Genomic DNA, 55,510 nt, shown 5'->3' with positions numbered 1-55,510 from the left:
GTTTTTATAACAACCTCATTACCCAAAGTTTACATAAAGGAAAAAATAGAGGTTTTAGAAATAATACCGTTATTGCTTTTCAACTTTTACAATCACAGATTTACTTATAGGGGTATTACTTTTAGTAGCGAAGTGATTATAAGGAACCAAAACATTGGTCTCGGGAAAATAAGACGCAAGGTTTCCAGGCGGTATATTATAAGATATCACTAAAAAGTTAATTGCTTTTCTTTCTTTGCCGTCATAATAACTTACTAAATTAACAACATCAAGTTCTTCTAAACTTTCCTTCTTCATGTCTTTCTTATTCATCAATACTATTCTCCTTTCATTATAAATACCTCTGTAACGATCATCCAATCCATAAATAGTAGTATTAAATTGATCATGTGATCGAATAGTCATTAACAAATACTCTCCATTATTTATAACATGTTCTGGCAAATCGCAGGTACTAAACTGAGCTTTTTGATTGGGTAGACGGCTAAAATCTAAATCACGCACATTATTTGGAAGGTAAAAACCTGTTCCTTTAGATTTTGCAGATAGTCCTTTAAAACCTATAATCACTTCTTCTATTTTCTCTCGTATAAGGTCATAGTCTTCTGACATTTTTTTCCACGGCACTAAATGTCCCTCTTTAAAATATGCATTTGCTATTCCTCCAATAATTTCAGGCTCACTTACTAGGCTATCTGAAGCCGGGTTTATCAACCCTTTAGATCGATGTACCTTACCCATACTGTTTTCAACGGTAAAAAACCTTGGTTTCCCATTTTTAATGTCTACTTCTGACCGTCCAATAGTAGGAAGAATCAATGAAGTTTTACCCGCTACCAAATGAGTTCTATTCAACTTAGTACTTACACTTACTGTTAAATTACAATTTTGAAGCGCTTGTGCGGTATATTCTGTATCTGATGCTGCCGATAAGAAATTACCCCCCAATGCTACAAAAACCTTGGCGTCACCTTCATGCATTGCTTTTATAGCATGAACAGTATCTAAACCTTCTTTCTCAGGAGGGTTGAATCCAAAAGTATTAATTATAGCCTTATTTAAAGCAGGCGAAACATGATGCATAATACCAACCGTGCGGTCTCCCTGAACATTACTATGCCCACGTACCGGACAAGTTCCAGCTCCCGGTTTACCCAAACTCCCTTTCAATAATAAAAGATTCACACATTCTTTTATATTCTCTACTCCATTTTTGTGTTGTGTAAGCCCCATAGCCCAGCAAATGATAATTTTCTTTTTACTAGCCAGCATATTCACCGCATCTATTATCCTTTTATCATCTACGCCACACAATTGTAATAACTCTTCTTCGGTATATTTTTCTAGATCTACTAATAGATCTTCGTATCCTTGAGTATACTTTTTTATAAAATCATGATCAAAAACACCTCCATCTTGCTTTTCTATCTTAAGCAGTTTTTTCATTATCAACTTAAGCAGAGGAACGTCTTGATTTATTTTTACCTGAAGATGAATATCTGTTAAAGCGGCACCCGAAGAAAATACCCCCTTAAATTCTTGAGGGTTCTTAAATCTAATTAACCCTGCCTCTTCAAGGGGATTAATGCTAATCACTTTACCTCCATTTTCCTTACACTTTTGAAGTGCCGATAACATTCTAGGGTGATTTGTACCAGGATTTTGACCTATCACCATAACTACTTCTGCTTTATCAAAATCCTCAAGTTTCACAGAACCTTTACCTATTCCCAATGTTTCACTAAGAGCCACACCGCTAGATTCGTGACACATATTTGAACAATCGGGCATGTTATTGGTGCCAAATGCTCTTACGAATAAACCATACAAAAATGCGGCTTCATTACTTGATCTACCTGAAGTATAAAAAACTGCTTGATCTGGATTATCTAATTGATGTAATTCTTCAGCTATTAATTGATATGCATCTCCCCAAGAAATAGGTTCATAATGTACACTACCTGGTTTTAAAACCATTGGCGCTACCAGCCTTCCACTTTTACCAATTTTATAGTCTGACCATCGAGATAATTCTTCTACAGAATATTGTTTAAAGAATTCTTTATCTACTCTTTTATGAGTTGCCTCTTCAGAAAGGGCTTTTACTCCATTCTCACAATACTCTCCTAATTTAGATGGTTTTTCTGGATCTGGCCAAGCACAACCAGGGCAATCGAAACCCTCTTTTTGATTCATTTGATTAAGCGCACGAAAAGACTTCACTACCCCCATCTCTTTTAAAGCATGTTGCACTGCAACTTTTACTGCAGGGAGTCCGGCAGCGTAGTTTGCAGGTTTTTTTAGCTTTATCCCCGTAAATTCATTTGGCCCAAGGACAGAGATATTTCTTTTGGAAGTCTCACTCATAATATTATCAATAATAGAATACTTAATAGTACCAAAGATACGAGTTAGAACAAAAACATGAAGATTATAAATGTATTCTTTACACTTATGTATTACAACGTTTCAACAATACTGATTACAAGAAGAAATTCCACACCAGTCCAAATCGAATAACCGCATCTCTATACGCATAACCGGGGGCTGAAAATTCGTTATTTTGGCTAAATGCTTCACCAAAATTCTCTACTTTAAAATACACTCTGGTTTGTCTCACCTTAGCATTGAAAAATAAATCTATTTGTGGGAACCCTCCAATTTCTTCATCATTTTGCACATAAAACTCAGACAATACAGGATCATATGCATCTCCATTATAACTCGAAAAATATTTGAAGGTAACTCCGGCTTGTAAAAAGAGCGCTTTTTTCTTGAACCAGTGATCTTCATAATACAGGCTGTTACGTGTTATAATCTCTGGCACATTATATATTTGATCTCCTCCTTGTACATTTTGATACATTACTGTATTTACCAATCCTATTTTCCAATATTTAAAACTATTGGTTAGTTTCACCTTAAGGACATCAATATTTTCTGAAGCTTGCAGAGGAACAGTAATCGAATCGGCATTTTTTGCAAAATATGTGTAATTACTTATCGTAGCATAACTCGCCTCGATATTTGCAATGTTTTTTGCTTTTAAATTGATTTGTAATTTTTGTGTTTCTACATTATCAAAATCATTTTGCCAATTATAATTCACATAATCACTTTGATACAAAAGAAAATTATAATTTGGAGCCACAGAATTAACCGAAATTTTTCCTTGCAAACTGTATTTATCGTTAAGTTGGTATCCGGCTCCAGCATTGGCATAATACCCATCAAAATCTCCAGATACAATAGTTTTACCATCTGCAAAAAGCTCAAACCCTTTATAGTAGTTTTCGTATTCTCCGCCTACCGAATACACATCTCCTTTCAATCGATTTGTAATGTTTGTTTCTGCACCTTCAGAATCTACCTGTGTTAGTATAGTATTATAACCATAATTATAATTTGAACTTCCTCCCAATATCCGCAGGTGCCCTAACCACTTATTTGAAAAGTCTAAAAACACCTGATTACTAAAATCTTCTAAAGCTACCTTATCTGAAAGTGCTCCAGATTCATAGGCTTCACCTAATAAATTGTCTGTAGCTGGTGTTGTTTGGTCAAATTGAAAAGATTTATCGGTAATATCAAGAATATGACCTACCGCTAACGCTGTAGAAGAACTATCAGTTTTTCGTATGATATTATATTGATGATTAAGATACCATCTCTTACCTAGTAAAATACTTTCTGCATTTTCAAAATTCACCGTAATTGATCCTCTATCTGCAAACTCATCTTCTTCACCCAAAAATTCACCTCTTGCCAAATATTGATCAATTCCTTCTGAAGACAACCCTCCATTCTCCTCATTTAACAGATCCTGAGACACGAAATGTGTTCTAATTTGATAACGATTATTTTTGGTATGATAACTTAATGTAGATCTAAAATTTCCCGTACTTGTTAGAGCATGCTGATATTTACCTAAAGACCTTACTCCTTTATATGCAATAGATAAATTAAGCCTGGGTGAAGTATTTACAGTAAAAAATGCATCTAATTGCTGTCCTTGTTCAAAAGTAGTTTTAAAATATAGCTCGGTAAGAGGTGTTGGAACATGATAATAGTTAATATCATCTGCCTCCATAAAGTTAAAATGCCTTGCTCTAGCACCAAAGAGAGGCAAAATATGATCTCTTTCTTCTCGCTTAGCTAGACTATTATATGTTTGACCTACATTATTAATAGGAAGCAGTTCAAAATCGTCTCTTCTAAGATAGTTAAACTTATAATCCTTTAGCAATGTTAAGGTCGTATCTACATAAGTTGTATCACTCTTAATACTAATGATTTTATAATCTGTAATAGGAGGCTTTTCTTTTTTATCCTTACGCGGTGCAGAAAAGTTACGTGTAAGACCATCGCTCGACACTGGAGTTTCGCCTTCACCTTCCTGAGCCCAAATTAAAGAACAGGATACCAGTGCTATAACAAATATTATTTTTTTTCTCATCAGTAAATTGAACTGTGGCAAAAATATACTTTTTTGGCGAAAGTAATTCATGCGTATTATTTGTTTATATCAACTTTTATAGGGTATCAGAAAAACGGACACCCAAACATTATTTTTAGGATTCAATTTCATATTCTTAAGTCATTGTCAATCATAATAATCCACTATATTAAATCATTTAAACGTTTGACTATACCTAGTTACTTGTTTAAACCCTCTTGTGAAAAATTTTTAAATTTCTTAATGTTCGTTTCATACCATATCTTCGCATCATGCTTACATTAAAATTAAACCCTAATCTTACAGAATGCGGTACAGACGAAGCTGGCCGTGGTTGCCTGGCTGGTCCAGTTACTGCTGCAGCCATAATACTTCCTGATAATTTCAGAAATGCAATACTTACCGATTCTAAACAGCTTAGTGAGTCTAAGAGAAAATCTTTAAAACCTCTATTAGAAGACTGTGCAATATCCTATGGTGTGACACATATTTTTATGGAAGAGATCGATAAGATCAACATATTAAATGCATCAATTTTAGGAATGCATCGCTCTATAGAACAATTAAAACCTCAACCTGAATATATTATAGTTGATGGAAATAAATTTAAACCATATCATAATATACCTCACACCTGCGTTATAAAAGGTGACGGAAAATATTTAAATATCGCAGCCGCATCTATATTGGCAAAAACATATCGAGACGAATTTATGGAGAAAATACATGAAGAATATCCTATGTATAACTGGAAAAAAAATAAAGGTTATCCTACAGCAGAACATAGGGACGCTATCCGAAAATACGGCGTTACCAAATATCATCGGAAGAGCTTCAGGTTACTGCCCGAACAACTTTCACTAGATTTTTGAGATATCTCGCCTAAATTTCACAGATATTAACCTATATTTCAGTATTAAAAACTCACTTTATATTTTGCAAAGCAAGAATTATAAATCTTTACTTTTGAAAAATTCATTCAGCACTATAAAACAAAGGCGTATAATGAAAAAGACAGCTTTACTCTTTTTGATTTTTATAGCATTTTCATGTAATAACGACACTAAGAAATCTAGTACTCTAATCGATCATATTCCCAGAGATTCACAAGTAATCATTAAAATTAACAATCTCGAACAGGCTTCTAGTAAACTTAGAGACAATAGTTTGTTAAAAAATAATTCAAAACTTGCCCTAGTTGACTATTTTAAAAACTTATCTATATTGGATGAAACCAATCATCCAAAAGGTTTACTTTGCTTTTCTCCTAGAGGTAAAAACGATTTTGAGTATACATATATCTCAAAATTTAACCCTTCGATAATTAAATCTGATTCTCTAGACACCAAAAACGTAGAGACTATAAATTATTCTGAAAAAGTTATTTACAAGATCAATTCAAAAGGGAAGACATTTTATGCAACCCGACAAGACAGTATTCTTATTGCCTCTTCTTCTCAGCTACTTATAGAAAATGCAATTAGGGCACATACAAACCCTTTACCTATTGAAGATGATCTTCAGAAGGTATTTGAAGTTTCCAGTACAGATGCTAACTTATCTATTCTGGTAAATGGAAAAAAACTGCAAAATATACATACATCACTATTACCAAATACCGAACTTACCGATATACAAAATTTTAGTGGTTGGATGTCTCTTGACGCTACTATTGAACAAAATACAGTGCGTTTGGATGGTATAGCTATAGAAAAAGACTCTTTATCAAGTACCATCGGAATTTTTGATAACACCCTTGCGCAAACCAACCAAATTTCTAAAGTGACCCCTGTCACAGCAAAAGGCTTTATATCCTATACCTATGACGATTTTGAGACACTAAAAGAAAATCTAGCCAAAGCTCAGGAAAGAGAATTAGAAGATATTCCTAGTGATTTAGATGAAATTTTATCTGGTGTTTCAGAAATAGGGATCGTCTTTATGGAGAAAGAAAAAGCTCTTGTTTTAAATTCCTTAGATTCTAAAACTGCCTCTGAAAGTCTTGGAGGAGAAAAAATAGAAACGTACAGAAATATCTCCATTTACAAAAATGAAAAGCCGGCGTCTTTTTCTCAAATCCTAACACCACTGGTAAAAAATATTGAGGCTAACTATTATTTTGTGCGAGATGAGTTTATCGTTTTTAGTTCCTCCACAAACACCTTAAAAGATATTATTGCAAATATCCTAAATCTGACCATTATAGATCAACAAGAATATTATGCTAATTCTATACAAGGCTTGTCTGATGATTCTTCTATCTTGATTGCAGGAAATATCAAAAGCATAAAAGAATATATTTCTAATAATGTAAAAGAAGAATATCAAAAACAGTGGGGCGATCTTACCTATAAAGGATACCAAATGGGACTGCTACAAATCATAAAAGAAAATGATTTTGCCCACATACATGGAGTTTTACAGAAAAACAGTATTCAGGGAGTAGTATCATCTGTAACTCAAACCGCTTCAACAACTCTAGAAAACAAAATACTAAACAAACCCATACTGGTAAAAAACCATAGAACCAAAGGCATGGATGTTGCGATACAAGATATAGACAATAACTTGTATTTGATATCTGACAAAGGCTCGATATTTTGGAAAAAACAAATTGATGGCGAAATTCTAGGTGACATTCAACAAATTGATATTTATAAAAATGGAAGATATCAGCTTTTGTTTAATACTGCTAGTACACTTTACTTAGTAGACAGAAATGGAAAAGATGTACCTCCGTATCCAAAAAAGTTCAACGAAACCATTACACAACCCTTGGCTTTATTTGACTATGACAAAAGTAAACGTTATCGCATTGTAATAACCCAAGGAAATAAGGTAAAAATGTTCAACGCAGAAGGTGACGTTGTTACAGGCTTTGGTTTTAACGGAACAGAAACCGATCTTATCTTACCCCCTAAGCATATTAGAATAGGAACGAAAGATTATATTGTTTTTGCCGAAAAAAATGGAACACTTTCTATTCTTGATCGATTGGGAAGACCGAGAGTTAAGGTCAAAGAAAAAGTGAATTTCTCTAAAAACGAATGGTATCAATATCAAGATAAATTTACCTCTACTACCAAAGATGGGAAGTTAATTCAAATTCAGACAGATGGAAATGCAGTTAGTCAAAATCTGAAATTAAATGAAGACAATAGAATGGTAAGCACTAATAAAACATTGGTTACCTTTTCAGAAAATAAACTTGCTATAAAAGGTAAGACTTTAGAGTTAGATTACGGCGTATACTCTGAACCTAAATTATTCTATATCAATAATAAGATTTATATAACTATAACCGATATACAAGCTAAGAAAGTTTATTTATATGACAGTAATGCAGAACTGTTTCCAAATTTCCCTGTATATGGAAATTCTGGCTTAAATCTTGGTAACATAGACAATGATCCTAATCTAGAGTTTGTCGTACAAGGGGAAGATAACAGTATTTTAATTTACCAAATAAACTAAATCATCTATAACAAAATAAAGGGCCGAGGTTTACACTTCGGCTTTTTGTTTTGCGTACTTTTCTAGTTAGGAGAAAACATATCTCAGACTAAAAGGTAAACATTCAAGCATTAACTTTTCATTAGTTTTTTGTTAACTATTGTGTTAAATCACTTGTGTAAAGCACTAAACTTCAAGTATCTTAGTTCTAGATCATAACTAACACAAATCAACTCAACTATGAAAACAAGCATTTTGAAAAAAATGCTGGTATCCTCATTATTTATAATGGGTATTAGCATTCACGCGCAAGTTTGGACTCCCACAACCGCAAGCAAGACAAACACTAAGGCCAAAGAACTTAGGAAAACGACCCCAAATAGCTATAAACTATTCACCTTAAATTCGAAACAACTAACATCCATTCTTGAAAACACACCTTCAAGATCTAATCAAAAAACTTCAACAACTATCTTAGAGCTTCCTGCTAAGGATGGCGACATCCAACGTTTCAGCATACTTGAAGCCTCTATTTTTGAACCAGAACTTGCCAAAAAATTCCCTGACATAAAATCTTATGTTGGATATGGTATTGATGACCCAACATCGATTGCACGGTTTAGTTTATCTAAATCAGGAGGTATGCATGTTATGATTTCTTCTGGAAATCATAAAACCATATTTATAGATCCATATACCAAGGATAAGCAGGATTATATCGCTTATTACAAAACAGATTTACCATCTGACCCAAGTGGTTTTCGATGCATGGTAGAAGAAACCGTTAAATCTAATTCTTCAGAGCAAAACATACCAACAAATAAAAACGCGAATGATGGTAGACTAAGAACCTTTAGACTTGCTGTAGCATGTACTGGTGAATATTCACAGTTTCACTTAAATAATCAAGGTATTAGTTCTGGAGCAACAGATCAGGTCAAAAAAGCCGCTGTACTAGCTGCGGTAAACACTACCATGACTAGAGTTAATGGTATTTTTGAAAGAGACCTCTCTCTTACCATGGTTTTGGTAAATAATAACGACGATATTATTTTCTTAAATCCCAATACCGATAATTTAAGCAACAACAGTGCTGGCTCTCTAATTAATGAAAGTCAAACAGTATGCGATAATGTTATTGGTTTTAACAACTATGACATTGGACATGCTTTTAGTACTGGAGGAGGAGGATTAGCTCAATTAAGATCTCCTTGTACAAATTCTAAAGCAAGAGGAATTACTGGTCAGAATCAACCTATCGGAGACCCTTATGACGTAGACTACGTGGCCCACGAAATGGGACATCAATATGGAGGTAATCACACACAAAATAATAGCTGTCAAAGATCAAATGCTTCAGTAGAACCGGGTAGTGCCTCTACTATTATGGGATATGCGGGAATTTGTTCTCCAAATGTTCAAAACAACAGTGATGCTTATTTTCATGCTATAAGCATTCAAGAAATGTGGCAAAATATTTCTCAAGGAAGCAGCACTTGTGGTGCTCAAAGTAATACGGGAAATGCAGCTCCTACCGCAAACGCAGGTTCAGATTACACAATTCCTTCATCTACTCCATTTATTCTCAAAGGAAACGCTACAGATGCTAATACTGGTAACACACTCACCTACTGTTGGGAGCAAATGGATGCACAACCTGCTACTATGCCTCCTTCAGCTTCATCTACCAACGGACCAGCATTTAGATCTTTAAACCCAACATCTTCTCCCGATCGTTATATGCCCGCATTACCAACGGTCATAGCAGGACAGACATCTTCTACTTGGGAAGTAGTTCCTTCCGTCAGCCGAACAATGAATTTTAGATTAACTGTTAGAGATAATGCTCCAGGAGGAGGAAGTACCGCTAGTGACAATATGAGAGTCACTGTTGCTGGTGGAGCAGGACCTTTTGTTGTTAATTCTCCAAACACCAGTGTAAGCTGGCCTTCAGGATCTACACAAACAGTAACCTGGAATGTTGCAGGAACCACTGGTAATGGGATAAATGCCGCAAACGTTGACATTCTTCTCTCTACAAATGGAGGAAACACCTACCCTATTACCATTGCTTCTGCTGTTACCAATGATGGCTCACATGCCATAACAGTTCCCAACGCTATAGGTACTCAAAATAGAATTATGGTAAGAGGGTCGAATCATATTTTTTATGATATCTCTAATACTAATTTTGAAATTACCTCAGGTGGTAGTGGGGACACTCAAGCTCCTTCTGCCCCAGCTAATTTAACTGCTTCCAATGTGACTCAAACCACGGTAAACCTAGATTGGGATGCTTCTACAGATAATACTGGTGTTACAGGTTATGACATTTTTCAAGGTAGCACAGTTATTGCAACGACCTCGAATACTTCTTTTCAGGTAAGTGGATTATCTCCTAATACAGCATATACTTTTAGCATTACTGCGAAAGACGCTGCAGGTAATGAATCTAATGAAAGTAATAGCATAACAGTAACCACTCAATCTTCTGGTGGAGGTACTGCCTGTAATGCTGGTATTTCAACATTTCCGTATAATGAAGGTTTTGAAAATACTTTAGGAGCTTGGACTCAAGGAAGTGGAGATGATTTTAACTGGACTGTAGACGCAAACGGTACACCTTCTAGAAACACAGGTCCTTCAAGCGCTTCTCAAGGAACGTATTACATCTATATGGAATCATCTACCCCTAATTATCCGTCTAAAAGAGCGATTTTAAATTCACCATGTTTTGATTTGAATGCTGCTACATCGGCTAATTTTATCTTTCAATATCATATGTATGGCCGTTCAGATATGGGAAGCTTAGCTTTGGAAGCTAGTACTGACAATGGATCTACATGGACATCATTATGGTCTAAATCTGGAAATCAAGGGAATTCCTGGCAATCTGCCAATGTTGATTTAAGCTCTTATGCGGGAGGTGCTGTACAACTTAGATTTAATGGAGTCACTGGAAACACATGGCAAGGTGATATGGCTATAGATGATATTCGCCTAAATGATGGAGGAACCGCGCCTACTTGTACAGATGTTGTATTAACCTTAAACTTTGATGATTATCCTCAAGAAACAAGCTGGCAAATTACAAATGCTACAAATCAAACTGTAGCATCAGGAGGAACGTATGGTTCTCAGCCCGATGGATCAACCTTAACCATTACCGAGTGTTTAGCACCTGGAACCTATACTTTTACTCTTAATGATAGTTATGGAGATGGTATATGTTGTGCTTACGGAAATGGGTCATATACTCTTGTATCTCAAGGTAACACAATTGCCTCGGGAGGTCAGTTTGGCTCTTCAGAGTCAACCACCTTCACCATTGGAAACACTTCTAGATCTATAGAAATTGAAAGTGTAATCACTACTGACCCATTACAAATAATGGCATTTCCTAATCCAGTGAAAAAGGACCGAATATTAAATATAATTGTTCCTAAACAAAACTCTAAATACGAAATCATTAACTCACTGGGAGTTACAGTAATGAGAGGCGAATTGGTTCAAAAGATTATTAATACCAGTCAGTTACCCTCAGGAATGTATATGCTAAGACTCAACCCTGGTGGAGAAGGTAAAATTAAAACCATATCATTTATTCAAGAATAAATTTTCCTGTACGACATACCCAATAAATAAAGGGCGATACCTATAAAGTATCGCTCTTTTTTATATAGAATATTGTTTTTTGAATTTTATTATTGAATTAGGAACGTTCTTTTTCATCGAGCGTGAAAACGGTGACAAAAACCAATCAATAGACACATAATCCAGTTAATACACAATTGACTCTGACTACATGCTAATCAACCTGGAAATCAAGATTTCAAAAAAACCAACCAACTAGACTTCAGTTTTTTGTTTTATAAATTCTGCTTCAAAAAGAGCTTTGAAATGTTTTAATAATTTTTCTTGTACCTCATTGACATCTACTTCTGTCTGGCCCAATTCTACATTTAAAGAAGTAACTGCTTTCCCTCGAATACCACAAGGAATAATATTGTCGAAATAGCCTAAATCAGCATTTACATTGAAAGCAAACCCGTGCATAGTCACCCATCTACTCGCTCTAACACCCATAGCACATATTTTACGAGCAAAAGGGGTTCCAACATCTAACCACACTCCCGTTTCACCCTCACTTCTACTCCCTTGAATACCATATTCTGCAAGGGTGAGAATCACCATCTCTTCCAAGTATCGAAGGTATTTATGGATATCTGTAAAAAAGTTATCTAAATCTAAAATGGGATACCCTACAATCTGCCCAGGGCCATGATACGTAATATCTCCTCCTCTGTTAATTTTATAGAATGACGCGCCTTTTTCCTTAAGCTCCTCTTCAGAAGATAATAAATTACTCATATCCCCGCTTTTACCAAGAGTATATACATGAGGATGCTCAACCAACAAAAAATAATTAGGTGTTTCTAAACCTGCACTTTCTCTACGGTTCTTAACCTTAGTATCTAAAATCTCTTTGAAAAGCTTCTCCTGATAATCCCAGGTTTCTTTATAATCTTTATGGCCTAGCTCTAGTAACTGTATCTTCTTATTCATTGGTACAAAGATACAAGTTTAAACAAAGTTCACGTTGTGAGTTAACTTTGTTTTTACTTTTCCAGCTCTACCTCAACATCTAGTATTTTTGGATTTTCGAGGTACTCCATAAAGCCCACTTCCAACGTAAAACTTTTACCATCTTGGCTAAACAATGCCTTTTCTGCAGATATATTTTTAATTTTCTTAGGGAAATGATAATTTAATTTATAGGTAGAACTTGCTAAAAACATCTTCATCTGTGCAATGCTATCTAAACTTTGTTTTAGTTTTTGTTCATCTATAATTTCTGTGATTCTTTTGAATTTACCATCTTCAAAAGAATATAGCACTCTAGACCCCTGTGTTTCTGAAGAGCTCATTGCCGCAGGAGCTCCATTTTGACCTGCATTGGCCCCTCGATTTTGGTTCCCTACTGTACTAGCCGTTTTAAAATCATTAAAAACATCTCCAAGCTCAGATACATTTTTAAATTCTGAATACATATCAAAATTCATTTCTTTCGTAACAGAATTCATTACCATATGCAACTTGAAATTCTCTAGTCTTTTTAGTTTTTTTTGTTCTTCTAAAGGTAAAGTAGCGATACTATCTTTCTTTTCTTCCAGAAAATCTTTAAAAACTATAGTTGAATCAATAATCTCTTCTTTTCCTTCAGACATTTGATCTCCTCCCATTTTCATGAGTTCAGACCCATCAAAATTTACAGAAATCTTACCACTACCATCATCATTAATATAAAGATCTTCAGTAAAGTTACATCCTATGACACATAGTAATAAGGCAACATATATAGCGCTCGAGAATAGTTTTTTCATTTATATCTATTTATGATTTTACAAAAGACAAAGAAATAAAAGTATTCTTAAAGAGAATACTATTTATTGGGGTTATTCAAAATTACCAGTGCTGCAATCACACCAGGTACCCAACCGCATATTGTTAACAATAATACTATTAACACAGACCCACACCCTTTATCCAATATTGATAATGGGGGAAAAAAAATAGCCAATAAAACTCTCCAAAAACTCATATTTCGCGATGTAAAAATAAATTAAATATTATACTTATAGGTAGCAAAGGGTTTTATAATGTTACACTATTTACTTAAAATTAATTTCTATATTTTTAGGCGGTGATATAATATTATGAAATTACAACTCTACCGTTTCTTTTACTTTGTTGCGCTTTTTAATACTAGCGTTCTATTTTCTCAATTTGAATTTACAGGTTATATCGACAATGAAAAGTGGTCTGGAGACATCTACTTATCACTAATTGAAGACTACCGCAAATTATCGGGAATATATCCCGAACAGATCATACAGAAGACTCATAGTGATTCTTTGGGCTATTTTAGCTTTTCGGGAAATAATCTCCCTTCAGAAAATCGTATTTATAGAATACACATAGAAAATTGTTCCGGCAATAAAGAACACCTTGTACATTTCGATGGCTTTTGTCCCGATAGTGAAGAGGTTATATTTGTTGCAAATAATACTGACTCTATATCCTTACCGTTTTCATTAGACAAAGAAGTATTCTGTACTATTGTTTCTACAAACGAAAAAAGTAATGCTTTTATAAGTGTAGACTCCATAATCGATGAGATGCGTTATGCTTTTGCTTCGTACCGGAGTGAAACCAATCGTAAGTTAAATACCAATAAATGGTTTTCTACATTACAGAACTTCACCCAAGGTCAAAATGAGCCTCTTTCTGAGCTTTATCTGTATTCTTTTTTATCGAACAAATCGAGTAATTTATATTCTTATTATCTCGATGATTTAAAACGTAACACCTACTACGATGAATTACTAAAAAGACTTGAAAAAACTTATCCTGGTAGTATTTACCTCAATCAATACAAATCTGAATTAGCTTCAGACAAATTCTTAACCGACCCTTTGCAGTCTGAAACAAAAAACTATTGGCTTTGGTTAATTGTAGTTCTATTATTAATCTCGGTTTGTTTTAATATTTTTCAATTTTTAGGTTCTCGCAAAGAAGATAATTCTTCAAACTACCTTAGAAAAGAACTTACTCAACAAGAACAGAAGGTATTAGAATTTATTCTTAATGATAAAACGAATAAGGAAATCGCCTCCTCTATGTTTGTAAGTGTAAGTACCATAAAAACACACATAAACAATTTATATAAAAAACTAAAAGTATCTTCAAGAGACGAAGTTAAAGCCCTGTTCACCAATAAATAACATAATTTCCACCCCCGGTCTAGTCCTCTTTTCAAACCAGGTTTTACCCAAAACCTGAACACTTCTCTTCATTTTTGGTATTGAATCTATTTATGAACCAAAAACAAAAAAGATGAAAAGAGCAACATTAATTTTATCTATTATTTCGCTAGTTGGCCTAGCCTCTTGTACTACCAAAGCAAGTAAAAAAGTAAACCCAGAAAATGTAACCACAGCAGAAATTCGAGATGCCCGAGCAAATCTTCTTCCGGTAATGACTTTTGATGAACCCAATTATGATTTTGGTACCATAAACGAGGGTGAAATTGTAAACCACACCTTTACATTTACCAATACCGGTAATGCACCATTGGTAATTATCAATGCCAAAGGTAGTTGTGGCTGTACGGTTTCAAAATGGAATAAAGAACCTATTGCACCTGGAGCAACAGGAAATTTACAGGTGACTTTTAATTCAAACGGAAAACCCAACCAACAGAGCAAACAGGTAACCATTACTACCAATACAGAAAAAGGGAAAGAAATCCTTAAAATAAAAGCAATGGTAGTTCCAAAGTCTAACGCAATAATGAGTAACTCTATTAGCAAATAACCCAAAGCATTTTTGTAAAGGCATAAAAAATACATCATTTTATTTTTAATGCCTTTACTCTTCGTAATCAATTTAGTTTCCATAAATCAATACTAACCTATCTAATTTCGAAGCATGAAAACAATCATTTCTTTTTTTATCATAAGTATTCTGAGTATAGCTACATGCACTGCACAATCTTTTAATCAAGAAGTAATTCTCGATGGGCAACCACCTATGTTACTGGGTAAAATAAATGAAACAGGACTTAAGCAAGATCCTTATAAAGAGTGGTTTTCAAAAAACTATTCAGAATATATTCCTAATCCAACTACAATTGATTCTTTAACAGGGCAATTAAACGAATACTCCATAACTGTTTTTATGGGAACCTGGTGTGGGGACAGCAAACGTGAAGTGCCCAAATTTTACAAAATTTTAGACAGTAGTAATTTCCCATTAGACCGTCTTACCACAGTAGCAGTAAACCGGACCAAAGACGCCTATAAACAAAGCCCAGGTGGTGAGCACGAAGGACTCAATATTCATCGAGTACCTACATTTATTTTTTACAAAAACGGTAAAGAAATTAATAGAATTGTAGAATCTCCTAAACACAATTTAGAAGCAGACATTCTAAAAATACTTTCAGGAAAGTATCGCTCTAAATATGCTTCTGTAAACGAAATTGATGATATCCTCAACAAAAATGGGAGTACCTATATCAGAAAAAATGGAAAGAAACTAAGTCGACAATTTAAAGACAAAACCCAAAGTATGTACGAGCTGAACACCTATGCCAATGTTCTTTTTTACGCCAATAAAAAAGACGAAGCTCTATCAATATTCGAGCTAAATACACTCTTGTACCCCAAAAACCAGAATGCTTATATAAGCATAGCCAATAAGTATGCTGCGATAAATGATGTTCAAAATGCTATAAAACATTATCAAAAGGCCTTAGAAATCGAAGATAATCCTAAAGTAAAAGATAAAATTCAAGAATTAATATCGACTGCAAATTAAGGGCAAAAGTTTTTATCTAGTCTTTTCTTTAAATTCTCCAAATACGCTACTTTTGTGCCTTTAAAATGGCAGAATTATGCAATTATCAGAACAAGAACTTGTAAGAAGAGAAAAATTAAATTCATTGCGAAACTTTGGTATCAATCCTTATCCGGCTGCTTTATACCCGGTAGATCACACCTCAGAGCAAATTAAAAATGAATTTAGCGAAGGGAAGAAGGTAATTCTTGCCGGACGTTTAATGTCTAGACGTATACAAGGAAAAGCTTCTTTTGCAGAATTACAAGATGCCGATGGGCGAATTCAAGTGTATTTCAATAGAGATGAAATATGCACTGGAGAAGATAAAACCAAATACAACGAAATATATAAGAAACTCCTAGATATAGGAGATTTTATAGGTGTAGAAGGAGAACTATTTACAACTCAAGTGGGAGAAAAAACCGTTATGGTTAAAGATTTTATGTTGTTAAGCAAATCTTTAAAACCCTTACCTCTCCCTAAAACCGATAAAGACGGAAACACCTTTGATGAATTTAATGATCCTGAGTTACGGTACCGTCAACGATATGCAGATTTAGTTGTAAACCCTCAAGTAAAAGAGGTTTTTGTAAAAAGAACTAAGCTTTTTAATGCCATGCGTGATTTCTTCAACGACCGTGGTTATTTTGAAGTGGAAACTCCAATTTTGCAACCTATACCAGGTGGAGCTGCAGCACGTCCTTTTGTTACCCACCACAACTCGTTAGATATTCCTTTATATATGAGAATTGCCAATGAATTATACCTGAAAAGATTAATTGTTGGTGGATTTGATGGCGTATATGAGTTTTCTAAGAATTTTAGAAACGAAGGAATGGATCGAACTCATAATCCTGAGTTTACTGCTATGGAAATTTATGTAGCCTACAAGGATTATAATTGGATGATGGATTTTTGCGAGCAATTGCTAGAACATTGTGCTATTGCAGTAAATGGAACCACAAAAGTTACTTTTGGAGACAATGAGATCGATTTTAAAGCTCCATATGCAAGAGTTACCATGACCGATGCTATTAAACATTTCACTGGTTTTGACATTACCGAAAAGACCGAAGAAGAGATACGTGAGGCGGCCAAAGGCATGGGTGTTGAAGTTGATGACACTATGGGTAAAGGAAAGTTAATCGATGAAATTTTTGGTGAGAAGTGTGAAGGAAACTATATCCAACCTACATTCATCACAGACTACCCAAAAGAAATGAGTCCGTTATGTAAAGAACATAGAGACAATCCTGAACTTACTGAACGTTTTGAGCTTATGGTATGCGGTAAGGAAATTGCTAATGCCTACTCTGAGCTCAATGATCCAATAGACCAGAGAGAACGTTTCGAAGATCAATTAAAACTAGGTGAAAAAGGAGACGATGAGGCTATGTTTATTGATCAAGATTTCTTAAGAGCTCTGGAATACGGTATGCCTCCTACGTCTGGTATGGGGATTGGTATGGACCGTTTGATCATGTACTTAACCAACAATCAGTCTATACAAGAAGTATTATTTTTCCCGCAAATGCGTCCAGAAAAGAAAGCTATTGCTCTTACTGATGAAGAGAAGTCAGTAATAGCTATCTTGAAAGGTGCTTCGCCAATAGACCTGAATGAGCTAAAGTCACAATCTGGATTAAGCAATAAAAAATGGGATAAAACCATAAAAGGATTAACAAAAAACAAACTCGCCAAAGTAGACAAAACTGATTCTGGCTTGTTGGTTGAACTTTTATAAATAGTTTTATTTTTACTAATTTGCCCCTTATGAAAATAAAACTACTCCTAACTTTTACCCTATTTTGCTATGCGCTTTCTGTAGCTCAAAGTGCAAAACTAGATCGTAAACCTTTTGCAGTTTCTTACATAAAACTCCCTAGCAGTCCTATATTAGATGACAGTAAAAGAACATACTCTACGAACTCTAAATTTATTCACCTACAAGGATTTTCTAAGGTAAAGTCTGGAGCCAGTCTCGATATTACACTTGACTATCATGATATAGCCGTTGGTGAATTTGAAATACGAAAAGAGAAAAGACAGCAGAAAGATAGTGATGGAAATGTAACTTCTACCTGGTACGAATACTTTGCTGTTGTAGATTACAATTCGAGTGCTACGATACAAGTTAGTAATGCTCTTACTGGAGAAAATTACAAGGAGGACTTTTACGAGACCAACACGCTAACGAGCAGTAGCTACCGAAATTATGAAGGTGCTGAAAAGTACTTTTATGATAATCGAAATGGAATTAGAAAACGATATAGGTCTGAACAATGGGTAAGAATCATAAGAAGAATTCGAAGTTTTTTAAATGAAACCTATGGTTATATTCCTTATGAAACCACCAATGAGAACGTACTTATTTTAGGCTCTAAAAAACATCCCGAATTTGAAGCACAACAAAAGGCATACGAAGAATTAAAGGGCATTTTTGAACGAATGAAATATACCGAACCTGTAGATGCCATATCACTTAGGTTACAACCCATACTTGAGTCTTTTGAGCAAACCGCTAACAAATATTCAGGCACCAAACGTAAAGAACGTAAAGTACGCCACGCATGCTATTACAATATTTCCAAAATCCATTATTATCTCGACAATCCTGATAAAGCAAAAGAATATGCTAAAAAAATAATAGAAACTGATATAAGCGCCAGCGATGGAAGGTCTCTTTTGGAAAAAGCCGATAGGCTTGCCGCAAAATTCGTTGTTAATGAAACCGATAACAGACATTTTGATATCGTAACCGAAGATCTTACTGAAATTGACATTGATGAAACGATAGAGGAAGACACTCAAAAAAGTATGCCAGAAGAACCCTCTGATGATATTTTAGCGTATTTAATAACGACCTCAAATGATACGATTACTACTCACATTGCTACCAATGATATTGCTAAAATAGGCTATGTAGTTAATGTACAAACAAAAGATCAAAATGGAGCGGTGTATGTAAATACTTACAAAGCCGAAGAATGTAAAACTTTGGCACTTGCCAATGGTGATATTTACAAAACCATTGGTTTTGATGAAGTGTCTACCGAGACCAAATTATCTCACCAAAAACTAGCAAAGGTTCTTCATGAATCTGACCAAATTGAATTGTTTCTATACAATCAAAAAGAATTGGTACTTAGGTCCCCAGAAAATGACAAAGGAACTTCGACCCTTAAGCCCGATTTTATTTTTGGCGTAAACAAAAAACTCGCGCAATATGCCACCAATTGCGAGGAAGTTGCGAGTCGCGCTAACAAAGGTGAATTTAAAAACAATCAAGAAGGTCTATTACAGTTTTGCAATGCCTTATCTAATTGCAATTAAAACCCTTAGAAAGGATATACTTATAACCTCAATCCAGTTGTTAACATTTTTTTAACTACATTTACGCACCTAAAATCTATTAATTAGCTATGCGTAAAATTACATTTCTATTTTCACTTGTATCATTATATTTATTACTATCCTGCAGCTCAGATGAAGGAACTCCTCTTCCTGTAGCCTGTTTTGAAACCAGTGTAGAGACTGAGGCTATGCTGGGAGAAGAAATAACTATAACCAGCTGCTCAGAGAATGCTTCTGCAGTAACTTTCAGTTATTTTTTGAATGGTGAAGAAATAAAAATTTCAGATTCACAGTTCACATTGCGATTTGCTGCTCCCGGAGCATATCGTATTGATTTAGAAGCCACCAATATCGAAGGAGCAACCAGTTCTACTTCTAAAACAATCACGGTATCGAGTGGTGAAAGCAATTTTAAGTTTTTTGATTATCCCTTGGGTACAAATGCTTATACATTGGGATCTGGTTTTGATGAAGACACTCAAACTTTATATTTTATTGAAGAAACCAGTGATTATTTGGCTGCAATGGCCAATCGAAAAGTTATTTATAGAGAAGTTGATAACGATTACACTTTAAAAAGAAGTTTGTTTGTGGGAAGTACATCTCGTTTTTATGGGCATTATTTCAAAACAAAGAATACTAATCTTAACCAGTGTACATTTACCGCTATTCACCCAGAACTTAATACCTCTATTACTTTTACCATAGAAGAAAACGGGAATTTTGTGAGTCAAGATTTTTCGAGTATACAAAACATGTATGGAGCTATCACAGTAGGTGACAAAAGAATTTCTTATGGCGCAAACTCTGAGTACGTATCTGGAAATCCTAGAAAGATTTATCCGGTAATAGAAGTTAAAGATGCCAATGATAATTTATTAAACACTTATACATTTAAAACAGAACTTCCTAATGCTTTTTTAGGAGATCTAATAAAAGTAAACTCTGGCTATTTGGGGTATGGAGGTTCTTTTGAACATGACAATGATAATTATATCAACTATACACCTGTATTGTTTTTCTTTGATGATAATCATGAACTTACATCTTACAAAGTTTTTGAAAACACAGCGTTAAAATCTGAGCCTATTGATTTTGCTTTAGGCACCACTTGGTTTCATATCGAACAATTAACTTCAGGTAACATTGTGATGTACGGGTTTGAAGAGCTTATTGTTACCAATGCCTCTGGAGATGTAATTTCAATAACCGACTTTCGCAAATATAATCTGATTCGTAACCAAGGAATTGTAAACCTTGGAAATTCTTTTATCATTTCAACCAATGATTATCTGAGGAAATTTGATGCAAGCGGGAATGAATTAAAACACATATTTTTTGATGGTGACGAAACCCCAGATTTGTTTTACATAGATAATAAAGTCATTTTTATTTCAAGCTACGCAACAACCGACCCGGTTGAGAATTTAGGTAATTTATCTGTATATAAAATATTTATGGGCGCAGTCGACCAAAACTTAAATTTGATAAATTTAAATAACTAAAAACAGACTTAAAACAAGGCTTAACCTAGGTTAAGCCTTGTTTTTTTCTTTTATCAAGACAGCACTTTCCCAAATTCCTTCGGCAGTTAGATTTCCATTAGGATCATAGGATTTTCCTTTACCATTTTGAAAATTATTTTTCCATTTGCCAGTATATTTCCTTCCATCCTTCCAGTACATTGTTCCTTTTCCATGGCGCTGGTTATTTCTAAACGCGCCTTCATAACGATCTCCATTGGACCAGGTATACGTTCCTTTCCCAGAAATTTTATTTCCTACAAAACTTCCAGAATAATGTGAATTATCAAACCAAGTTACGTTGCCTTTTATCAAATACCCATCTCGTACTTCTACATCAAAAATGGTTCCGGCATAGGAAAACTTATGCCATCCGTTGGGTAATTGCTTAAGCCCTTTTACCACCGGATACTTCACATCCTGGGCTTGTATTCCAAAAGCACTAATGACTAGCGCTATGATTAAAATTACATTTTTTCTCATCTTTCTTTTTAAAATGGGTCGATACAAAGGGTAAGAAGCTTACATTTTGATCTTAAGTTCATAAAAACCAATAAAATACAAAAGGAGGTATTCCAGCGAATTACCTCCTTTCCCCCATTTAAAAACAAAATTCTAACTATACGAAACTGTACTTCCAATAGTTTCGGTATAATTTTCTTGCGCAATTGTATCTATAAATACCCATTGCCCTTGGGCTGTACTTTCGGTAAAAGTTACCTTGAGATATCCTCTTCGGGAGGCATCTGTATATTGTAAATCATCAATTAAAGTTTTGAGTGAAAATTCGAATCCTGCTACCTGATCAGCTTGCAAACCAGCAAAACTTTCAAAACCTGGAGAGGTTACAGAAGATGTAGCAAACTCGACTCCTACCTCATCTCCATTTGCATTTTTTAAGGTGTTATGCCAGGCATTATGCGTATCTCCTGCCAGGCAAACCATTTTCTTTCCATTTAACATTGCAAAAAGCTGTTCTCTTTCTGTGAAATACCCATCCCATGCATCGAGGTTATATGGTAACACTGTTCTAACTCTGGTTATTTCTTCTGTTGTTAGGGTTACATCTCCAGCAATAAGTCGTGTTTTTATTTCGGTAAGCTGAGCTAATGAAGTCTGAAACCTCAACGCTGTTTCCTGAGAAACGCTTCCTGCCGCACCTATTTCGGCAACTACTTGTCCCAATAGTATTAATACTTCTGATGGCATAAACATTTTCCCCATTAACACTTGTTGTCCCAGTACTTGCCACCTTGAGTTATTACCAGATATGGCATTAGAAAGCCATTGTTTTTGTTGCATCCCCAAAAGGGTTCTGTCTGGATTTAATAGTGCTGTTTGAAAAGCATCTCCATCTAATTGCCCTGTGGTAAAATCAAAAAAGTCATTATACGATATTTGTTTATCTCTTCCTATAATTCTGGTATCCAGCATATGTAAACTCAAAATAGATCCAAAATCGAATGACCTATAGATTTTATAAGGATCTGTAGTTCTCACCGGTAAATATTCGCTATATACCTGTATTGCCCTTTGTTTTCTTGCTTCATATGACCCTTCAGATTCCTGATGATTTTCTGCTCCGTCCTTATAGGCATCATTCGTCACTTCATGATCATCCCAAACACAAATAAAAGGTTTTTTCTGGTGTGCCAATTGTAGTTGTTTATCACTGCGGTATTGCTTGTATCGGGTTCTATAATCTTCTAAGCTTAGAATTTCATTGGCTGGAGTATGCACTCTATCTAATGGAACTGTATTTTCATTGGTCCCATACTCCCCTTCTCCATACTCATAAATGTAGTCTCCCAGGTGTACAATGACATCAACATCAGAATTTGCCATTGCCCCATAGGCATTAAAAAGACCAGCGGCATAATTGGCACAAGAACAAACAGCCATTTTTATATTATCTACTGTATCGGCAGTATCTGGCAAAGTAATCGTTTCTCCTACGACTGATGACGTTTTGGTATCAATATTGAAGAATCTGTAATAAAACCTTTTGTTTGAAGGTAAGTCTTGAACATCTATAGCAACTGTATAATCACTTTCTTCAAACACTCCTATTTCACCACTTCTTACCACGCTCTTAAAAGAGCTATCTAAAGCCACCTGCCAATTTAAAGTGATCCCACTTACCGGAGATGTTTTTGACATCAATTTGGAAACTGGTGTAAATCTAGTCCAGATAATTACACTTGAACTTGTTGGATCAAAACTAGCTACACCTTCAAAAAAATTATCTGTAACCAAATCTGGTATTCCTACTATTGGTAAATCATCATTATCACAACTTACATATATTGGAGCTAATATTAATCCCCCTGTGGCCAACAATGACTTTTCAAAAAACTTTCTTCTATCCATTTCTATTTTTTTACCTGGTAAAGGTATTTTTGGATTGATAGGTTAAGGTTACGTCTCAATTAAATAAACCTTAAGTGTTATTGCCTTTAGATTACCTTATTGTAAGGTCAAAAAAATGTTGTTTTATTGAAGTTTTGGCAGAATCTCCTATATTTGAGTGTTTTAAAATCTAACTACCATGCCTTTTATCACAGACGAAGAACTACAAAGCTTTAAGGATCAAATAGAAAAAGCTGAAGAATCTAAACGCACAGCAGATTATATTCGAGATAAAGCTGTAAAAGATGAGAAAGAGAACTCACGAAAATTTAAAATAGCAACTATTATACTGGGAATCATAGCCCTTCTTGGTGTAGCGGGTACCATTTACTTTATGAATTTTAATACCCCTGATAATATGGTCACTCAAAAAAAACATAAAGAAGAAGTAAATGCGCTACAGGGAAGAATCACTGAATTAGAAGAAAACGCCAAAGAATTATCTATGAATCAAGAATTGAATGCCAATGATGCTCAAGGTAATCAAAGTAATGGTTCTATTAATGATCAAGTAGTCTATGCAGTACAAATAGGAGCTTTTGAAGAAAAAAACTTATCACTATATTCTGAAAACTTTGTAAACTTCAAAGAAATTAAAAGTGAAGGTTATAATAAATATGCCCTCGGAAATTTTGAAACTTTGAACGAAGCCAAAAAATTTAGAAGAGAATTGGTGCGATTAGGGTTTAGAAATGCATTTATAGGTTCGTATCAAAACGGAAGACGTATAAAGATCGAAGAAGCGTGGTAAAAAAAATAAGAAGATTCGTGGTTAGATTACATGCTAACCACGAATCATCATTATTCACAAACTAACTAATCAACTCAACAAGCAATTATACGCTAACCACGATATAATTTCTTCCAGATCTTTTATAATACACTCCGTTATATTTATAATACTTCACTCCTCTTACCTTTACAACTCTATACCCTCTAGGTAATGTTGTCACACGTACCCCTGCTGGAGCTGAAACTGCTCTATACCTTCTATTTTGCTTTACATACCAAACTCCATTACTTCTATAATACCTAACATTTCTATGTACTATTACAGTTGGTCGATGTAGTTTTGTAACCACAACTGATTCTGCTGGACGAACTCTTACAGTTGTTGCGCACGAAGTACTCAAAGATGTAACTAGTAAAAGAGGCAACATTATTTTTAAAATCATCTTCATATCCTTAGTTTTTTAGTTTTCTATAACTAAGACTGAGATTTTCTAATAAGGTTTAATTCGAATTTTCTTTTTTTACATATTCTTGTATAGGGACACCTTCAATAATAACATTGCGCAATACCGATTCCCCTTCTTTCACATAAACTTCGGCATATACATTTTGCACTAAACTATCCCTATTTACGGTTCGATATGCTTTTTCTGCATCATAGGCTTTACTTTCTTCCATATAAAACCTATTAAAAGGCAATTCAAAATTTATCACTCCGTTGTAATTACCTGTTACTTCTCCCCGCACATACTCTCCTTTCGCTTCAGATAACTCTTTAGTGATACTTGTTACTTTGGCAAACCCTTGGCGATCTTTATCAAGATAAATTAGAATCTTATCTCCATATCGATAACTCGTATCGGCAATCTTTATAGAGTTTTCCTCATAGTTAAGGGTAATATACTTTCCTCTAAAAGGATCGTTAGGATCGATCGGCATGGTTTTAAATTTATATAATGTTCCAGACTCTAAAATATCTTCTTGCTGCCAAATCATTTGTGAAGGAATGAAAACCTGTACAAGGGCTAACAGCATAAATCCTATAAAAAAATGAACTACTTTCATGTGTTTTTACTTTTTATTTATGAACTAGAAGTATCAACTTCTTCTCGAGAATTCATATCAAGATCTAATCGATGAAACCATTCAAAGATTAGAGGTGATGATATCTATTCTATAACTGTAAATCTTTTAATTGTTTCTTTATTCTTTGCTGCTTTTTGAGCATCACATAATTGGTTACAAAGAATCCAACCCCTACGAGCACAAATAATACTCCACGTAACACAAAACTCATTCCTGTATCAAAAAACCTACAGATAATAAGAATCGAGATAATTAATAACCCATAATTGAGTATACCGAAATTAAATTTATCGGCACCTATTTTAATGGCAGACATGCCCAGTGCGAAGACTAGAATATTCATTAGTACTATAGGGAGAACGTCTATTCCAGGAAGGAAAAAATACACCATCGAAAATATTAAGAATGCTACTTGAAAAAGATTGATCTGGCGAATTCCTTTTTTAAAGACCGTATATCCCACAACTATAAGTGCTATAATAAGCAGTGCTGTCAAAACATATAGCTCTTGCATATGCAACCCAAAAGTACTCGGAAATTCATCCCATATCCATCTAAACGTGAAAAAGAGTAAAGAGATTACGGTTCCCAATGACCCTATGATCAGATAGCCATTTCTTAGTGTTCTTAAGGGTTTAAAAATATCTAATCTACCTATATTATAAAACAATCCAAACAAGGCTATATAAGACACGAAGCCTAAGTTACCATGGTTACCTACAAAACCTCCTAGGGCAATGACAAAACTACCTGGCAAAATCCAGTTAAAAATAGTAACTGCATTACTGTTTATTTTTTGTTTCAAAAGTTGCCCATAATATGGGATTATCGACACAAAGAACACAAGATATAACCAAGGTATTTCTGAACTTCGATAGCTCCACAACCCTACTAGCACGGCATAATATGTACTCCATATCACTACCAATAAGGCAACCGCATGAGAGCGTAACAGGTAGATTAATGGCAAGCAAAGTATAATCCAGGTAAGAAGATAAGAATCTAACTCCCCCGGGATGTTATAAATCTGACTAACCAGAGCGATACAAGCCCCAACAGCAAAAAACAAAAATGTCCCAGAAGCCTCTTTCCAGGTAGCACTCTTTTCTTTAAGAATAGAAAAACCAACGAGTATTTGTCCTAAAACTAAAGGCACAAAAGCAAGGATAGTCTTTGTCAATCGCGAAAAATCATCCCAATTATGAGCTAGCATCAAGATAATGCCTGACCCAATGAGCAATGCACCGAAAACTCCAAAAATCGCAAATAATTTATTTGGTTTTCCTACATCTTTTGTTGCATAATATTGTTCTATTTTATCAGCCAACTCTGGTGAAATGACTTTATCACTCACTAGAGTTTTAAGCTCTTTATTAAATTTTGAACCCATGATATACAATTGTTTAGTTATAAAATTAATTAAAAAGACAGCTGCTGCAACGCAGCTGTCTTTCAAATCATCAAAACAAGGAGCTCCTTCCCCCAATCTTACTTCATAACCTATGAAATAAGCGCAGCTCCTTCTTTCGACAACTATCCGTTATTTTCAATAAACTTTTTATCCCTAGTGTTTTTCTGCACGGCAATGGCAGCAAATAAACTTAGTGTAAAGGACATCCCGTAAAACCCTTTCTCACTTAATTCTAAATCGGCGTTCCAAAGCCCTATGATTAATAACAGAATAGAAGTAAGTGTTGTAAACCAACTGATTCCATAATAAATTTCGGTTACCGGGATGCCCTCTAATCGATCCCTAACACTTTTTTGAACAGATACTGCAGAGAACAACCCAAATAACAGAATTGTAAAATAGTATCCTTTCTCGTTTAATAGCATATCTGCATTCCATAGACCAATACAATAGGATATCATACCTATAAATAATGCCGACCATGATGCAGAAATAAAAGCCGGTGTAGGCTTTTGATCATATACCTTCGTTTCTCTTGTTTCTAATTTTTCCTGAACTGTATCTTCAGATACGTCGTTGCTAAATTTATACTCCATAATAATTTGTTTTTGATGATTTAGTTAAACGGTACAAATGTGGAAAGAATGGAGAGAGTTTAAAATTCAATTTTTACAAAAAACTTACGATATAATTTATATAAATATTAAAACATATCAATATTCATAGTATATTAGCAATAAAATTACTTACGACATAATGAGTGTTATTTCTTCAATTATACAAACATTATCACCCGATGATAAACGCAGTTTTGTTGCTTTACTAAAACAAAAAAACAAAAGAAACGATTCAAAAAATATTACGTTATTTAAGCTTTTGGATACTGCTGAATTTCCAGAAGAGCCAGATGTGAAAATCTATGGAAAACCTTCTAAAAATGCATTTCATGCATTAAGTAAAAGATTACATGATAGTTTAATTGACTTTGTGGCTTCTAAAAGTTTTGAAGGAGAAACCTCTGAGGAAATGGAAATTCTCAAACTTTTACTGGCCAGTAGAATTTTCTTCGAGCAAAAACAATACAAGATTGGTTTCAAAACGCTTCAGAAGGCAGAACAAAAAGCAAAACGATTTGATCTTTACAGCATTCTTAATGAAATTTATTATACAAAAATTCAATATGCACATGTAAATACAACTGTAGAATTGAAACATGTTATTGTTGATTTTAAAAATAACAAAACCGCTCTCCAGCAGGAAGAAAATTTAAATCTATTCTATGCCACTATACATAATGAGCTCTTTAAACCAGATCGAGACTTCACCGAAGTAATTCGAAAAACACTCTCTCAATTCGGGATTTCGATTACCCATGACCTTACTTTTAGGTCGCTTTTTAAGATTCTCGAAATAAGCAATAAAGCAGCACATATCACCAGAGATTATTTTACCATTCTCCCATTTGTCGAAGAAACCTATACGCAAATAGACACCAAAGAAGAATTGGTAGACAAACATTTGTTCTACCATATTCAGATTTTATATTATGTAGCAAATGCCTATTTCAGGAATAAAGAGTTTGATACATCTTTACATTATCTATCGCTAATGGAAAAACAGATGCACAAACACCAAAACAAATATTACAAAAGGTTCTTCCCCCAATTCACTTTACTACTTACGTTAAATTTTAACTATACCGGGAATGCAGAAAAAGCAATAACACTTATTGAGAAATTCGATGATACCAGTCATAAAGAACAAATCACCTATGTTTTGGATCTTAAATTAAGTCTAATTGTATTCTATTTCCAACAGCAGCGCTATAAAGAGGCTTTAGGTATTTTTAATAAATTATATCATAGTGATCAATGGTATACTGAAAAGGCAGGAATACTCTGGGTACTTAAAAAAAATCTCGTAGAGGTTTTACTACATATAGAACTAGATCATATAGATTTGGTAGAATCTAGAGTAAATAGTTTTAGAAAAAAATATGGACCCTATCTAAAAGAACAAGGTGAACGTAGAGCGCTTGAGTTCCTAAAACTTACCCTTGAGTATTATCGTAAACCAGAAATTATTACCGCAAGGTCTTTTCAAACTAAAGTAGAAAACACATTAACCATTCCGCCAAAAGAACAGGAAGATATTTTTGAAATGAGTTTTTATGCCTGGTTAAAATCCAAAGTATACAAGACCGATCTCTATACTACAACCCTTGATTTGATACACTCCAATTAACAGGTACTTGTAACAAAAATTACTGTAGTGTGTCAAATAAGTAAACAAAGTTATGGGTAAGGAGAGTAAAAAAGAAGAACAAGAAAGAATATATTGGCAAACCGCAGCCGATAATGAATTAAATTCATCAGAATGGTTTGGTGCCATTATTCGATATTTCTGGCATTTGGGTAGAAAGAAGTTTAATACGTTTTATAATCCTGCTCAACTTAAAAAAAATGCGATTATTGGAAATCTTGCAAAGATACTGCTTATGTTAGCCTTCTTCGCTTTTTTATACTTCAAGTACTACTATCCTCTTAGATAAAAAAGGGGTTTCTAAACATTAACACCCTAATTTACGGCTTTAACCATACTTTCACATAAGCGCTTATGCAATTTTAGTACCTTCCGCCGATCAAAAAACTCATTTTATGCTAAGAAATATACTCTGGCTGCTTATGCTAGCAGTAGCAATAACCACAACAGATGGTTATGCTTTTCAATCTAAAAAAAGAAAAAAGGGAAAAAAGAAAACAACAGAACAACCCAAAAAAAATGGTGACAAAAAAGGTGCAATTCTACCGTATAACGAAGTTATAACCAAAGAAGCCAAAACCGATAAGGGGTTATTCGATGTACATGTATTAAAAGACAAATACTATTACGAAATCCCCGATTCGTTATTAAATCGAGAAATGCTTATGGTAACTCGTATTGCCAAAACGGCATCTGGTATTGGTTTTGGCGGGGGAAAACAAAACACCCAGGTGCTACGTTGGCAACGCAAAAACAAGCAAATATTGCTAAGAGTAGTTTCACATCAAGTGTTTGCAGCAGATTCTTTACCTATTCATGAAGCTGTGGTAAATTCGAACTTTGAACCGGTACTCTATGCTTTTCCTATTAAAGCTTTTCGAAAAGATTCTATAAATAACGCAACAGTAGTAGATGTTACCGAACTGTTCAAAAAAGATGTTCAGGCATTTGGTTTTCCTGGGAGAAGAAGAAAACAGTACAAAATATCAAAACTAGATGCCAATAGATCTTATATAGATACCATAAGAAGTTACCCTCTTAATATTGAGGCTCGCCATGTAAAAACTTATAATGCTTCTGAACCACCTTCTAATTCTAGTACTGGCTCTATTTCTTTAGAAATGAGCAACTCTATGATTTTACTACCAAAAACTCCTATGAAGCGTCGTTACTTCGACCAACGTGTTGGGTGGTTTGCGCGCGGACAAGTAGATTATGGTTTAGAAGCGCAAGAAAGTAAAACCATACGTTACCTCGATCGATGGAGACTTGAGGTTAAGGATGAAGATATAGAAAAATTCAAAAGAGGAGAGCTTGTAGTACCCAAAAAGCAGATCGTCTATTATATAGATCGTGCGACACCAAAAAAATGGCGAAAATACATCAAACAGGGTATCGAAGACTGGCAGGTAGCATTTGAAGAAGCAGGTTTCAAAAATGCTATTATTGCCAAAGATCCTCCAACGGTTGAAGAAGATCCAGATTGGAGCCCAGAAGATGTGCGATATTCTGTGGTACGCTATCTTGCTTCACCGATCCCAAATGCTAATGGGCCACACGTTAGTGATCCTAGATCAGGAGAGATATTAGAAAGTGATATCAATTGGTACCACAATGTAATGACCCTACTTCGCAATTGGTTTTTTGTGCAAACAGCAGCAATAAACCCTGAAGCTCAAAGTGTAGCTTTCAAAGATGAAGTAATGGGAGAATTAATACGATTTGTTTCTGCTCACGAAGTCGGGCACACACTGGGGTTACCACACAACATGGGAAGTAGTGTTGCCTACCCTGTAGAATCGTTAAGAGACCCTGAATTTACCAAAAAATATGGTACCGCTCCTTCTATTATGGATTATGCCCGATTTAATTATGTAGCACAACCTGGTGATGGCGATGTTGCGTTAATGCCCAATATCGGGATCTATGACAAACATGCTATTCGTTGGGGATATCAACCTATTTTAGATAAAAGTGCCGAAAATGAAAAAGCAACATTGGACCAATGGATTCTGAAACACCAGGACGATCCTATGTATCGATTTGGAAGGCAACAATTTGGTGTTATTGACCCTAGCTCACAAACCGAAGACTTGGGTGATGATGCAGTAAACGCCAGTAACTACGGAATTAAAAATTTACAGCGCATTGTACCTAATCTTATGAAATGGACCGCAGAAGACGGTAAAAACTATGATGACCTGGAAACCATGTACGGACAGGTATTGGGGCAATTTAACCGATATATGGGACATGTAAGTTCAAACATTGGAGGCGTATATGAATATTTCAAAACCTATGATCAAGATGGGGCTGTTTATACTCACGTGAGTAAAACAAACCAAAAAAGAGCTATGCAGTTTTTACATGATCAATTATTTGGCACACCTTCATGGTTACTAGACAAAAATATTTTTGATAAAGTAGAATCTGCCGGCAGTGTAGAACGTATAAGAAACATTCAATCTAGAACTCTAAATAGATTACTAGAACATGGTCGCATGGCACGTCTTATCGAAAATGAAGCTTTAAACGGGTCAGAAGCATATAGCCTTTTAGACATGATGACAGAACTACGTAGAGGGTTATGGTCTGAACTTCGTTCAGGAAAAACTATTGATGTATATCGCCGTAACATACAGAGAGCCTATATCGACAGAATGGAGTTCTTAATGACCAAAGAACAACCTAAAATCCCAGCTAATATTAGACGATTTGCAACCCGCACCAATGTAAATGCATCACAAAGTGATATTAGAGCAGTTGTTCGTGCAGAATTAAATACGTTACGTAGAGATGCTCGAAATGCAATTGGGCGATCTGGAGATAGAATGACACGTTATCACCTACAGGATATCGTAGAAAGAATCACCTCGATTCTGGAACCAAAGAAATAATAAAAACAAATTATCTACATAATCCCTACTCTACTCAAGAGTGGGGATTTTTATTTTACATACGCTCAAGCCAACAAGGCCATACGTTAATTTAATGATAAAATATCCCAAAATCAGAAACTCCTATACTTTCATATATCTCATATTATTATTTTTATGAAAAATGAATCGATAACAAAAAGTAACTAGCTAAATATTTTGCAAACAATTGGTCGGGGCCAGATGAAGAAAAAAGAGATAGACACATTACTCAAAAAAGAATCGGGAAAGATATTATTAAAAAAAAATCCGAAAACACCTTTTGGGAAGACATAAAGGGAGAGACCGTTCTCTATTTTTTAACTAGAAGAAAATTCGATTACCTAATTGTAACTGAATATAGAATAGTATTGATTATAAGAAATAAACTTTTTTTTGAGAGAGTCTTCAACAGAATTGAAAACTTAACTTATAACGGAATTAAATCTACTCTCGAAGTGTCTGATCAAAACGAAAATTTTTTGGTTTCGTTGAATAAATTCAGAATTAACTATGAAGAATCAAAATTCATAAAGGAAAGGTTATCTGAATTTAGAGATAGTAGAAACAAAATTCATTTACCAAATAACCGAAGATAAAACCAATTAATAATATACGAATACAACACCTATGAATTCTATTGAAGTTATCCTATTAAACTTTTCCGAAATTAGAAGACGTAGTATTAAACTATGGAATGGGATTCCAAACGAACACTTGCATTGGAAACCTGATGAAGAGGCTTTATCAATTATTGAAATGATTAGACACGTTTTAGAAGCCGAACATCTTTTCCACAAAATAATACAGAACAGAGGAAATTTAGGTGATTACAAATCGCCTTGGGAACACTTGGAGTATTCAGACTTAAAAAATGAACTGGAGTTTGCTGAGAAACATAGAACAGACTTTTTGAATATGATCAGGGAGTTGAAAGAAACAGATTTAGAAAACATAAGAATTGAAAGAAGTGAAGTAGGGCAAAGCAAAATACTTGGTGATTATCTAAACAGGATAGCATATCATGAGGCTGTTCACACTGGGCAAATGCTAGATTATTTAAGAACTGCCGGGATTGAAAGACCCCAAGTATGGGATTAAGAGTTAATCCCAAAATAGTAACTCTATAAATTATTTAAAAATTTAAGAACGAATGTAACCGATTTACAAACCATAAATATGTGATCTATATGCTCATGAAAAAAATAGTAGTTGCTGCTTTCGCTTTCGTTGTACTCACAAGTGTATTAGCTTCATTTAACTCAACTAAGGTAGAACGTTATGATAATGCTGGTAGTTTAAGCGAAAAAATTGAGACGCACATTAAGCGTTATATTGAAAATGATGACTATCAAGGTGCCGTTCTTATTGCGAAAGATGGAAAAATACTTTTTTCGAAGGCGTATGGAATGGCAGATAGGGAACAAAAGATAGAAAACACTACAAAAACACCTTTTTTGATAGGATCATTAACAAAATCGTTTGTTGCGGTAACTGTAATGCAACTAGTAGAAACTGGAACACTAGATTTACATGCACCCATACGAACGTATATCCCAGAGCTTAAAGAAGAACTAGGAAAAGAGTTAACACTCCACATTCTTCTTAAACATCAATCGGGTCTGGCACAACATCTAGAAAGAATCACTAACTTCGAGGATAAAGATGTAAGTGCTAAAGAAATTATTGATATCATTAATACTTCTTCCCTTTCCTTTACTCCCAGTTCCCAATACCAATATTCTAATCTCAACTACACTCTATCTGCAATTGCTATAGAAAAGGTTACGGGCAAATCATATGCTCAGGTATTACAAGAAAAAACTTTTACTCCCCTGGGAATGAGCCTGTCTGGAGTCGAAAGAAAATCTAATTATCTCCAAAACAGGGCAAAAGGTTATCGTAAAGGTACTTTTGGGATTAAAAATGACGAAAATATTGTCTCATATGCCTTAGGTTCGGGAGATATTTTTTCTACGGTTGAAGATTTATACCAATGGGATCAAGCCCTCTATAATAATAAACTACTAACAGAAAAAAGTAAAGCACTACTCTTTGATGGAGAAAGTTATGAACTTGGTAGTTATGGGTATGGGTTTCGAATTATGGATTACCAACGGGGAAAAGGCAACACCAAAAATGGAATTCTAATGCGCCATGGCGGAACAATGAATGGATTTATGTCTAATCTGCATAGATATTCTAACGATAAACTAACAGTGATCATACTGGGAAATATGAGAACTTTCCCAATACGAAAGATGACACGGGAATTAAAAGAGATAGCATTAAATATAAAGCCAGAAGACAGAATTAATGCTAAACTTGAGTAACCGAATAGAGCTGATTACAACAAAGGTGTTTTATCTGTGTCGGCAGCTTAAAACTATGGTAATGTTTTAAATAAATTACATTCTAAAACTATAAACTAAGATTCTAAATGGATACGAATTCTGAAGGCATCTTTACCGCTATAAGAGCATCATATTCTCAGTTATCTCCCGAGTGTGAGGAGGAGTTCCTGGAAAATGTAAAATTTTGCACCTACCAAAAGGGAGAAATTGTGGTACGAGAAGGACAGTATTCTAAAAAAGCTTATTTAATTATAGAAGGCTGTTCGAGAGCATACTATTTAAAAGATGGTAAAGATATTTCTGACTGGTTTACCTTCGAAAATCAGTTCATGGCTTCAATTATTAGTTTTTTTAGTAATGAACCAAGCCCACACTATGTCGAATTTGTTGAGGATTCTAAAGTTATAGAATTTTCAAAAGATACAGTAGATAAACTCTCTAAAAAGTATCACGATTTTGAACGACTTATATCTGCCGTAGTTACTGAAACTATGTTGGGGTTATGTGAACGACTTCATACTATTCAATTTGCGAAAGCAGAAGAACGGTTTAGTCGTCTTATAGAAATCTATCCAGATATTACTCAAAGAATACCACTCACGCATATTGCATCTTACTTAGGAATCACTCTAGAAACATTGAGTAGAATACGAAACCCTAAAAAACAGATTTGATATAGATCAAATGATAATACTTTCATTAGATAGAATTTTGTACAAAACTAAAAGATGGAAGAAAATTCAATACAACTTAAATCAATTTGGGGAAGCTGGTGGGAACCCATTAGAAAATGGTTTTATCCTTCATGGTTACTATATGAAACCACCATTCGCTTTTATGAGTATGGCATATACACATACCAATACATTTTAACCTTATCATTACCTGTAAATGAAATAACTATCCAAGTTTTAGGCATTTTATGTGCAGTAATTTCATTCTTAGTGTGCTTTCTGTTTTTAACAGTACCATGTTGCATGGCTTTATTCCGATTTTTTAGACCTGAACCATGGTCTAGTCCTACTCTATTTGAAAGAAAATTGAAAACCTATTTCTAAAATTATATGAAGAAAATTGTCATTATTAATGGTCATCCTGATAAAAAAAGTTTCAATTATGCATTATCTGAAGCCTATAAAAAAGGAGCGCAAAAAGCGGGTGCTGAAGTTCAAGAAATTAATATCAGAGAATTACACTTTAATGTAAACTTACAATTTGGATACAGAAAACCATGTGAACTTGAACCAGATTTGATCTCAGCTCAGAAAAAATTACAGTGGGCAGATCATTTAGTTTGGGTATATCCTGTTTGGTGGGGCTCAGTTCCTGCAATTATGAAAGGTTTCCTAGACAGAGTCCTCCTTCCTGGATATGCCTTTAAAAAAAGACAAAACTCGCCTTGGTGGGATAGATACTTTACAGGCAAAACTGCAAGAATAATTTGCACACTAGATCAACCTGCCTGGTACTATAAACTCATATATAAAAGCCCAAGTCATAATGCGATTAAAAAAGGAACTTTACATTTCATTGGCGTGAAAAAAGTAGGAATTACAACGATTGGACCTATAAGGTTATCAAAAGTAGAGTTTAGAGAAAAGTGGTTAAAAAAAGTTGAAAAGTTGGGGACATTGCATAAATAATAGAAGTAATATGAAAATAACAAACGGTAAAATACTCATTTGCACAGGCATTGCACATTCTCTCTTAGGGTTATCTAATTTTGGATTTGGCAAACAATTTAGAGGATTTATGGATACATGGTTTTTTAAAATCAGTGATGGACTCTTGGAATTCCCCCTACTCCATGGCCAGATGAATTATGAAAACTTTGCTGCATTTTGGTTTTTCTATTTTGGCGTAGTAATCATTCCTATGGGAATAGCGGTAAATCATATAGAAAAAACAACAAGAAAAATACCTAATACTTTTATTTGGGGGTACCTTATTATGATACTTATGGGAGTGTATATGATTCCATTATCAGGAATGACATTCTTTATGTTACCACATGCCGTCTATATGATAATACAAAGAGGTAAAACATGAAATGTATCTTTAAAAATTGCTGTTCTAAACGTTAAAAACTCTTCATTTTGAAATTGATTACACCAATACCATGAATAATATCTCAATAACAACAATAGTACTTTTTATCGTGTCTACGATAATCACGCTGCTTCTTTTTTATAAGTCATCAAAAAATAAAAAAATGATGGCCGGAATTCTAATTTGGATGACCCTTGTAGGTATATTAGGTGATTTCGGTTTTTATACTGTGGATAATGTATCACCTCCTAGGTTTATTTTTCTTTTAGGTCCGGGAATACTATTCGTACTCCTTCTCTTTCTATCGAGAAAAGGAAGGCATTTCAGTAACCAACTAGATCTAAAATGGCTTACATTACTTCATATTGTACGAATTCCCGTTGAAATAGTTCTATATCATGTATTTCTGGCAGGTTATATTCCAGACCTAATGACTTTTGAAGGCTATAATTATGATATACTTTCGGGGTTTTCGGCTTTACCGATATATTATGCTGTATTCATTAAAAACTGGATAGGACGAAAAGGGCTATTAATCTGGAATTTTACTTGTTTAGGATTATTGATTAATATTCTAACCATTGCAGTACTTAGTGCTCAAACTCCTCTTCAAACATTGGCCTTTGATCAACCTAATATAGGTGTAACATATTTCCCTTTTGTTTGGCTCCCAGCCCTAATAGTTCCTATTGTGTTCTATTCTCATTTGTCAAGCATATTTCAATTATTGCGAATAAAGGATAAGAAAATTCCAATCTATCATAAGAAAAGATAATCACCACAATCTACGATACACTCGATAAGGTTCTTACATATATGACCTACATATAATCCAAAAATAATCGCTATTTTCACCCCAAACTGATAGTTAAAAGAGATCTTACCAATAGATCTAAACACCTACATTTATATTTTCTGTGTATAGCATTATTACCTTTTTGAAAAAAAACCTAACATTTTCAAATTTCTGGATACGAAACGAAATTAGCCTTTTCATTATAGCATTAGTTGCCAACCACTTAACTGAGGAAGAGAATTTTCCACTTAATGACGATTACCGTTTTCCATGGTATGGGATTTTCGCATCAATGATGGTAGGAAGTGTAATCTTAATTATTAGTTATTTTAATTTTAAACACTTTAAGGGCAAATACTTCAGCACCAAAATTAATACCCAAACACTTTTACGTTTTCTGTTTTCAACATTAGGGTATATTGTTTTGGCATATGTTCTTTTATATTTCATTTTAATAGGAGCTGTAGATGCCGATTATAATTTATATGGGTTTCTTACAGGTATATCACTTACTCTTCTGGTGAGTAGTATTGGAATATCGGCTGCATTTGCAAAAGATATATATGAACTGCATAAGATGGAGTCAATAAGCGGAAAACTGAAAGTGCAACAAGGAGGCAAAATAACTTTGGTAAACTACTCTGAGATTAGTTTTATCTATAGCGAAAACAAAATAGTATATATTGCAAAAATCGATGGAGCTTCTATTATAACAGATTTCACATTGAACGATATCGAAAGTAAACTTAGCGAGCAAAGTTTTTTTAGAGCAAATAGACAAATCATTCTTCATGCTCGCTCTATTGAACAAGTACAATCTATAGAAAACGGAAAGTTATCGGTATTACTCAAACCCACTTTGGCAGACAACAAAGCTTTTCAGATCACAATTAGCAGATATAAAAAACAAACATTTATGAATTGGTTTCAAGGTAAACTATAAATCACAATGATTATTCGGCTATTATTTTGATACCATTCAGCAAAAATGAATGGTTTTCCTCAGTTTTTCAGACTTTATCGTTATTAATTCGTAGTGAAATTAAAAACGATTAAAAAATGAATAAGACCTTTTTAACTACCAAATTAACGCCTGTTGTTGTCATAATACTTTTTTCTATTTTATACCTAACAGGGTATTTTCAAATGATGATAGCCGCTTTAATCGTTCTATTAGCAAGTGCTATAGAATATAAAAAAGAACTATTTACATCGTTAGGTTTTCAGCGCAAGAGAATAAACGTAAAAAGTCTATTAGTGATGGCGCCATTGTTTGGTATAGCTTTTTTTCTAGTGTATTATTATATTATGGTTCCTGGTGTTACGTATCTAACCGGACAACCTATTGACTATTCTGCATTCGAATCTTACAAAGGTAATTTACCAGCAATCTTAAGTTTATTAGTTTACATTTGGTTATCGGCCGCTTTTGGTGAAGAAATTGTTTTTAGAGGATACTTGATGAGACAGTTTACCAAATTTTTTGGCTCAAGTACAATAAGCCTTGTTCTAAATGTTTTAATTTTCGGACTTATTTTTGGATGGCTTCATGCTTATCAAGGAATTACCGGACAGATCATAACAGGGATTATAGGTATGATCATGGCTCTCATTTTTCATTTCCGTAAAAATGATTTATGGTTCAATATTGCTGTACATGGCTTTTTTGACACAACAGCCTTGGTATTTATCTATTTTGGAATAGGATAATCGAACAGCATGTAATTACACCACAACTAGCTTTTGAACACTTTAGATTCTGTGTATTTGTAACAAAAAAACTATTACTAGTACTTATAGGTAAACAAAAAGTAGATTATGAAACTTACTGAATTTAATATTGGTTCGAATATCATAAAAATTGAAAGAAATTTTTTAGGGACAGAGTATGTTTATCTTAATGATTCACTAAGCAGTAGGAAAAGAACATTATTCGGGACCACCCATAATCTAAAAATTGATGGGATAGATTATAGTATAAAATACACGGTTAAAGATTGGTTTAAGAATTGGACCGGAAAACCCGCTTTTGAATTAATTTCGGGAGAACGTATTGTTTCTGAACATAAAATTACAAATTCCTTATTTTTCTCTATGCAGTTTATGCTCTCGCTAGTTATTTTTTATGCGATTAGTCTTGTTCTTTGGATGGTTATAGAATCTGCTAAAAGAGGTTTTGTTTTGGATGCATATTAGAAGAGATGTATGCTGGCTTCTATAAGTTATCGGAAATTCATCTTAATTTTGCTACCTTAGTGACGCATGGGTAATAGCTAACATATTTTGAATGACTAGAGACATCATCGACATCAATGATTTTACCATTTTAGTAGAGACTGCATGCTCACAGGAAGTAATCAAAGATTCTTGTCGATTTGATGAACCCGTAATTGCTGTAGCCTTTTACGGTTCTGGAAATGTTGACCTGGAGATGAGTTACCCAACTGGAAACCGCAAACTAAAGTACACCAAAGGGCTAGCACTTTCTTTTTATGCCGATGAGCAAGTAGATTGTATTCATACCGTATCCAAGGACCATCCGCTAGAATGTATCGTAATTGCAACGGCAACTCGAAATTTACAGAATCTTCCCAATCAGGAAGGCGAGTTATTCTCTGAGTTACTTCAAAATCTGGTACATCCAAAAGATCACTATGTCGAAGGCCCTCACTTTTATATGACCCCTGAAATGCATCAGATTGTAGATAGCCTTTTTAATATAAAGTATGAAGGCAAAACCAAAATGATGTTTTTCAGAAGTCAGGTCACCGCCTTACTCTCACACTTTTTTGGTCAATTGGCTTTGAATCATACACAAGAGATGAAATCGGTTGATAAAAACCGTCTTGAAATGGCTAAAGATATTCTTTCTAAGAATCTGGATAACCCCCCCTCATTAACCGAGCTTTCCAAAAAGCTTGGTTTAAATACTACCAAACTGAAAAAGGAATTTAAAGAGGTGTTTGGGTTACCTGTATTCAAATACTTGCAAAACGAAAGGTTAACTACTGCTCACACTTTAATAAGCACAAAAAAAACTACTGTACAAGAAGCTGCATGGCATGTGGGCTATGACAGTTTAAGTTCCTTCTCCAATGCTTTTGCCAAAAAATTTGGCTATCGCCCCAGTCAAATAAAGTAGTTCGCCTTTTCGAACAAATCATACTTCTTTTTGAATAAATAATCCTGATAAGGCTCCACTAGTTTTGTCCTGTATTTAAAAATTATAGGACATGAAAATCATTAGAGCAATTTTAATCGGTATCGGAATTTGGATCCTCGGAGTAAGTGCGTACACGCTTTCATATGAATTTCAAATTCTTTCAGATCCAGAACAGCAAGCCAATACAGTTTTGTTCACAGTAATTATTCCTTTAGTATGGTTAGGCTCTTATACCTACTATAAAAAAGGACACAGCACCCATGGATATTTTGTCGGACAAGTATTTTTACTTGTCGCTGCATTCTTAGATGCGACAATCACTGTACCTCTACTCATCGTACCAAATGGCGGAAGTCACTACACATTTTTTACAGATATAGGCTTCTGGTGTATTGCAGCAGAACTTATGGGTGTAGCTGTGCTATACTACTACATCATGGTATATCCAAAAATCAAAACATTATCAAAATGGAATTCAATTTAGAAACCACAATAGTATTGCTAACAATCATGTTAACTGGACTTACTGCAGGTTTGTGTTTTACATGGACAAATGCGGTCACTCCGGGAATAGGACAACTAGACGACTTGGGATTTCTTCAGGCCTTTCAGCAAATGAACAGAATGATTATTAACCCAACATTTATAATGGTATTCTTTGGGCCGTGTATAGGCACAATACTTATCATTTACCTCAAATACCAAAATGCAGATATATCGTTTTGGATGTTCGTCGTAGCTGGTCTCATCTTTATCCTGGGAGTTGCATTTGTAACCGTCTTCAGAAACGTACCACTTAATGAGGTTTTGGATCAAACAAATTTAGTTACTGCCGCTCCCGAAGAACTTTTGGGTCTTCGCAAGAAATTTGAAAACCCATGGAAACAATGGCACTTAGTTAGAACCATAAGTTCACTCACATCCTTTGTGCTCTTGCTCATGGGGTGGTTATTCACCCATGTATCATCATCTCAATTAATAAATCATTAAATATATACTTATGAAAAATAACATTTTAGTTATCGGAGGAACCGGTAAAACCGGAAAACGAATTGTAAACCTATTGAATAATTTAGGACACCATGTAAGAGTTGGTTCCAGATCGGGAAGCCCTGCATTTGACTGGCATAATCCTGAAGGATGGTCGGCTGCTGTAGAAGGAATGGAAGCCATTTACATCACGTATCAACCAGATTTGGCAGTACCTGGAGCACTAGAAGCTATAGAAGGACTGGTAAAAGTTGCCAAAAGTAACCATGTGAAAAAACTGGTATTACTTTCGGGTAAAGGAGAGAAAGAAGCACAACTCTGTGAACAAGTAATCATTCACTCTGGCTTAGATCATACCATTGTAAGAGCCAACTGGTTTAATCAAAATTTTAGCGAAAACTTTTTAACAGAGGGAGTACTGGCCGGACATGTAGCACTACCTTTTGCCGAAGCAAAAATCCCGTTTGTAGATGCAAATGACATTGCCGAAGTTGCAGTAAAAGCATTAACAGAAGACACCCATAACGGTGAAATCTACGAACTTACGGGGACAGAAGGATTGACTTTTGAAGAAGCTGTATCTATTATTGCCGAGGCTACCGACAGAGAAATTCAATTTACAGGAGTGAGTATCGAAAGCTATGTAGCAGCTCTTAGAGATCACAAATTACCAGAGGACTTTATCTGGCTTATCGAGTATCTGTTTACTGAAGTTCTAGGGAACCCAAGCAACTCAGATATCACCCATGATATTGAGAAAGTACTCGACAGAAAACCCACTAGTTTTCAGGAATATGTAGAAAAGACAGCATCAACAGGAGTTTGGAATCTTGTTGCAGACCAGTCTATTTAATGCACTTACCTAAGGGTAATGTAAAATAGCATTACCCTTAGGTATTTTTCTAAACAAAGATTCTAATTTCCACAGTAGAATTGAGTTAGTCAAACAACAAACCGAATATCTACGAATTCATCTTGATTCACTATCTTTCGAAGACATATAAAAAAAGAAAAACATAGTGTACATAGATATAGAAACAGAAAGATTACTCATACGACCAATTGCTCTAACAGACGCTAAGTTTATTCTTGATTTGGTAAACTCTAAGGGATGGCTAAAATTTATTGGAGATAGAAATATTTCAAATGAAGATGATGCAAAAACATACATCCAAAAAATACTAGATAACTCAAATTTTTATTACAACGTTTTTGAATTAAAAGAAACTAAAGAAGCCATTGGCGTAGTCACTTTTCTAAAACGAGATAACGAAAAATTTCCCGATATAGGATTTGCTTTACTCCCAGAGTTCGAAAAAAATGGATATACCCTTGAAGCCAGCAAAGCATATCTTGATAAGATTAGTCACTCAAACATTTATGAAGATATCATTGCTATCACCTTGTCTAATAATAAAAGATCAATTAACCTATTACAAAAACTAGGACTCAATTACACAGGCAACCACAAAAGAGGGGAAGAAATCTTGTCGTATTATAGTTTAAAAACAAAAGTTAGAGGTAACAAATAGGTATAATGAAACACATGATATAGGCGTTATATATATTAAATCCTGTATTTGAAAAGTATTCTCAAAATAACAACAAAAATTTTGCTATTTGTTTTTCTAACCATAGTAACTCAAATTGGCGGAATTGTATATGTACTCAGCATGATCATTTCAAAAAAACTGAAGTGGAAGTCAAAATTTAAATCAATTTCAGTTTTTATCACATGCTATGTAATAACTTCCTTATTTTTAGTTCCTCTTATTGCTCCCATATTTGGTAGAGAAAAAGTAACACATACAGATGGTATACAACCTTCTAATTATCTCACCACTGTATTAAATAGAAACTATGTTACTCCAGAACTTAATGATGTACTCTTAAAAACCGAAAAAGCATTGAAAGGATCTGGTATAGAAATTAGTTATTTAGATGCAAATTTTCCGTTTATAAATAAATTTCCGTTACTCCCTCATTTAAGCCATAACGACGGGAAGAAAATTGACATTAGCTTGATTTACGAAACAAAAAATGGAGTAATAACAAGTAAGCAAAGATCGGTAAGTGGGTATGGAGTATTTGAAAACCCTAAATCGAATGAATACAACCAAATACATAAATGCTTAGAAAGTGGTTATTTTCAGTATGATTATCCCAAATATGTAAGCTTTGGCAACATAAATAAAGAATTGGTTTTTTCAGAAAAAGGCACAAAAAAACTCATTCAGGCCATATTAAGAAACAAAGATTTAGGAAAACTATTTATCGAACCGCATTTGAAGAAAAGAATGAACTTAACACATTATAAAATACGATATCACGGTTGCAGAGCTGTAAGGCACGATGATCATATTCACATACAGTTACATTAAAAGAAATATCTACAACTTTTATAAGCACTAGGTATACATTACAAAATTATTATGCCATTCTACAACGTCGCTATTTATTTGGTACTTTAGTGGCTGTAATACGAAAATTTACACATTATATTCATTAAACAAATACATATGAACTTTCATGTTACTCTTAGATCTCTTTATGTAGTTACATTGCTTTTATTGGGTAATTCTGTTTTCGGTCAAAATATCAAGAAAGAAAAAATGGAACTGCTTAGCTTTATGACCGGTGAGTGGATCGGAACAACCAAACTATATGAGGAGGGAGTAATCACAAAACAAGGTTCTGCCTACCAAAAAATCACCTATGATCTGGATAAGAATATTTTGGTTATTGAATTGAATACAGAGTTCTTACAACTCCACACAATAATCTATTATGATGAAAAAGACAGCACCTATTATTATTACCCTTTTTCAAAAAGAGGAGTTGCCAAATATCCCGCAGCATATAAAAATGGTCAATTCATAGTTTCTAGTAGTGAAAAAAATAGATTTGTTTTCTCCAAAACTGCAGATGGAGGGTTTCAGGAATATGGTGAACGGCTAGTTAATGGAAAATGGACTAGGTATTTCCAAGATGATTTTAAAAATACGAAGTAAACAAAGAGTATGAAAAAATTTTGGTTTCAAATAATTCTATTCTTAACCTTTTCGAGTCTAGCAAAAATACATGCTCAGGATGTGAATTGGTTAGAATACTATTCTATAGAAGAAGGTCTTAAAGAACCTGATAAAGTAGGGTATCTGGTTTTGAGAGGAAAGGATTTAGAGAAGTTTCCTATGGAAATCTTCAACTTTAAATACCTTAGAAAGATCGACTTACAGGATAATAAAATCAAAACTATACCAAAAGAAATTGGAGAATTGGTATATCTGGAAGAGCTAATCTTACAAGACAATGAAATAGACTCTTTACCAGAAACTCTAGGCAATTTAAAAAACCTGAAAGAACTATATTTAAGAGATAACGATCTAACGTATTTACCTGATTCTTTTGGAAACTTGAGCAACCTTACTCATTTATTCGCAGCAAATAACAAATTAAAAGAGCTTCCCAGATCATTTGATCAATTGAGTTCTTTAACCGATTTAGATTTAAACGGGAACAATTTTTTAGAATTTCCTAAAGCTATACCTTCTATCATTTCACTAGAATATATCAATCTGGCAAGGAACGGTATTGGTAAATTAGGTGATTTGGATAAACTCAGTAAACTACGTGAACTTCGGGTTTCAAAAATAAATGAATTCCCCTCTTCAATTTTAAACTCAACCAGCATAAAATATCTTTTCTTTTATGATTGTGATTTTGGAGAAATTCCAAAAGAATTATCGAATCTAAACACATTGATTAAGTTAACTTTTGAAAATTGCTACCTAAAACAACTACCTGAAGGATTCGAAAAACTCAATCAGATAAAGCGACTCGATTTACGCAACAATCAAATTGAAAGCTTTTTACCCCATTTTAATAATTGCCACAAATTCAAAGAAATTATATTGTTGAGAAATAAAATTTCCGAAGAGGAAAAACAACAACTTAAAAATATGTGTCCGAATATCAATTTCAGGATATAACAAGAAACAATAGACTTTAGTAAACTCTAAACCAACAAATTACTTTTTAGGTCTAAACACTTTTATATTTTCGTCATTGGTATCCATCGTATGTTCCCCTATCAACTCTAAGCAATACGGAATAGCAGGAAAAACCACTTGCATACATTCTCTAATCGATTTAGGTTTCCCTGGTAGGTTTATGATTAATGTTTTATTGCGAATACCTGCTGTTTGTCGAGATAAAATAGCTGTAGGCACATACTTCAAACTTTCTTGACGCATTAGTTCGCCAAACCCAGGCATCATTTTATAACATACTTCCTCTGTAGCTTCAGGTGTTACATCTCTAGGTGCAGGACCTGTGCCTCCTGTGGTAAAAATGAGACAACATTCTTTTGTATCACTAAGAGTTATAAGTCTTTCCTCAATGATATGCTGCTCATCGGGAATTACTTCATAAACAGATTCCCAAACCGAAGACACATACTCATTCAAAACATTAATAATCTCTTTTCCAGAAATGTCTTCATAAATCCCTTTACTTGCCCTATCTGAAACGGTAAGTATGCCAATCTTTAATGAGTTCATAGTACAGTACACATAATTTCTTGCAATAATAGGGAGATATAAAATCAAATGCAACATAGTTGCAATTAGTATTTTCTTATTAGATTTGTACTTCAATACATCTCTATTATAAACCATAACAACGATGAATATTTCTAATAAATTACCAGTAACTGTTTTAAGTGGATTTCTAGGTGCAGGAAAAACTACACTTCTTAACCATGTTTTACACAATAAACATGGATTAAAAGTCGCGGTTATTGTAAACGATATGAGCGAAGTAAACGTAGATGCCGAATTGGTTAAAAGTGAAAACACGCTCTCACGTACAGAAGAAAAATTAGTAGAAATGAGCAATGGCTGTATTTGTTGCACCTTGAGAGAAGACTTAATGATAGAAGTAGAACGACTTGCTCGTGAAAACAGATTTGATTATTTACTCATAGAAAGTACGGGTATTAGTGAACCGGTTCCAGTGGCTCAAACTTTCTCGTTTGTAGACGAAGATAATGGAATCGATCTATCCCGTTTCAGTTATGTAGATACTATGGTAACGGTAGTTGATGCCTTCAATTTTTTTAAAGATTTTGGAAGCCCAGAGACCCTTATAGACCGAGATTTAACCAATATCGAGGGCGATGTAAGAACTATTGTGAATTTATTGACAGACCAAATCGAATTTGCCAATGTTATTATTCTCAACAAAACCGATTTGGTAACCAAAGAAACTTTAGGAATTCTAAAATCTATAATTAAAAAACTAAATCCTACTGCCAAAATTATAGAATCTTCTTTCAGTAAGGTATCTCCAGAAGAAATCTTAAACACGGGGTTATTCGACTTTGAAGAAGCAGAACAAAGTGCAGGATGGATAGAAGAATTGAATAAAGACGAGCATACCCCAGAAACCGAAGAATATGGTATAGGTTCATTTGTATACAGAAGTCAAAAACCTTTTGATCCTGTTCGATTCCTAAATTATATCCGCAACCAATTTCCAGCAGGAATCATTAGAAGTAAAGGACTATTCTGGATCGCTTCAAGACCTGAACAAGCTCTTGTCTGGGGTCAGGCAGGAGGATCAATACGAACAGATTATGCTGGTGTTTGGTGGTCTAGCATGCCCTTTGAAAAAAGAATTCAGTATTTACCATTTGTAGAAAATCAACAGCATATTGAAGCTGAATGGGATGTTACATTTGGAGATCGAAAAAATGAGCTGGTATTCATTGGTCAGGACATGAATAAACAACAAATCATTGCAGAACTTAATAGTTGTTTAGCAACCGATGAAGAACTAGCAACCAAAACATGGGTACAAGGCTATGATGATGAATGGCCAGTTGACCGAGCTTTTGCTTTACAATAGGTTCTTAACTTTACAGCCCTTTAGATCATTCTGAATTATATCGAAGTTGATAATTCATCAAGAACAAATAGATGACGGTAACTTTCATATTACTTAAACAAAAGGTAAAATAAATGTACCCTTAATGCTGTATCTTGTTTCACCGTTCAGTAATGCCTAACTCAAAACTTTGATCAACAACCAAAACATCTAGTTGAAGGTATTTTATGTACCTATTAGCATTTATTCAAAAATAATATGGAATATAACAGACGAAAATTTATATCCTTTATTGGTAAAGCCGGTTTAGGGACCATGATAACACCTCCTTTTTTAATTAGCTGCGGTAATAACAGCAATACCGTAAATATAAAAGATGAACCAAAAGAAACTCTTGAGCTGCTAAAAGAAACCATTCTAGAAGGTATAGCAGCATCAGACCAAGACGATTTACTACTCGCAAAAGGTCTAGATTATCATACCATTATTAAATGGGGAGATAAAATTAGTAATAAAGATCACTTTGGATTTAATAATGATTTTACCTGCTTTATTCCTTTTGACGAAAATAATCCAAAAGACGGATTGTTATGGGTGAATCATGAATATGTAAATCCGCTTTTTGTGTCCAATTTCAATTTCCATGACTTTGAAAAACCTGAAGAACATCGAACTATTGAACAAATAGATAAGGAAATGTATAATGTTGGGGGCAGTATTATAAGAATTAAAGAAGAAAACGGAAAATGGAAGATTGTAGAAAACGATCCTTATAATAGACGAATCACGGCACAAACCCCTATTCAATTAAATTGGGACTCCCCTATAAAAGGAAAAACTACCGTTATGGGTACACTTAGCAATTGTTCTGGCGGGATTACCCCATGGCAAACCTTTCTCACTTGCGAAGAAAACTATGATGGTTGCTTTGGAGAAACAGAGTATGATGAGCAAAATGTAGCTACTCATAGACCCAGTTGGTACGGTTGGGAAAAGTTTTATGAATACCCCCCAGAGCATTATGGATGGGTAGTAGAGATAAACCCAAAAGACGGAAGCGCTCAAAAACATATTGCCTTGGGTCGATTTGCCCATGAATGTTGCACTGTATATGAACTAGAAGATAAAAGAGTGGTTGCATATACTGGAGATGATAAAAACAACGAACACCTATACAAATTTATATCTTCTAAACCTGGTTCTCTAAAAGAAGGCACACTTTATGTAGCTGATACTATTAACGGAAAATGGCTTGCTTTAGATTGGGAAAATCAACCCATTTTAAAAAGCAAATTTAAAGATCAAACCGAAGTGCTCATTAGAGCCAGAGAAGCAGCAAAATTATTAGGTGCTACCGAATTAAACCGCCCCGAGGATATCGAAATTGATCCTATTACCGGAAATATATTTGTGACATTAACCAACAACAAAAGTAAAGATGATTTTCACGGCTCAATTTTAAAAATTGAAGAGAACAATGCAGCTTTTGACGCTCTTGATTTTAAAGCCTCTACCTATATCGCAGGTGGAGAAGAAAACGGTTTCTCATGCCCAGATAATCTAGCATTTGACCAATCGGGAAATCTTTGGATGACTTCAGATATGTCTGGTAGTAGTATGAACAAAGAAGATAAACCCTATATGCCATTTAAAAACAATAGCTTGTTTGTGATCCCAAGATATGGTAAAGATGCTGGTAAAGTAATTCGAGTAGCATCTGCACCACGCGATGCCGAACTTACCGGACCATGGTTTTCACCAGATGGAAAAACATTATTTTTAAGTGTGCAACATCCCGGAGAACAAACCACCGATGTGAACAATCCAACCAGTAAATGGCCTTTTGACAAGGACAATATTCCTAAACCCGCCGTGGTGGCTATTACTGGTGATTTAATAGAAAAAATGAATAAACTTAGTCAAATACAGGAGTCTCAAAATTCCTGATAAAGCATAACTACTACATTTTACAATACATCCCCCCGCTCCTATATCGAGTGGGGAATTTTATTTGATATTGCTTGAGTAGGTTAAAGTATATCTAAATAAAATACACGGACATTTCCTCTCCATTAATATTGCTATTTTTATTAAAAAATATATGATTACTTTTTATAACTATATACATTTGATGGCAGTAATTTCAAATAAACCCTTATGAAAACAATAGTAACCCTTTCTCTTTTCTTTCTAATCTCATATAACTTTACCTATGCTCAAAGTGAAGAATGTCTTAAGAATATCAGAACTGGAACTTTTGAGTATGTAACGTCCGGAATTAAAGTAACTGTTATTAGAACCGAAAATGAACAAATAGAATTACTAAATGAAGGGAAATCAAAAGCTATTAGTAAAGTTCGATGGATAAATAATAGAGAATACATTATAACTTTTGTAAAATCTATCAATTTACCAGGTTGTTTAAAGGAAGGAGATGAAATGAAAATGGTTATTACCGAATGTAATGGTAATACATATACCACCATTGGTTCTTCCAAAAGGTGTGGAAATGCTGGAATAACAATTACCAAAATACAAAACTAAGGCTCAAACAATAAAACAAAAAGCGTAAATATAGAATAAGGTTAGTTGCAAAATGAAAAAAACATTATTGTTACCCGATCAGGAAATATCTCCTTCTTTAACGGCTTCTGTTAACTCCTCTTGTAATGAAATGATTTGGGAAAATGGTGTATCGATTTCTCAAGATGACTATAATTTGTCTAATTTAGAATTCTTTTGTGAAAGCTTACCTAAGGGGTATTTTCCAGATTATGCAGTTAGTGATACAGGATGTTCGGTAGTCTCTAAACGTTTTAAAACCTTTTTAGAAGACATGGGCATAGATAATATTCAATATTTTCCGGCTACTATTATTGAAAATGTGGACGAACCAGTCAAAGAAGGATATTTTGTCGCTAATATTGTTGGGGTTTTAGATTGTATCGACAAGAACCTCTCCATAATGGATATGGATCAAGACGAAGGAAATATCATGATTTGGAGTATCGATCAACTCGTGCTTATGGAAAATATGCATACCTCTGACAAGATTTTCAGAGCAAAGTATTTTACTAGAATAATTTTGGTAGATGAATTGTTTAAGGAGGCATTTAAACTGACAGAAATGGAGGGTATAAAATTAATATCTCCTGAAAGATGGGATGGGTATAATGGAGAAAGATAAACGTGTACAAAATGTGAAGTCGCATTTTGCAACTCCAATGAGACACATGTAATAATCTCTACATCATATCTCAGTATTACCACCAAAAAGAAATGTTTTACAGAAATTCAAAACCATTTTGAGAAGGTATAGATGTTAAACGCAGGACAACGTATGAGAAAATTCCTTTTGATAGTAATAACTGTTAACTCTTTGCATAGTATAGCTCAAAAAAGAACTCAAATATTTTTCAAAGATTATGTCGAATGTTATTATTCAGATAAAGAAACTAAACCGATATCGATATATGAAAGCCCCAGTGGAAAAATTATTACAGAATTGACAGTTTTGACAGAATCTCTTTGCTGGTATAAATTTGCAATATCTGAATCAAATAATGGCTGGTTGAAAATAGAAAATGTAATTGTTTTACCTGCTTGCGAAGGAAATGAATTGAACAATGATATTGGAAAATATAAAGGCAAATGGATATCATCTGAAAACATGAAAATTTCACTTCCCCATTTCACAAAAGAATCAGGAGTTAAAATTAACTTCTATGAAAACACAGATAAAAATTCAAATATTATATTTACTGCTATTGAATATTTATCAACTGAATTGACTGAGGTAAATGGAACTTGGGCAAAAGTGAAATTCAAAAAAAATGGAAAGTTATATACTGGATGGATTGAAAGAAAATATCAATGCCCATATCCTTGGACCACTTGTCCCGTGTGGAATTAAAAACGTTGCCTGACAAAGCATAAGAAAACATATGGCTTTAGGCTTAATCAAAAGGTATATGTGTATTTGTAAAGTCGCCAAACATAAAATTTGATTAATTATAAATGACAACAATCGAGTTTATAAATAAGCTGCCAATTCTGGAACAGGAACTTAAAGAAGCTCTTCTTGAGCATTCTAACATTTCCAGGCATGAAAAAGGTGACTTCATCATTAAAAACAATGAGTACATTAAGGTTCTAAAAATTGTATTAGACGGAAAAGTACGAGTATACCAGGCTAATGAAGATAGAGAAATTCTAATCTACTATTTAAACGCTATGGAAACCTGTACGTTGTCACTTTCTGCTTGTTTTGAAGATTGTAAAAGCACCGTAAATGCTATTGTTGAAGAAAATTGTAGTATTCTAAACATTCCTGTGCGATTTGTTAGAGATTGGAATTTTAAATACAAATCTTGGAATACTTTTACTACTAATACCTTCAGAGAAAGTTATAATCACCTTATTAATCAATATTCGACCTTAGCTTTTCAACCACTTAAAGACCGTTTGTTTGATTATCTAACCTCAAAAGCCTCCAATGGTATTGTTAAAAAATCACATCAGGAACTAGCCCGAGAATTAGGCACCACCAGAGAGGTAATTTCCAGATTGTTAAAAAATCTTGAAAAGAGTAACAGACTAATATTAGGACAAAGAGAAATCATACTCCTAGAAAAAAAATAATAGGCTTGTAACAAAAGTCACAGGTATACCTTTATTGCGTAGCGTTACTTTGTATTGAAAATAAAATACAATAACAATGAAACGTACACAAACACTATTAACAGTAATAATTTTAGTTATAGCATTTACGTCTTGTACAGGACAAGATAAAATGAAAAAAGAACCCCTCCAATCTTATACTACACATTCACCAACAGCACATCATAAAGTAGCATTAGAAGTATTAGAAGCCAGTAAAAAATGGATTGCCGAATTTAACCAAGGTAATACCGAAGCCTGCATACAAGGTTATGATGTTAATGCCGTTATGAGCGCCATGCCGTTTGGCGTTAAAAAAGGAATAAAAGAAATCTCTGAGTTCTGGATGCCATTTATAACTTCAGGGGCTACCAATTTAATATATACCAATGTAAGTGTAGAAGTTGCTAACGAGACTACAGCATTCCTTTCTGCCAATTGGAGCATAAACGTAGGACAAGGTATAATTTATCAGGAAAAATGGGAAAAGAAATCTGGAACCTGGGTATTAACCTATGATAATTTTCACGTTTTAGAACAGTTTAAAACCCCAAAAGACAATCCTACCAATCCAATAGGCAGCCATGTTGCGCTAGAAGAAATGATTAAGGCTTCTATGCTGTGGACAGATGGTTTTAATACAGGGAAGAGTGAAATTTGTGGAGATGGTTATTCTGAAAATGCCAGTATGCATCCTGTACCTTTTCCAACCGTTGAAGGAAAAAAAGACATTAAAAGTTTTTGGGCAAAAATGATTGAAGATGGTGCGACTAATCTAACGTACCATAACCCGACTTTTAAAGTGATCACAGATCATTCAGCCGTATTAACATCACTATGGAGCATGAATATTGGAGAAGGTAAAATTTACCAGGAAAAATGGGAGAAAAAAGAGGGTAAATGGGTATTAACCTATGATGAGTTCGAAGTATTACAACAATATTAATAAAAATTGAGGCTGTTCGAATCATATAGAACATGCCTCAATTTTTTCTATCTTCTCACTATGAAATTACAAAGCTTTACACTTCAAATTTTTGACCCCAAACAAACACTTCCCTTTTATATTGATGTTTTGGGGTATACGCTTTTAAAAGAAGCAACTATAGATGACAGTACATATTTCGATTTGGGCTTTAAAAACACCAATTTTTTTATTCAATTAAAATATACGCCACAACTTGAGAAAAGGGTATATCAAGAAGCAGCAATACATAATTACTGGAAATACAGTTTGTTTGTAGATGATATTCAAAAAGCATATCGCAATGTTCAAAAGCATAATTTCCCTATTGGGGAGCCCTATCAATTTGATGATATTGGGTATTTATCTCATACCGAAGATACCGAACATCATAAAGTAGAATACATTCAAAAAACATTTCGGCAAAACACACCAGTGCAAACCGAAGAACCCACAGCGTTGGGGCTATTGACCATACGCACCAAAGATCCCGTAAAAACTATTAAACTCTACGAAGACATTTTAGGTATGAAATTATTTGTGCGCATGTATGTCAATCGTGGTAAAGGATTTACCTTATACTTTTTAGGTGATCAGGATTTAGAAGCCCCCAATCCTGATATCGATGCTATTGAAAACCGAGAATGGATGTATCAACAAAGTCATTTATTTATTGAAATACAACATTACTGGAACAGTGAACAAGACGATAATTTCGTTCTAGAAGTTACCGACAAAAACGGCCTGCAAACCATTAATTTTTTAGGGAATTTAAATACTGTAAAACAACGATTGGTAGCCAATAATATTCTGTTTCATCAGGAAAAGGACCAAATACTATTTAAAACTATAGATAACCATACTATTTTGGTCAAAGCCGAATACACCAACGGGCATAAAAACCGGGACTTGAACGCTTAAAGGAAATTGAATTTTTTAAATTTAAGGGCAAGATGAAAAAAGAATGAAAAAATTACCAAAATATATCTAAATAAAACATCCTTAAGATTTCTTCTTGTCGATAATTATTATTTTTATAGAAAATATATAGTCGTCTTTTGCAGCTATATAAATGTGTTACCGATAATTTATACAAAATGGGTCCAGAAGAATTTATAAAAGCTTATGAAAATGCTTTGGCGACACAAAATTGGAAAAATATAGAACCTCTGGTTTCCAAATCTGTAACCGTTACATTTTCTGATGGCTCAGTACATTTTGGAAAAAGTAACGTTCAAACCGCATTTGAAAACAATTTTAGTAAAATAAAAAATGAAGAATATTTAATCGAAAATGTGAGATGGTTGCGCAAACAGGAGAGCTTTTCGGTTTACTTATTTGACTTTTATTGGACAGGCATTGTAAACGGAAAATCTGTTTCTGGAAAAGGAATTGGAACTTCTGTATTAATAAAAGAGGATAACAGTTGGAAATTATTGACAGAACATTTAGGGAGAAAATGAGACTGAGTTTTGAATACTAAAAACAGCTAACAATTTCTATATTACATATACTTCCTTAGGGAGTAAACACAGCATACAAGAGACGTAACCAATACACTAATCATTATGAAAGTTACAGCCGAAAAAAACGAAAAAGTTGCCAATATGATCTTTGGAACTATTTATCCTCTTTATCTGAATAGATTGGAGAAAAATGATAGAACAAAGGAAGAACTGGACCAGGTAATTAAATGGTTTACGGGATACGATCAAGAGACGCTAGACGGCCTAATCGAAGAAAAAGTAACATATAGAACATTCTTTCAAAAAGCTAAGATTCATAAGAACGCTCACATGATCAAAGGAGTGGTTTGCGGGTATAGAATCGAAGAAATAGAGGATGAATTTGAAGTGTACAAACAAAGCAGACAATTGGAAAAGCTGATAGATGAATTGGCTAGAGGTCGAAAAATGGAGAAGATTTTGCGTGAAGAAAAAAAGTAACTAAAAAACCTGCCACCAACAAGGCGTAGACATTGTAACCAATCTAAAACACTATGAGAATTCTTGTATTACTACTAGCCATAGCGCTGGTAAGCTCTTGTAAAGACCAAACGAAACAACAAACAACAGAACAAACCAATGACATGTTCCCGATCATTGGCACCTGGGAGTTAATTTCGGCAACTACGATTCAAGGTGATAGTACGTATCAAAAAGATTTATCTAATAAGCGAATGATCAAAATCATAAACGATTCTCATTTTGCTTTTCTTAATCACGACCTCAACAAAGGAGAAGATTCCTTGGCAGTATTCGTTGCAGGAGGAGGATCTTATACATTGGCAGGAGATACATATACCGAGGTTTTGGAATATTGTAATTTCAGAAAATGGGAAAGCAATACGTTTGAATTTAATGTAAAAGTAAAAGGTGACACCTTGATTCAAAGTGGTATCGAGGAGATTAAAGAACTTGGTGTTGACCGAAAAATAATCGAAGTGTACATAAAAACAGAAAAATAGTAGCTAAGTAATTCATCAACTGGCATTTGTACTTTTTATAATATTTCATGATTCTTAAGGCTTTAGCAGCGAGATTTTCAAAGCCTTATTATACTACTTAAGAGCATACAACCTCTGGTAGCGATAAGCTGTTATCCTCTAGTGATGTTTTATTAAGTTTTTAGGGTAACATTTAGGC

General features: G+C 34.2%; 54 protein-coding genes. 42 read left to right on the top strand and 12 right to left on the bottom strand.

Features of this window, described 5'->3' with window-relative positions:
- Nucleotides 1-69 precede the first annotated feature (69 nt).
- Nucleotides 70-2,367 carry an FdhF/YdeP family oxidoreductase gene (locus tag M0D21_RS08375; RefSeq protein WP_248328351.1) on the bottom strand — a complete coding sequence of 766 codons (2,298 nt, stop codon included), beginning with the start codon at nucleotides 2,365-2,367 and terminating at the stop codon, nucleotides 70-72.
- A gap of 115 nt (nucleotides 2,368-2,482) precedes the next feature.
- On the bottom strand, nucleotides 2,483-4,456 hold the full coding sequence (locus tag M0D21_RS08370) for a putative porin (RefSeq protein ID WP_248328349.1): 1,974 nt from the start codon (nucleotides 4,454-4,456) through the stop codon (nucleotides 2,483-2,485).
- Between the two features lie 272 nt (nucleotides 4,457-4,728).
- On the opposite strand from M0D21_RS08370, the gene M0D21_RS08365 reads away from it, so the two are divergent.
- The 3 genes from M0D21_RS08365 (at nucleotide 4,729) to M0D21_RS08355 (ending at nucleotide 11,524) form a co-directional block, all read left to right on the top strand.
- Nucleotides 4,729-5,328, top strand: coding sequence for a ribonuclease HII (locus M0D21_RS08365; protein ID WP_248328347.1), 600 nt, complete (start codon nucleotides 4,729-4,731; stop codon nucleotides 5,326-5,328).
- 133 nt (nucleotides 5,329-5,461) lie between these two features.
- Nucleotides 5,462-7,930 carry a hypothetical protein gene (locus M0D21_RS08360; protein WP_248328345.1) on the top strand — a complete coding sequence of 823 codons (2,469 nt, stop codon included), beginning with the start codon at nucleotides 5,462-5,464 and terminating at the stop codon, nucleotides 7,928-7,930.
- 219 nt (nucleotides 7,931-8,149) lie between these two features.
- Nucleotides 8,150-11,524 carry a reprolysin-like metallopeptidase gene (locus M0D21_RS08355; RefSeq protein ID WP_248328343.1) on the top strand — a complete coding sequence of 1,125 codons (3,375 nt, stop codon included), beginning with the start codon at nucleotides 8,150-8,152 and terminating at the stop codon, nucleotides 11,522-11,524.
- Between the two features lie 234 nt (nucleotides 11,525-11,758).
- On the opposite strand, the gene lipB is transcribed toward M0D21_RS08355, so the two are convergent.
- From lipB to M0D21_RS08340, 3 genes are read right to left on the bottom strand one after another with little or no spacing between them, the layout of a single operon-like run.
- Nucleotides 11,759-12,475: a lipoyl(octanoyl) transferase LipB gene (gene lipB / locus M0D21_RS08350; protein ID WP_248328341.1), complete on the bottom strand. Its 717-nt coding sequence runs from the start codon at nucleotides 12,473-12,475 to the stop codon at nucleotides 11,759-11,761.
- A 53-nt stretch (nucleotides 12,476-12,528) separates the two neighbouring features.
- A complete protein-coding gene (locus M0D21_RS08345) occupies nucleotides 12,529-13,293 on the bottom strand; it encodes a hypothetical protein (protein ID WP_248328339.1) in 765 nt (254 codons plus the stop codon).
- A gap of 59 nt (nucleotides 13,294-13,352) precedes the next feature.
- Nucleotides 13,353-13,511 carry a YqaE/Pmp3 family membrane protein gene (locus M0D21_RS08340; RefSeq protein WP_248328337.1) on the bottom strand — a complete coding sequence of 53 codons (159 nt, stop codon included), beginning with the start codon at nucleotides 13,509-13,511 and terminating at the stop codon, nucleotides 13,353-13,355.
- Between the two features lie 115 nt (nucleotides 13,512-13,626).
- On the opposite strand from M0D21_RS08340, the gene M0D21_RS08335 reads away from it, so the two are divergent.
- From M0D21_RS08335 to M0D21_RS08310, 6 genes are all read left to right on the top strand, one after another.
- Nucleotides 13,627-14,694, top strand: a complete 1,068-nt coding sequence (locus M0D21_RS08335) for a response regulator transcription factor (protein WP_248328335.1) — start codon at nucleotides 13,627-13,629, stop codon at nucleotides 14,692-14,694.
- A 112-nt stretch (nucleotides 14,695-14,806) separates the two neighbouring features.
- The gene (locus M0D21_RS08330; RefSeq protein WP_248328333.1) at nucleotides 14,807-15,286 is read left to right on the top strand and encodes a DUF1573 domain-containing protein; all 480 of its coding nucleotides are present in this window, start codon (nucleotides 14,807-14,809) and stop codon (nucleotides 15,284-15,286) included.
- A gap of 114 nt (nucleotides 15,287-15,400) precedes the next feature.
- On the top strand, nucleotides 15,401-16,291 hold the full coding sequence (locus M0D21_RS08325; protein WP_248328332.1) for a thioredoxin family protein: 891 nt from the start codon (nucleotides 15,401-15,403) through the stop codon (nucleotides 16,289-16,291).
- 76 nt (nucleotides 16,292-16,367) lie between these two features.
- Nucleotides 16,368-18,056: a lysine--tRNA ligase gene (lysS, locus tag M0D21_RS08320; protein ID WP_248328330.1), complete on the top strand. Its 1,689-nt coding sequence runs from the start codon at nucleotides 16,368-16,370 to the stop codon at nucleotides 18,054-18,056.
- Nucleotides 18,057-18,085: 29 nt separating this feature from the next.
- Nucleotides 18,086-19,645 carry a hypothetical protein gene (locus tag M0D21_RS08315; RefSeq protein ID WP_248328328.1) on the top strand — a complete coding sequence of 520 codons (1,560 nt, stop codon included), beginning with the start codon at nucleotides 18,086-18,088 and terminating at the stop codon, nucleotides 19,643-19,645.
- 89 nt (nucleotides 19,646-19,734) lie between these two features.
- Nucleotides 19,735-21,171: a hypothetical protein gene (locus tag M0D21_RS08310; RefSeq protein ID WP_248328326.1), complete on the top strand. Its 1,437-nt coding sequence runs from the start codon at nucleotides 19,735-19,737 to the stop codon at nucleotides 21,169-21,171.
- Between the two features lie 30 nt (nucleotides 21,172-21,201).
- Here the strand turns inward: M0D21_RS08310 and M0D21_RS08305 are convergent, their stop codons facing one another.
- Complete coding sequence (locus tag M0D21_RS08305) at nucleotides 21,202-21,672, bottom strand: MORN repeat-containing protein (protein WP_248328324.1); 471 nt, start codon at nucleotides 21,670-21,672, stop codon at nucleotides 21,202-21,204.
- 132 nt (nucleotides 21,673-21,804) lie between these two features.
- Nucleotides 21,805-23,559 (bottom strand): alkaline phosphatase D family protein, encoded by a 1,755-nt coding sequence (locus M0D21_RS08300; protein ID WP_248328322.1) that lies wholly within the window; start codon nucleotides 23,557-23,559, stop codon nucleotides 21,805-21,807.
- A 178-nt stretch (nucleotides 23,560-23,737) separates the two neighbouring features.
- Here M0D21_RS08300 and M0D21_RS08295 point away from each other — a divergent pair, with 178 nt between their 5' ends.
- Complete coding sequence (locus M0D21_RS08295) at nucleotides 23,738-24,349, top strand: SPOR domain-containing protein (protein ID WP_248328320.1); 612 nt, start codon at nucleotides 23,738-23,740, stop codon at nucleotides 24,347-24,349.
- An 85-nt stretch (nucleotides 24,350-24,434) separates the two neighbouring features.
- On the opposite strand, the gene M0D21_RS08290 is transcribed toward M0D21_RS08295, so the two are convergent.
- The 4 genes from M0D21_RS08290 to yiaA all read right to left on the bottom strand — a co-directional run bounded on the left by M0D21_RS08290 (nucleotide 24,435) and on the right by yiaA (nucleotide 27,423).
- Nucleotides 24,435-24,779: a DUF6515 family protein gene (locus M0D21_RS08290; protein WP_248328318.1), complete on the bottom strand. Its 345-nt coding sequence runs from the start codon at nucleotides 24,777-24,779 to the stop codon at nucleotides 24,435-24,437.
- Between the two features lie 52 nt (nucleotides 24,780-24,831).
- Nucleotides 24,832-25,395: a GDYXXLXY domain-containing protein gene (locus M0D21_RS08285; protein WP_248328316.1), complete on the bottom strand. Its 564-nt coding sequence runs from the start codon at nucleotides 25,393-25,395 to the stop codon at nucleotides 24,832-24,834.
- Between the two features lie 109 nt (nucleotides 25,396-25,504).
- Nucleotides 25,505-26,806 (bottom strand): DUF2157 domain-containing protein, encoded by a 1,302-nt coding sequence (locus M0D21_RS08280; RefSeq protein WP_248328314.1) that lies wholly within the window; start codon nucleotides 26,804-26,806, stop codon nucleotides 25,505-25,507.
- 143 nt (nucleotides 26,807-26,949) lie between these two features.
- Nucleotides 26,950-27,423 carry an inner membrane protein YiaA gene (yiaA, locus tag M0D21_RS08275; protein WP_248328312.1) on the bottom strand — a complete coding sequence of 158 codons (474 nt, stop codon included), beginning with the start codon at nucleotides 27,421-27,423 and terminating at the stop codon, nucleotides 26,950-26,952.
- Nucleotides 27,424-27,583: 160 nt separating this feature from the next.
- Between yiaA and M0D21_RS08270 the strand changes: the two genes are divergently transcribed.
- The 21 genes from M0D21_RS08270 (at nucleotide 27,584) to M0D21_RS08170 (ending at nucleotide 45,345) form a co-directional block, all read left to right on the top strand.
- Nucleotides 27,584-29,071, top strand: coding sequence for a hypothetical protein (locus tag M0D21_RS08270; RefSeq protein ID WP_248328310.1), 1,488 nt, complete (start codon nucleotides 27,584-27,586; stop codon nucleotides 29,069-29,071).
- Between the two features lie 52 nt (nucleotides 29,072-29,123).
- The gene (locus tag M0D21_RS08265) at nucleotides 29,124-29,378 is read left to right on the top strand and encodes a hypothetical protein (RefSeq protein WP_248328308.1); all 255 of its coding nucleotides are present in this window, start codon (nucleotides 29,124-29,126) and stop codon (nucleotides 29,376-29,378) included.
- A gap of 106 nt (nucleotides 29,379-29,484) precedes the next feature.
- On the top strand, nucleotides 29,485-31,986 hold the full coding sequence (locus tag M0D21_RS08260; protein WP_248328306.1) for a zinc-dependent metalloprotease: 2,502 nt from the start codon (nucleotides 29,485-29,487) through the stop codon (nucleotides 31,984-31,986).
- Nucleotides 31,987-32,634: 648 nt separating this feature from the next.
- Nucleotides 32,635-33,105: a DinB family protein gene (locus M0D21_RS08255; protein ID WP_248328304.1), complete on the top strand. Its 471-nt coding sequence runs from the start codon at nucleotides 32,635-32,637 to the stop codon at nucleotides 33,103-33,105.
- A 95-nt stretch (nucleotides 33,106-33,200) separates the two neighbouring features.
- Nucleotides 33,201-34,337, top strand: coding sequence for a serine hydrolase domain-containing protein (locus M0D21_RS08250; protein WP_248328302.1), 1,137 nt, complete (start codon nucleotides 33,201-33,203; stop codon nucleotides 34,335-34,337).
- A 107-nt stretch (nucleotides 34,338-34,444) separates the two neighbouring features.
- The gene (locus M0D21_RS08245) at nucleotides 34,445-35,032 is read left to right on the top strand and encodes a Crp/Fnr family transcriptional regulator (protein ID WP_248328300.1); all 588 of its coding nucleotides are present in this window, start codon (nucleotides 34,445-34,447) and stop codon (nucleotides 35,030-35,032) included.
- Nucleotides 35,033-35,042: 10 nt separating this feature from the next.
- Nucleotides 35,043-35,231, top strand: coding sequence for a hypothetical protein (locus M0D21_RS08240; RefSeq protein ID WP_248328298.1), 189 nt, complete (start codon nucleotides 35,043-35,045; stop codon nucleotides 35,229-35,231).
- 191 nt (nucleotides 35,232-35,422) lie between these two features.
- On the top strand, nucleotides 35,423-36,001 hold the full coding sequence (locus M0D21_RS08235; RefSeq protein WP_248328296.1) for an NAD(P)H-dependent oxidoreductase: 579 nt from the start codon (nucleotides 35,423-35,425) through the stop codon (nucleotides 35,999-36,001).
- 10 nt (nucleotides 36,002-36,011) lie between these two features.
- A complete protein-coding gene (locus M0D21_RS08230) occupies nucleotides 36,012-36,407 on the top strand; it encodes a DUF6463 family protein (protein ID WP_248328294.1) in 396 nt (131 codons plus the stop codon).
- Nucleotides 36,408-36,570: 163 nt separating this feature from the next.
- Complete coding sequence (locus tag M0D21_RS08225) at nucleotides 36,571-37,182, top strand: hypothetical protein (RefSeq protein ID WP_248328292.1); 612 nt, start codon at nucleotides 36,571-36,573, stop codon at nucleotides 37,180-37,182.
- 163 nt (nucleotides 37,183-37,345) lie between these two features.
- Nucleotides 37,346-38,146 carry a LytR/AlgR family response regulator transcription factor gene (locus tag M0D21_RS08220; RefSeq protein WP_248328291.1) on the top strand — a complete coding sequence of 267 codons (801 nt, stop codon included), beginning with the start codon at nucleotides 37,346-37,348 and terminating at the stop codon, nucleotides 38,144-38,146.
- Between the two features lie 116 nt (nucleotides 38,147-38,262).
- The gene (locus tag M0D21_RS08215; RefSeq protein WP_248328289.1) at nucleotides 38,263-38,913 is read left to right on the top strand and encodes a CPBP family intramembrane glutamic endopeptidase; all 651 of its coding nucleotides are present in this window, start codon (nucleotides 38,263-38,265) and stop codon (nucleotides 38,911-38,913) included.
- Nucleotides 38,914-39,021: 108 nt separating this feature from the next.
- Entirely contained in the window at nucleotides 39,022-39,399 is a 378-nt protein-coding gene (locus M0D21_RS08210; protein ID WP_248328287.1) for a hypothetical protein, read from the top strand.
- Nucleotides 39,400-39,490: 91 nt separating this feature from the next.
- Entirely contained in the window at nucleotides 39,491-40,345 is an 855-nt protein-coding gene (locus M0D21_RS08205; protein WP_248328285.1) for a helix-turn-helix transcriptional regulator, read from the top strand.
- A 91-nt stretch (nucleotides 40,346-40,436) separates the two neighbouring features.
- Nucleotides 40,437-40,850 (top strand): DUF5367 family protein, encoded by a 414-nt coding sequence (locus tag M0D21_RS08200; RefSeq protein WP_248328283.1) that lies wholly within the window; start codon nucleotides 40,437-40,439, stop codon nucleotides 40,848-40,850.
- Nucleotides 40,835-41,356, top strand: coding sequence for an anthrone oxygenase family protein (locus M0D21_RS08195; protein ID WP_248328281.1), 522 nt, complete (start codon nucleotides 40,835-40,837; stop codon nucleotides 41,354-41,356). The genes M0D21_RS08200 and M0D21_RS08195 overlap by 16 nt, the downstream gene beginning before the upstream one ends.
- Before the next feature lie 10 nt (nucleotides 41,357-41,366).
- A complete protein-coding gene (locus tag M0D21_RS08190) occupies nucleotides 41,367-42,209 on the top strand; it encodes an NmrA family NAD(P)-binding protein (RefSeq protein WP_248328279.1) in 843 nt (280 codons plus the stop codon).
- Between the two features lie 166 nt (nucleotides 42,210-42,375).
- Nucleotides 42,376-42,888, top strand: a complete 513-nt coding sequence (locus tag M0D21_RS08185) for a GNAT family N-acetyltransferase (protein ID WP_248328277.1) — start codon at nucleotides 42,376-42,378, stop codon at nucleotides 42,886-42,888.
- Nucleotides 42,889-42,936: 48 nt separating this feature from the next.
- Nucleotides 42,937-43,737 carry a hypothetical protein gene (locus tag M0D21_RS08180; RefSeq protein ID WP_248328275.1) on the top strand — a complete coding sequence of 267 codons (801 nt, stop codon included), beginning with the start codon at nucleotides 42,937-42,939 and terminating at the stop codon, nucleotides 43,735-43,737.
- Between the two features lie 138 nt (nucleotides 43,738-43,875).
- Nucleotides 43,876-44,367, top strand: a complete 492-nt coding sequence (locus tag M0D21_RS08175; protein ID WP_248328273.1) for a hypothetical protein — start codon at nucleotides 43,876-43,878, stop codon at nucleotides 44,365-44,367.
- Nucleotides 44,368-44,376: 9 nt separating this feature from the next.
- Nucleotides 44,377-45,345, top strand: a complete 969-nt coding sequence (locus M0D21_RS08170) for a leucine-rich repeat domain-containing protein (protein WP_248328271.1) — start codon at nucleotides 44,377-44,379, stop codon at nucleotides 45,343-45,345.
- Between the two features lie 39 nt (nucleotides 45,346-45,384).
- Here the strand turns inward: M0D21_RS08170 and mog are convergent, their stop codons facing one another.
- Complete coding sequence (mog, locus tag M0D21_RS08165; RefSeq protein WP_248328269.1) at nucleotides 45,385-45,915, bottom strand: molybdopterin adenylyltransferase; 531 nt, start codon at nucleotides 45,913-45,915, stop codon at nucleotides 45,385-45,387.
- A 124-nt stretch (nucleotides 45,916-46,039) separates the two neighbouring features.
- On the opposite strand from mog, the gene M0D21_RS08160 reads away from it, so the two are divergent.
- The 11 genes from M0D21_RS08160 to M0D21_RS08110 all read left to right on the top strand — a co-directional run bounded on the left by M0D21_RS08160 (nucleotide 46,040) and on the right by M0D21_RS08110 (nucleotide 55,332).
- Entirely contained in the window at nucleotides 46,040-47,263 is a 1,224-nt protein-coding gene (locus M0D21_RS08160) for a GTP-binding protein (protein ID WP_248328267.1), read from the top strand.
- A 237-nt stretch (nucleotides 47,264-47,500) separates the two neighbouring features.
- Nucleotides 47,501-49,189, top strand: a complete 1,689-nt coding sequence (locus M0D21_RS08155; protein WP_248328265.1) for a PhoX family protein — start codon at nucleotides 47,501-47,503, stop codon at nucleotides 49,187-49,189.
- Between the two features lie 210 nt (nucleotides 49,190-49,399).
- Nucleotides 49,400-49,786, top strand: a complete 387-nt coding sequence (locus M0D21_RS08150; protein WP_248328263.1) for a hypothetical protein — start codon at nucleotides 49,400-49,402, stop codon at nucleotides 49,784-49,786.
- Nucleotides 49,787-49,838: 52 nt separating this feature from the next.
- Nucleotides 49,839-50,429: an imm11 family protein gene (locus M0D21_RS08145; RefSeq protein WP_248328261.1), complete on the top strand. Its 591-nt coding sequence runs from the start codon at nucleotides 49,839-49,841 to the stop codon at nucleotides 50,427-50,429.
- A gap of 153 nt (nucleotides 50,430-50,582) precedes the next feature.
- Nucleotides 50,583-51,155: a hypothetical protein gene (locus M0D21_RS08140; RefSeq protein ID WP_248328259.1), complete on the top strand. Its 573-nt coding sequence runs from the start codon at nucleotides 50,583-50,585 to the stop codon at nucleotides 51,153-51,155.
- A gap of 104 nt (nucleotides 51,156-51,259) precedes the next feature.
- A complete protein-coding gene (locus M0D21_RS08135; protein WP_248328257.1) occupies nucleotides 51,260-51,883 on the top strand; it encodes a Crp/Fnr family transcriptional regulator in 624 nt (207 codons plus the stop codon).
- A 76-nt stretch (nucleotides 51,884-51,959) separates the two neighbouring features.
- Complete coding sequence (locus tag M0D21_RS08130) at nucleotides 51,960-52,847, top strand: Cif family virulence factor (RefSeq protein WP_248328255.1); 888 nt, start codon at nucleotides 51,960-51,962, stop codon at nucleotides 52,845-52,847.
- 60 nt (nucleotides 52,848-52,907) lie between these two features.
- Nucleotides 52,908-53,786, top strand: a complete 879-nt coding sequence (locus M0D21_RS08125; RefSeq protein ID WP_248328253.1) for a VOC family protein — start codon at nucleotides 52,908-52,910, stop codon at nucleotides 53,784-53,786.
- 176 nt (nucleotides 53,787-53,962) lie between these two features.
- Nucleotides 53,963-54,328: a nuclear transport factor 2 family protein gene (locus M0D21_RS08120; RefSeq protein ID WP_248328251.1), complete on the top strand. Its 366-nt coding sequence runs from the start codon at nucleotides 53,963-53,965 to the stop codon at nucleotides 54,326-54,328.
- A 105-nt stretch (nucleotides 54,329-54,433) separates the two neighbouring features.
- Entirely contained in the window at nucleotides 54,434-54,811 is a 378-nt protein-coding gene (locus tag M0D21_RS08115) for a DUF2200 domain-containing protein (protein ID WP_248328249.1), read from the top strand.
- Nucleotides 54,812-54,864: 53 nt separating this feature from the next.
- On the top strand, nucleotides 54,865-55,332 hold the full coding sequence (locus M0D21_RS08110; RefSeq protein ID WP_248328247.1) for a hypothetical protein: 468 nt from the start codon (nucleotides 54,865-54,867) through the stop codon (nucleotides 55,330-55,332).
- Nucleotides 55,333-55,510: the final 178 nt, after the last annotated feature.

The sequence above is a fragment of the Aquimarina acroporae genome, from assembly GCF_023195925.1.
GTDB lineage: Bacteria > Bacteroidota > Bacteroidia > Flavobacteriales > Flavobacteriaceae > Aquimarina > Aquimarina acroporae.
This window is presented reverse-complemented; position numbering and strand designations above follow the sequence as displayed.

Bases quoted from the DNA above. Each gene is read 5' to 3' on its own strand.
- M0D21_RS08375 (WP_248328351.1), bottom strand. From the start codon at position 2,367: ATGAGTGAGACTTCCAAAAGAAATATCTCTGTCCTTGGGCCAAATGAA.
- M0D21_RS08370 (WP_248328349.1), bottom strand. From the start codon at position 4,456: ATGAGAAAAAAAATAATATTTGTTATAGCACTGGTATCCTGTTCTTTA.
- M0D21_RS08365 (WP_248328347.1), top strand. From the start codon at position 4,729: ATGCTTACATTAAAATTAAACCCTAATCTTACAGAATGCGGTACAGAC.
- M0D21_RS08360 (WP_248328345.1), top strand. From the start codon at position 5,462: ATGAAAAAGACAGCTTTACTCTTTTTGATTTTTATAGCATTTTCATGT.
- M0D21_RS08355 (WP_248328343.1), top strand. From the start codon at position 8,150: ATGAAAACAAGCATTTTGAAAAAAATGCTGGTATCCTCATTATTTATA.
- lipB (WP_248328341.1), bottom strand. From the start codon at position 12,475: ATGAATAAGAAGATACAGTTACTAGAGCTAGGCCATAAAGATTATAAA.
- M0D21_RS08345 (WP_248328339.1), bottom strand. From the start codon at position 13,293: ATGAAAAAACTATTCTCGAGCGCTATATATGTTGCCTTATTACTATGT.
- M0D21_RS08340 (WP_248328337.1), bottom strand. From the start codon at position 13,511: ATGAGTTTTTGGAGAGTTTTATTGGCTATTTTTTTTCCCCCATTATCA.
- M0D21_RS08335 (WP_248328335.1), top strand. From the start codon at position 13,627: ATGAAATTACAACTCTACCGTTTCTTTTACTTTGTTGCGCTTTTTAAT.
- M0D21_RS08330 (WP_248328333.1), top strand. From the start codon at position 14,807: ATGAAAAGAGCAACATTAATTTTATCTATTATTTCGCTAGTTGGCCTA.
- M0D21_RS08325 (WP_248328332.1), top strand. From the start codon at position 15,401: ATGAAAACAATCATTTCTTTTTTTATCATAAGTATTCTGAGTATAGCT.
- lysS (WP_248328330.1), top strand. From the start codon at position 16,368: ATGCAATTATCAGAACAAGAACTTGTAAGAAGAGAAAAATTAAATTCA.
- M0D21_RS08315 (WP_248328328.1), top strand. From the start codon at position 18,086: ATGAAAATAAAACTACTCCTAACTTTTACCCTATTTTGCTATGCGCTT.
- M0D21_RS08310 (WP_248328326.1), top strand. From the start codon at position 19,735: ATGCGTAAAATTACATTTCTATTTTCACTTGTATCATTATATTTATTA.
- M0D21_RS08305 (WP_248328324.1), bottom strand. From the start codon at position 21,672: ATGAGAAAAAATGTAATTTTAATCATAGCGCTAGTCATTAGTGCTTTT.
- M0D21_RS08300 (WP_248328322.1), bottom strand. From the start codon at position 23,559: ATGGATAGAAGAAAGTTTTTTGAAAAGTCATTGTTGGCCACAGGGGGA.
- M0D21_RS08295 (WP_248328320.1), top strand. From the start codon at position 23,738: ATGCCTTTTATCACAGACGAAGAACTACAAAGCTTTAAGGATCAAATA.
- M0D21_RS08290 (WP_248328318.1), bottom strand. From the start codon at position 24,779: ATGAAGATGATTTTAAAAATAATGTTGCCTCTTTTACTAGTTACATCT.
- M0D21_RS08285 (WP_248328316.1), bottom strand. From the start codon at position 25,395: ATGAAAGTAGTTCATTTTTTTATAGGATTTATGCTGTTAGCCCTTGTA.
- M0D21_RS08280 (WP_248328314.1), bottom strand. From the start codon at position 26,806: ATGGGTTCAAAATTTAATAAAGAGCTTAAAACTCTAGTGAGTGATAAA.
- yiaA (WP_248328312.1), bottom strand. From the start codon at position 27,423: ATGGAGTATAAATTTAGCAACGACGTATCTGAAGATACAGTTCAGGAA.
- M0D21_RS08270 (WP_248328310.1), top strand. From the start codon at position 27,584: ATGAGTGTTATTTCTTCAATTATACAAACATTATCACCCGATGATAAA.
- M0D21_RS08265 (WP_248328308.1), top strand. From the start codon at position 29,124: ATGGGTAAGGAGAGTAAAAAAGAAGAACAAGAAAGAATATATTGGCAA.
- M0D21_RS08260 (WP_248328306.1), top strand. From the start codon at position 29,485: ATGCTAAGAAATATACTCTGGCTGCTTATGCTAGCAGTAGCAATAACC.
- M0D21_RS08255 (WP_248328304.1), top strand. From the start codon at position 32,635: ATGAATTCTATTGAAGTTATCCTATTAAACTTTTCCGAAATTAGAAGA.
- M0D21_RS08250 (WP_248328302.1), top strand. From the start codon at position 33,201: ATGAAAAAAATAGTAGTTGCTGCTTTCGCTTTCGTTGTACTCACAAGT.
- M0D21_RS08245 (WP_248328300.1), top strand. From the start codon at position 34,445: ATGGATACGAATTCTGAAGGCATCTTTACCGCTATAAGAGCATCATAT.
- M0D21_RS08240 (WP_248328298.1), top strand. From the start codon at position 35,043: ATGATAATACTTTCATTAGATAGAATTTTGTACAAAACTAAAAGATGG.
- M0D21_RS08235 (WP_248328296.1), top strand. From the start codon at position 35,423: ATGAAGAAAATTGTCATTATTAATGGTCATCCTGATAAAAAAAGTTTC.
- M0D21_RS08230 (WP_248328294.1), top strand. From the start codon at position 36,012: ATGAAAATAACAAACGGTAAAATACTCATTTGCACAGGCATTGCACAT.
- M0D21_RS08225 (WP_248328292.1), top strand. From the start codon at position 36,571: ATGATGGCCGGAATTCTAATTTGGATGACCCTTGTAGGTATATTAGGT.
- M0D21_RS08215 (WP_248328289.1), top strand. From the start codon at position 38,263: ATGAATAAGACCTTTTTAACTACCAAATTAACGCCTGTTGTTGTCATA.
- M0D21_RS08210 (WP_248328287.1), top strand. From the start codon at position 39,022: ATGAAACTTACTGAATTTAATATTGGTTCGAATATCATAAAAATTGAA.
- M0D21_RS08205 (WP_248328285.1), top strand. From the start codon at position 39,491: ATGACTAGAGACATCATCGACATCAATGATTTTACCATTTTAGTAGAG.
- M0D21_RS08200 (WP_248328283.1), top strand. From the start codon at position 40,437: ATGAAAATCATTAGAGCAATTTTAATCGGTATCGGAATTTGGATCCTC.
- M0D21_RS08195 (WP_248328281.1), top strand. From the start codon at position 40,835: ATGGAATTCAATTTAGAAACCACAATAGTATTGCTAACAATCATGTTA.
- M0D21_RS08190 (WP_248328279.1), top strand. From the start codon at position 41,367: ATGAAAAATAACATTTTAGTTATCGGAGGAACCGGTAAAACCGGAAAA.
- M0D21_RS08175 (WP_248328273.1), top strand. From the start codon at position 43,876: ATGAACTTTCATGTTACTCTTAGATCTCTTTATGTAGTTACATTGCTT.
- M0D21_RS08170 (WP_248328271.1), top strand. From the start codon at position 44,377: ATGAAAAAATTTTGGTTTCAAATAATTCTATTCTTAACCTTTTCGAGT.
- mog (WP_248328269.1), bottom strand. From the start codon at position 45,915: ATGAACTCATTAAAGATTGGCATACTTACCGTTTCAGATAGGGCAAGT.
- M0D21_RS08160 (WP_248328267.1), top strand. From the start codon at position 46,040: ATGAATATTTCTAATAAATTACCAGTAACTGTTTTAAGTGGATTTCTA.
- M0D21_RS08155 (WP_248328265.1), top strand. From the start codon at position 47,501: ATGGAATATAACAGACGAAAATTTATATCCTTTATTGGTAAAGCCGGT.
- M0D21_RS08150 (WP_248328263.1), top strand. From the start codon at position 49,400: ATGAAAACAATAGTAACCCTTTCTCTTTTCTTTCTAATCTCATATAAC.
- M0D21_RS08145 (WP_248328261.1), top strand. From the start codon at position 49,839: ATGAAAAAAACATTATTGTTACCCGATCAGGAAATATCTCCTTCTTTA.
- M0D21_RS08140 (WP_248328259.1), top strand. From the start codon at position 50,583: ATGAGAAAATTCCTTTTGATAGTAATAACTGTTAACTCTTTGCATAGT.
- M0D21_RS08135 (WP_248328257.1), top strand. From the start codon at position 51,260: ATGACAACAATCGAGTTTATAAATAAGCTGCCAATTCTGGAACAGGAA.
- M0D21_RS08130 (WP_248328255.1), top strand. From the start codon at position 51,960: ATGAAACGTACACAAACACTATTAACAGTAATAATTTTAGTTATAGCA.
- M0D21_RS08125 (WP_248328253.1), top strand. From the start codon at position 52,908: ATGAAATTACAAAGCTTTACACTTCAAATTTTTGACCCCAAACAAACA.
- M0D21_RS08120 (WP_248328251.1), top strand. From the start codon at position 53,963: ATGGGTCCAGAAGAATTTATAAAAGCTTATGAAAATGCTTTGGCGACA.
- M0D21_RS08115 (WP_248328249.1), top strand. From the start codon at position 54,434: ATGAAAGTTACAGCCGAAAAAAACGAAAAAGTTGCCAATATGATCTTT.
- M0D21_RS08110 (WP_248328247.1), top strand. From the start codon at position 54,865: ATGAGAATTCTTGTATTACTACTAGCCATAGCGCTGGTAAGCTCTTGT.